Origin of the sequence: Mycolicibacterium litorale (genome assembly GCF_010731695.1) — a bacterium.
Classification (GTDB): Bacteria; Actinomycetota; Actinomycetes; order Mycobacteriales; family Mycobacteriaceae; genus Mycobacterium; species Mycobacterium litorale.
Map to the genome: position 1 here is coordinate 1,722,915 of NZ_AP022586.1, position 54,903 is coordinate 1,777,817.

General features: G+C 69.7%; 61 protein-coding genes (2 of these 61 running past the window's edge). 27 read left to right on the top strand and 34 right to left on the bottom strand.

All coding sequences use genetic code 11. The annotated features are described in order from the left end of the window. A protein-coding gene (locus G6N30_RS07950) for a cyclopropane mycolic acid synthase family methyltransferase (RefSeq protein WP_134051603.1) crosses the window boundary here: on the top strand, positions 1-438 show its final stretch. 447 nt of this gene lie to the left of the window's left edge; the window shows 438 of its 885 coding nt (coding positions 448-885); its start codon lies off the left edge, out of view; it ends in the stop codon at positions 436-438. A gap of 15 nt (positions 439-453) precedes the next feature. Here G6N30_RS07950 and speB read toward each other — a convergent pair whose 3' ends face one another. From speB to G6N30_RS07970, 4 genes are read right to left on the bottom strand one after another with little or no spacing between them, the layout of a single operon-like run. Beyond that, positions 454-1,491, bottom strand: a complete 1,038-nt coding sequence (gene speB / locus G6N30_RS07955; protein ID WP_134051604.1) for an agmatinase — start codon at positions 1,489-1,491, stop codon at positions 454-456. Positions 1,492-1,531: 40 nt separating this feature from the next. Beyond that, positions 1,532-1,960: an acyl-CoA thioesterase gene (locus G6N30_RS07960; RefSeq protein ID WP_134051605.1), complete on the bottom strand. Its 429-nt coding sequence runs from the start codon at positions 1,958-1,960 to the stop codon at positions 1,532-1,534. A 26-nt stretch (positions 1,961-1,986) separates the two neighbouring features. Then, positions 1,987-3,621: a fatty acyl-AMP ligase gene (locus tag G6N30_RS07965; protein ID WP_134051606.1), complete on the bottom strand. Its 1,635-nt coding sequence runs from the start codon at positions 3,619-3,621 to the stop codon at positions 1,987-1,989. Next, a complete protein-coding gene (locus tag G6N30_RS07970) occupies positions 3,618-4,085 on the bottom strand; it encodes a DUF5994 family protein (protein WP_134051607.1) in 468 nt (155 codons plus the stop codon). The genes G6N30_RS07965 and G6N30_RS07970 overlap by 4 nt, the downstream gene beginning before the upstream one ends. A gap of 152 nt (positions 4,086-4,237) precedes the next feature. Here G6N30_RS07970 and G6N30_RS07975 point away from each other — a divergent pair, with 152 nt between their 5' ends. The 3 genes from G6N30_RS07975 (at position 4,238) to G6N30_RS07985 (ending at position 6,685) form a co-directional block, all read left to right on the top strand. Beyond that, positions 4,238-5,173, top strand: coding sequence for a threonine ammonia-lyase (locus G6N30_RS07975; RefSeq protein WP_134051608.1), 936 nt, complete (start codon positions 4,238-4,240; stop codon positions 5,171-5,173). A gap of 41 nt (positions 5,174-5,214) precedes the next feature. After that, on the top strand, positions 5,215-5,817 hold the full coding sequence (locus tag G6N30_RS07980) for a Pr6Pr family membrane protein (RefSeq protein WP_234880067.1): 603 nt from the start codon (positions 5,215-5,217) through the stop codon (positions 5,815-5,817). A 118-nt stretch (positions 5,818-5,935) separates the two neighbouring features. After that, positions 5,936-6,685 carry a L,D-transpeptidase gene (locus tag G6N30_RS07985; RefSeq protein ID WP_134051609.1) on the top strand — a complete coding sequence of 250 codons (750 nt, stop codon included), beginning with the start codon at positions 5,936-5,938 and terminating at the stop codon, positions 6,683-6,685. Here the strand turns inward: G6N30_RS07985 and G6N30_RS07990 are convergent. The 4 genes from G6N30_RS07990 to G6N30_RS08005 are packed head-to-tail and all read right to left on the bottom strand — an operon-like array spanning position 6,669 to position 9,359. Further along, complete coding sequence (locus G6N30_RS07990; protein WP_134051610.1) at positions 6,669-7,322, bottom strand: sterol desaturase family protein; 654 nt, start codon at positions 7,320-7,322, stop codon at positions 6,669-6,671. The genes G6N30_RS07985 and G6N30_RS07990 overlap by 17 nt on opposite strands. Then, entirely contained in the window at positions 7,319-8,038 is a 720-nt protein-coding gene (locus G6N30_RS07995) for a FadR/GntR family transcriptional regulator (protein WP_134051611.1), read from the bottom strand. Before G6N30_RS07995 ends, G6N30_RS07990 begins: the two co-directional genes overlap by 4 nt. A gap of 50 nt (positions 8,039-8,088) precedes the next feature. After that, positions 8,089-8,508 (bottom strand): lipoprotein LpqH, encoded by a 420-nt coding sequence (locus G6N30_RS08000; protein ID WP_134051612.1) that lies wholly within the window; start codon positions 8,506-8,508, stop codon positions 8,089-8,091. A gap of 59 nt (positions 8,509-8,567) precedes the next feature. Then, positions 8,568-9,359 carry a helix-turn-helix domain-containing protein gene (locus G6N30_RS08005; RefSeq protein ID WP_134051613.1) on the bottom strand — a complete coding sequence of 264 codons (792 nt, stop codon included), beginning with the start codon at positions 9,357-9,359 and terminating at the stop codon, positions 8,568-8,570. A gap of 107 nt (positions 9,360-9,466) precedes the next feature. Between G6N30_RS08005 and G6N30_RS08010 the strand changes: the two genes are divergently transcribed. After that, positions 9,467-9,814: a hypothetical protein gene (locus G6N30_RS08010; protein ID WP_134051614.1), complete on the top strand. Its 348-nt coding sequence runs from the start codon at positions 9,467-9,469 to the stop codon at positions 9,812-9,814. Here the strand turns inward: G6N30_RS08010 and G6N30_RS08015 are convergent. Beyond that, the gene (locus tag G6N30_RS08015) at positions 9,756-11,027 is read right to left on the bottom strand and encodes a cytochrome P450 (protein WP_134051615.1); all 1,272 of its coding nucleotides are present in this window, start codon (positions 11,025-11,027) and stop codon (positions 9,756-9,758) included. The two genes, G6N30_RS08010 and G6N30_RS08015, sit on opposite strands and share 59 nt — an antisense overlap. Before the next feature lie 226 nt (positions 11,028-11,253). Here G6N30_RS08015 and G6N30_RS08020 point away from each other — a divergent pair, with 226 nt between their 5' ends. Together G6N30_RS08020 and fdxA are read left to right on the top strand one after the other, a co-directional pair. After that, positions 11,254-11,784: a hypothetical protein gene (locus G6N30_RS08020; protein ID WP_134051616.1), complete on the top strand. Its 531-nt coding sequence runs from the start codon at positions 11,254-11,256 to the stop codon at positions 11,782-11,784. A gap of 124 nt (positions 11,785-11,908) precedes the next feature. Next, a complete protein-coding gene (gene fdxA / locus G6N30_RS08025) occupies positions 11,909-12,253 on the top strand; it encodes a ferredoxin (RefSeq protein ID WP_134051617.1) in 345 nt (114 codons plus the stop codon). On the opposite strand, the gene G6N30_RS08030 is transcribed toward fdxA, so the two are convergent. Then, positions 12,254-12,688 (bottom strand): hypothetical protein, encoded by a 435-nt coding sequence (locus G6N30_RS08030; RefSeq protein WP_134051618.1) that lies wholly within the window; start codon positions 12,686-12,688, stop codon positions 12,254-12,256. It abuts the gene before it with no gap. A 63-nt stretch (positions 12,689-12,751) separates the two neighbouring features. Next, entirely contained in the window at positions 12,752-13,882 is a 1,131-nt protein-coding gene (locus G6N30_RS08035) for a nitronate monooxygenase (RefSeq protein ID WP_134051620.1), read from the bottom strand. Between the two features lie 121 nt (positions 13,883-14,003). Here G6N30_RS08035 and G6N30_RS08040 point away from each other — a divergent pair, with 121 nt between their 5' ends. From G6N30_RS08040 to G6N30_RS08060, 5 genes are all read left to right on the top strand, one after another. Next, positions 14,004-14,738, top strand: coding sequence for an HAD family hydrolase (locus G6N30_RS08040; RefSeq protein ID WP_134051622.1), 735 nt, complete (start codon positions 14,004-14,006; stop codon positions 14,736-14,738). Between the two features lie 101 nt (positions 14,739-14,839). Beyond that, positions 14,840-15,178: an aminopeptidase gene (locus tag G6N30_RS08045; protein WP_134051624.1), complete on the top strand. Its 339-nt coding sequence runs from the start codon at positions 14,840-14,842 to the stop codon at positions 15,176-15,178. Between the two features lie 56 nt (positions 15,179-15,234). Continuing rightward, the gene (locus G6N30_RS08050; protein ID WP_134051626.1) at positions 15,235-16,584 is read left to right on the top strand and encodes a PP2C family protein-serine/threonine phosphatase; all 1,350 of its coding nucleotides are present in this window, start codon (positions 15,235-15,237) and stop codon (positions 16,582-16,584) included. Between the two features lie 173 nt (positions 16,585-16,757). Beyond that, positions 16,758-17,150 carry an STAS domain-containing protein gene (locus G6N30_RS08055; RefSeq protein ID WP_166674576.1) on the top strand — a complete coding sequence of 131 codons (393 nt, stop codon included), beginning with the start codon at positions 16,758-16,760 and terminating at the stop codon, positions 17,148-17,150. A gap of 31 nt (positions 17,151-17,181) precedes the next feature. Beyond that, entirely contained in the window at positions 17,182-17,658 is a 477-nt protein-coding gene (locus G6N30_RS08060) for an ATP-binding protein (RefSeq protein WP_134051628.1), read from the top strand. A gap of 19 nt (positions 17,659-17,677) precedes the next feature. Here the strand turns inward: G6N30_RS08060 and G6N30_RS08065 are convergent, their stop codons facing one another. After that, positions 17,678-18,769: an NAD(P)H-dependent amine dehydrogenase family protein gene (locus G6N30_RS08065; RefSeq protein WP_134051630.1), complete on the bottom strand. Its 1,092-nt coding sequence runs from the start codon at positions 18,767-18,769 to the stop codon at positions 17,678-17,680. Between the two features lie 73 nt (positions 18,770-18,842). Here G6N30_RS08065 and G6N30_RS08070 point away from each other — a divergent pair, with 73 nt between their 5' ends. Both G6N30_RS08070 and G6N30_RS08075 read left to right on the top strand, forming a co-directional pair. Further along, a complete protein-coding gene (locus G6N30_RS08070; RefSeq protein WP_134051632.1) occupies positions 18,843-19,580 on the top strand; it encodes a glucose 1-dehydrogenase in 738 nt (245 codons plus the stop codon). 95 nt (positions 19,581-19,675) lie between these two features. Beyond that, a complete protein-coding gene (locus G6N30_RS08075) occupies positions 19,676-19,900 on the top strand; it encodes a hypothetical protein (protein ID WP_134051634.1) in 225 nt (74 codons plus the stop codon). A 9-nt stretch (positions 19,901-19,909) separates the two neighbouring features. Here the strand turns inward: G6N30_RS08075 and G6N30_RS08080 are convergent, their stop codons facing one another. From G6N30_RS08080 to xylA, 5 genes are all read right to left on the bottom strand, one after another. Next, complete coding sequence (locus tag G6N30_RS08080; protein WP_134051636.1) at positions 19,910-21,109, bottom strand: ROK family protein; 1,200 nt, start codon at positions 21,107-21,109, stop codon at positions 19,910-19,912. Positions 21,110-21,127: 18 nt separating this feature from the next. Next, positions 21,128-22,393 (bottom strand): sugar ABC transporter permease, encoded by a 1,266-nt coding sequence (locus G6N30_RS08085; protein WP_134051638.1) that lies wholly within the window; start codon positions 22,391-22,393, stop codon positions 21,128-21,130. Between the two features lie 11 nt (positions 22,394-22,404). Beyond that, entirely contained in the window at positions 22,405-23,181 is a 777-nt protein-coding gene (locus tag G6N30_RS08090; RefSeq protein WP_134051641.1) for an ATP-binding cassette domain-containing protein, read from the bottom strand. A gap of 1 nt (position 23,182) precedes the next feature. Then, positions 23,183-24,253, bottom strand: coding sequence for a sugar ABC transporter substrate-binding protein (locus tag G6N30_RS08095; protein ID WP_134051643.1), 1,071 nt, complete (start codon positions 24,251-24,253; stop codon positions 23,183-23,185). A 100-nt stretch (positions 24,254-24,353) separates the two neighbouring features. Next, positions 24,354-25,574, bottom strand: coding sequence for a xylose isomerase (gene xylA / locus G6N30_RS08100; RefSeq protein WP_134051646.1), 1,221 nt, complete (start codon positions 25,572-25,574; stop codon positions 24,354-24,356). 72 nt (positions 25,575-25,646) lie between these two features. Between xylA and G6N30_RS08105 the strand changes: the two genes are divergently transcribed. After that, on the top strand, positions 25,647-26,759 hold the full coding sequence (locus G6N30_RS08105) for an ROK family transcriptional regulator (RefSeq protein WP_234880069.1): 1,113 nt from the start codon (positions 25,647-25,649) through the stop codon (positions 26,757-26,759). On the opposite strand, the gene G6N30_RS08110 is transcribed toward G6N30_RS08105, so the two are convergent. Then, positions 26,745-27,413 carry an MBL fold metallo-hydrolase gene (locus G6N30_RS08110; RefSeq protein ID WP_134051649.1) on the bottom strand — a complete coding sequence of 223 codons (669 nt, stop codon included), beginning with the start codon at positions 27,411-27,413 and terminating at the stop codon, positions 26,745-26,747. The two genes, G6N30_RS08105 and G6N30_RS08110, sit on opposite strands and share 15 nt — an antisense overlap. Before the next feature lie 68 nt (positions 27,414-27,481). On the opposite strand from G6N30_RS08110, the gene G6N30_RS08115 reads away from it, so the two are divergent. After that, positions 27,482-28,747: a competence/damage-inducible protein A gene (locus G6N30_RS08115; RefSeq protein ID WP_134051652.1), complete on the top strand. Its 1,266-nt coding sequence runs from the start codon at positions 27,482-27,484 to the stop codon at positions 28,745-28,747. A gap of 4 nt (positions 28,748-28,751) precedes the next feature. Here G6N30_RS08115 and G6N30_RS08120 read toward each other — a convergent pair whose 3' ends face one another. The 3 genes from G6N30_RS08120 to G6N30_RS08130 form a co-directional block, all read right to left on the bottom strand. After that, on the bottom strand, positions 28,752-29,666 hold the full coding sequence (locus tag G6N30_RS08120; RefSeq protein ID WP_134051655.1) for an alpha/beta fold hydrolase: 915 nt from the start codon (positions 29,664-29,666) through the stop codon (positions 28,752-28,754). 47 nt (positions 29,667-29,713) lie between these two features. Continuing rightward, a complete protein-coding gene (locus tag G6N30_RS08125; protein ID WP_134051658.1) occupies positions 29,714-31,183 on the bottom strand; it encodes an amidase in 1,470 nt (489 codons plus the stop codon). A gap of 71 nt (positions 31,184-31,254) precedes the next feature. Beyond that, positions 31,255-32,148 (bottom strand): fructose bisphosphate aldolase, encoded by an 894-nt coding sequence (locus tag G6N30_RS08130; protein WP_134051660.1) that lies wholly within the window; start codon positions 32,146-32,148, stop codon positions 31,255-31,257. A gap of 183 nt (positions 32,149-32,331) precedes the next feature. Here G6N30_RS08130 and G6N30_RS08135 point away from each other — a divergent pair, with 183 nt between their 5' ends. Then, positions 32,332-32,844 (top strand): hypothetical protein, encoded by a 513-nt coding sequence (locus G6N30_RS08135; protein WP_134051663.1) that lies wholly within the window; start codon positions 32,332-32,334, stop codon positions 32,842-32,844. Here G6N30_RS08135 and G6N30_RS08140 read toward each other — a convergent pair. Next, complete coding sequence (locus tag G6N30_RS08140) at positions 32,834-34,225, bottom strand: pyridoxal phosphate-dependent decarboxylase family protein (protein ID WP_134051665.1); 1,392 nt, start codon at positions 34,223-34,225, stop codon at positions 32,834-32,836. The two genes, G6N30_RS08135 and G6N30_RS08140, sit on opposite strands and share 11 nt — an antisense overlap. A 77-nt stretch (positions 34,226-34,302) precedes the next feature. Here G6N30_RS08140 and G6N30_RS08145 point away from each other — a divergent pair, with 77 nt between their 5' ends. Then, positions 34,303-35,502 carry an enhanced intracellular survival protein Eis gene (locus G6N30_RS08145; protein WP_134051668.1) on the top strand — a complete coding sequence of 400 codons (1,200 nt, stop codon included), beginning with the start codon at positions 34,303-34,305 and terminating at the stop codon, positions 35,500-35,502. A gap of 9 nt (positions 35,503-35,511) precedes the next feature. Here the strand turns inward: G6N30_RS08145 and G6N30_RS08150 are convergent, their stop codons facing one another. After that, the gene (locus G6N30_RS08150) at positions 35,512-36,363 is read right to left on the bottom strand and encodes an AraC family transcriptional regulator (protein WP_134051670.1); all 852 of its coding nucleotides are present in this window, start codon (positions 36,361-36,363) and stop codon (positions 35,512-35,514) included. Positions 36,364-36,434: 71 nt separating this feature from the next. Here G6N30_RS08150 and G6N30_RS08155 point away from each other — a divergent pair, with 71 nt between their 5' ends. From G6N30_RS08155 to G6N30_RS08170, 4 genes are read left to right on the top strand one after another with little or no spacing between them, the layout of a single operon-like run. Beyond that, positions 36,435-37,697 carry an amidohydrolase family protein gene (locus G6N30_RS08155; RefSeq protein WP_134051673.1) on the top strand — a complete coding sequence of 421 codons (1,263 nt, stop codon included), beginning with the start codon at positions 36,435-36,437 and terminating at the stop codon, positions 37,695-37,697. A gap of 42 nt (positions 37,698-37,739) precedes the next feature. Next, positions 37,740-38,108, top strand: coding sequence for a VOC family protein (locus G6N30_RS08160; RefSeq protein ID WP_134051675.1), 369 nt, complete (start codon positions 37,740-37,742; stop codon positions 38,106-38,108). A 29-nt stretch (positions 38,109-38,137) separates the two neighbouring features. Then, positions 38,138-38,962, top strand: a complete 825-nt coding sequence (locus G6N30_RS08165; RefSeq protein ID WP_234880070.1) for an alpha/beta fold hydrolase — start codon at positions 38,138-38,140, stop codon at positions 38,960-38,962. A 42-nt stretch (positions 38,963-39,004) separates the two neighbouring features. Continuing rightward, complete coding sequence (locus tag G6N30_RS08170; RefSeq protein ID WP_134051678.1) at positions 39,005-39,694, top strand: phytanoyl-CoA dioxygenase family protein; 690 nt, start codon at positions 39,005-39,007, stop codon at positions 39,692-39,694. 10 nt (positions 39,695-39,704) lie between these two features. On the opposite strand, the gene yaaA is transcribed toward G6N30_RS08170, so the two are convergent. From yaaA to G6N30_RS08190, 4 genes are read right to left on the bottom strand one after another with little or no spacing between them, the layout of a single operon-like run. Then, a complete protein-coding gene (gene yaaA / locus G6N30_RS08175; RefSeq protein ID WP_134051681.1) occupies positions 39,705-40,451 on the bottom strand; it encodes a peroxide stress protein YaaA in 747 nt (248 codons plus the stop codon). Between the two features lie 26 nt (positions 40,452-40,477). Continuing rightward, a complete protein-coding gene (locus G6N30_RS08180) occupies positions 40,478-40,957 on the bottom strand; it encodes an MSMEG_6728 family protein (protein WP_134051684.1) in 480 nt (159 codons plus the stop codon). 49 nt (positions 40,958-41,006) lie between these two features. Next, complete coding sequence (locus G6N30_RS08185) at positions 41,007-42,143, bottom strand: alkaline phosphatase family protein (RefSeq protein ID WP_134051685.1); 1,137 nt, start codon at positions 42,141-42,143, stop codon at positions 41,007-41,009. A gap of 29 nt (positions 42,144-42,172) precedes the next feature. Continuing rightward, positions 42,173-42,700, bottom strand: a complete 528-nt coding sequence (locus tag G6N30_RS08190; RefSeq protein WP_134051688.1) for a peptidoglycan endopeptidase — start codon at positions 42,698-42,700, stop codon at positions 42,173-42,175. A gap of 358 nt (positions 42,701-43,058) precedes the next feature. Between G6N30_RS08190 and G6N30_RS08195 the strand changes: the two genes are divergently transcribed. Then, entirely contained in the window at positions 43,059-43,823 is a 765-nt protein-coding gene (locus tag G6N30_RS08195) for an ArsR/SmtB family transcription factor (protein ID WP_134051691.1), read from the top strand. Between the two features lie 5 nt (positions 43,824-43,828). Here G6N30_RS08195 and G6N30_RS08200 read toward each other — a convergent pair whose 3' ends face one another. From G6N30_RS08200 to G6N30_RS08215, 4 genes are read right to left on the bottom strand one after another with little or no spacing between them, the layout of a single operon-like run. Next, on the bottom strand, positions 43,829-44,500 hold the full coding sequence (locus tag G6N30_RS08200) for an alpha/beta hydrolase family protein (RefSeq protein WP_134051695.1): 672 nt from the start codon (positions 44,498-44,500) through the stop codon (positions 43,829-43,831). 9 nt (positions 44,501-44,509) lie between these two features. Next, positions 44,510-44,950: a response regulator gene (locus tag G6N30_RS08205; protein WP_134051697.1), complete on the bottom strand. Its 441-nt coding sequence runs from the start codon at positions 44,948-44,950 to the stop codon at positions 44,510-44,512. Further along, positions 44,947-46,539, bottom strand: a complete 1,593-nt coding sequence (locus G6N30_RS08210; protein ID WP_134051700.1) for a sensor histidine kinase — start codon at positions 46,537-46,539, stop codon at positions 44,947-44,949. The genes G6N30_RS08205 and G6N30_RS08210 overlap by 4 nt, the downstream gene beginning before the upstream one ends. Then, a complete protein-coding gene (locus G6N30_RS08215; RefSeq protein ID WP_134051703.1) occupies positions 46,536-47,753 on the bottom strand; it encodes a PP2C family protein-serine/threonine phosphatase in 1,218 nt (405 codons plus the stop codon). The genes G6N30_RS08210 and G6N30_RS08215 overlap by 4 nt, the downstream gene beginning before the upstream one ends. A gap of 154 nt (positions 47,754-47,907) precedes the next feature. Here G6N30_RS08215 and G6N30_RS08220 point away from each other — a divergent pair, with 154 nt between their 5' ends. The 3 genes from G6N30_RS08220 to G6N30_RS08230 all read left to right on the top strand — a co-directional run bounded on the left by G6N30_RS08220 (position 47,908) and on the right by G6N30_RS08230 (position 50,875). Continuing rightward, positions 47,908-48,684: a M15 family metallopeptidase gene (locus tag G6N30_RS08220; RefSeq protein WP_134051705.1), complete on the top strand. Its 777-nt coding sequence runs from the start codon at positions 47,908-47,910 to the stop codon at positions 48,682-48,684. A gap of 151 nt (positions 48,685-48,835) precedes the next feature. After that, positions 48,836-50,065 carry an acyltransferase family protein gene (locus tag G6N30_RS08225; RefSeq protein ID WP_179965563.1) on the top strand — a complete coding sequence of 410 codons (1,230 nt, stop codon included), beginning with the start codon at positions 48,836-48,838 and terminating at the stop codon, positions 50,063-50,065. Positions 50,066-50,182: 117 nt separating this feature from the next. Beyond that, on the top strand, positions 50,183-50,875 hold the full coding sequence (locus G6N30_RS08230) for an Rv0518 family GDSL lipase (RefSeq protein WP_134051708.1): 693 nt from the start codon (positions 50,183-50,185) through the stop codon (positions 50,873-50,875). An 18-nt stretch (positions 50,876-50,893) separates the two neighbouring features. Here the strand turns inward: G6N30_RS08230 and G6N30_RS08235 are convergent, their stop codons facing one another. The 3 genes from G6N30_RS08235 to G6N30_RS08245 all read right to left on the bottom strand — a co-directional run bounded on the left by G6N30_RS08235 (position 50,894) and on the right by G6N30_RS08245 (position 54,647). Next, positions 50,894-51,796, bottom strand: a complete 903-nt coding sequence (locus G6N30_RS08235) for an aminoglycoside phosphotransferase family protein (protein WP_163687472.1) — start codon at positions 51,794-51,796, stop codon at positions 50,894-50,896. Between the two features lie 80 nt (positions 51,797-51,876). Next, a complete protein-coding gene (katG, locus tag G6N30_RS08240; protein ID WP_134051711.1) occupies positions 51,877-54,126 on the bottom strand; it encodes a catalase/peroxidase HPI in 2,250 nt (749 codons plus the stop codon). Between the two features lie 59 nt (positions 54,127-54,185). After that, positions 54,186-54,647 (bottom strand): Fur family transcriptional regulator, encoded by a 462-nt coding sequence (locus G6N30_RS08245; RefSeq protein ID WP_134051714.1) that lies wholly within the window; start codon positions 54,645-54,647, stop codon positions 54,186-54,188. 108 nt (positions 54,648-54,755) lie between these two features. On the opposite strand from G6N30_RS08245, the gene G6N30_RS08250 reads away from it, so the two are divergent. Next, on the top strand, positions 54,756-54,903 hold the 5' portion of the coding sequence (locus G6N30_RS08250; RefSeq protein WP_166674577.1) for a type II toxin-antitoxin system Rv0910 family toxin. The gene runs 284 nt beyond the window's last position; the window shows 148 of its 432 coding nt (coding positions 1-148); its start codon is at positions 54,756-54,758; its stop codon lies off the right edge, out of view.

A 54,903-nucleotide genomic window follows, 5' to 3' on the forward strand; every position in this document is an offset into this window, starting at 1 on the left:
CGCGACCGCTACACCGACTTCTTCAAGATGGCCTACGACGCGTTGCCCGACGACGGCGTGATGATGCTGCACACGATCATCAAGCCGAGCAACGAGGAATTCGAAGAGCGCGGGCTGCCCATCACGATGCAGAAGCTGCGGTTCTTCAAGTTCATCATGGACGAGATCTTCCCCGGCGGCGATCTGCCCCAGGCCAGCGCCGTCACCGACCACGCCACCAAGGCGGGTTTCGAGGTCAAGCTGGTGCAGCCGCTACGCCTGCACTACGCCAAGACCCTCGACATCTGGTCGGCCGCGCTCGAGGCGCGCAAGGACGAAGCCATCGCGATCCAGTCGCAGGAGGTCTACGACCGGTACATGAAGTACCTGACCGGTTGCGCCGACCTGTTCCGCGAGGGCTACACCGACGTCGCGCAGTTCACGCTGACCAAGGGCTGAGGGCGCGGTCCCTCGTCACCGCGACGGGGGACCTGGCTCGGCCCCCGCGGCATCGCGCCGGCGCGCCGCCATCCCGGCCAGCGCTTCGAACACCACGCGGTGCGCGGCGTTGACGGTGAGTTCGGCGTGATCGTAGGCGGGTGCCACTTCGACGACGTCCACGCCGGCCACGTCGTGCTCGTAACAGAGCTGACGGACCATGCGCAGCAGGTCCGCGCTGGTGATGCCGCCAGGTTCGGGTGTCCCGGTGCCGGGTGCGTGCGCGGGGTCGAGAACGTCGATGTCCACGGACACGTAGAGCTTGTCGGCCTTGTCGAGGGCTTCGGCGACGGCGTCGCGCATCACCTCCTTGAACCCGCGCTCCCAGATCTCCTGCATGGTGTGCCACGTCATGCCCTGCTCGAGCATCCACTCGAAGGTGTCCTGCGGCGGCCAGTACCCACGCAACCCGACCTGGACGAAGTGGGTGCCCGGTACGGCGCCGGATTCGATCAGCCGCCGCATCGGCGTGCCGTGGCTGGCGAGGTTGCCCTCGATGTCGTCGGCCGTGTCGGCGTGGGCGTCGAAGTGCACGATGCCGACGTTGCCGTAACCGTGCACGTCGGCCACCGCGGTCGCGGCGGGCCAGGTGATCGAATGGTCGCCGCCGAGGACCACCGGCACGATGCCGCGCGAGGCCACCGCGGCCACCCGCTCGCGGATGTTGGTGTGCGACACCTCGGTCTGGCCGTGCGGGCAGTAGGCGTCACCGAAGTCGACGACCTCGAGCCAGTCGAAGATCTCCAGCCCCAGGTCCATGTGATAGGTGCCGGGTTCGTAGGCCGTCGCTCGGATGGCGCGGGGACCGAACCGTGCGCCGGGGCGGTTGGTGGTGCCGACGTCGAACGGTGCGCCGACGATCGCGACGTCGGGTCGCCAGGACTCCAGTTGCGCGGTCTCGGTCAGGAAGGGCCGGTGGCCGAAGGACACCATCCCCGAATACGGCAGATCCAGCTGCTCGGCCAGCCCGGGTGGGAGATCTCGGTGCGGCTGCTCGCCGTGCTCATGGCCCATGCGCAGACCGTACCGCCCGGCGCGCCGGCCCGCGGTCCGATCAACCGCCCGACAGCGCACTGCGCAGCGAGGGCGGGAGGTCGCGTTTGGTCCAGTCGGCCGTCGACACCACGACGTAGACGTTGCGACCGGTCACCGCGACCTGTTCCGGGGCGTCCGCGTCGCGGCGCGACACCGCGAACCCGAGCGTGAAGCTGGTGGTCCCGACACGTTCGCACCGCACCGTCACCCGGACCGCATCGCGCCAGCGAACCGAAGCGGCGTAGTCGATTTCGCTGTGCACGACCTGGAAGTCGAGTCCGTCGGCGATCAGCGTCGGATACGCGACGCCGAGATGGTCGAAGAACGCGGTGCAGGCCTCGTCGAACCAGGTCAGGTAGTGGCCGTTGAACACGACGCCCTGCTGGTCGATCTCGGCGTAGCGCGGCACGATCGGCAGCGAGAACTCCGGGGTCGGATCGGGCGCCACCGGCACACCCTAACGCCGTCGAGCGGTCAGGCGACCAGAGCGGTGGCCAACCCGCGGCGGGGTTTTCCGGACGGCGTCTTGGGGATGGTGCCCGGCGCGACGACCGAAACCTTGCGCGGACGCAGATCGACCTCCGCGACGACCGCATGGGCCACCTCGTGCTCGATCCGCCGCACCTCCGCGTGGTCCTCCCAGCCCGAGGCCTCGACCACCACGGCGAACGTCTCGCGCGGGTGGCCGGCGTTGAGCCTGACCGCGACCACGCAGCCGGGCCGGATGCCGTTCACGCGCGCCGCGGCGCGTTCGACGTCGGTGGGGTAGATGTTGCGTCCGGCCATGATGATGACGTCTTTGACCCTGCCGCACAACACGATCCGGCCGTCCTCGGTGAGGTAACCGAGGTCTCCGGTGTCGTACCAACCCCATTCGTCGGGCGCGGGCCGGAAGCCCGCCATCGTGGTGTAGCCGGGGGTCAGCGACGAACCGCGGACCTGGATGACCCCCACCGCGCGAGCACCCAGCACGACCGCATCCGCGTTCACGACGCGTGCCTCCATGTCGCCCAGTGGCGGCCCGAGGCACGCCAGCCGGCGGGTACGGCCGGTGTTCGCCGGGATCGCGCGATCGAAGGCCGACAGCAGGTCCGCGTCGACCTCGTCGGTGCTCAGACCGGCGCCGAGCGCCGAGAACGACACGGCGACTGTGGTTTCGGCCATCCCGTAGGCCGGCAGGATGGCGCCGGGGTCCAGGCCGAACGTGGCGCCGGCATCACACAGATCCTCGACCGCGGCCGGGTCGACCTGCTCGGCTCCCGACAGTGCGAAGCGCAGTGTGGACAGATCGAATTCGCCCGGAACAGCTTGTCGCCGAAGCCTTTTCGCCAACAGCGCCCACGCGAAGTTGGGCGCTGCGGTCATCGTGCCCCGGTACTTGTCGATGAGCCGAGGCCACAACAGGATGTCGCCGAGGAAGTCCAGCGGCGTCACCTTGACCAATTCGGCGCCGAAATACATGGGCACCGTGAGGAATCCCGTCATCCCCATGTCGTGGAACAGGGGCAGCCAGCTGACGATGACGTCGGACTCCAGGCGGTAGTCGGCCGCGCTGAACATCGCCTCGGCGTTCGACACGACGTTGCCATGGGTGATGTGAACGGCTTTCGGTGAGCCGGTCGACCCGGACGTCAGCTGCATGAGCGCCACGTCGTCGTCGGCGGTGGGCACGGGGTCGATCGGCTCGGCGGCGAGAAGGTCGCCGACGGTCACCACCGTGATCCCGAGCTGCTCCAGCACCGGGGCGGCGGCCATGAACGGTTCCGACAACACCACCGCCCGCGCGTCGATCAGCTTGATGACGCTCGCGGTCTCCTCGGCCCACAGCGCCAGATCGCTACGCGGAGTCGGCTGGTGCAGCATGGTCAGGCTGGCGCCGCGCATCCACAGCGCCTGCGCGGTCGGCGCGATCTCCTCGGGGGCGCCCGCGAGCACCGCGACGGCGTCGCCCGGCCCGACGCCCGCGGCGGCCAGCCCGCCTGCGATGCGACGGGCCCGTTCGTGCACCTCACGCCAGGACCGCCGCACCGGATCGTGCGGTTCACCGGTGACCATGCCGTTGGTGCTGGTGCGCGCGCTGGCGAACATCTTGTCGGTGAACGCACTCACAATGCGGCGCCTTCCTGCCAGTGGCCGGTCGGTGCCGGTTGTCCGTGGACCATCCGGCGCAACTGCGTCACGCCGATCGATTCCTTCCCTGCGCCCACGGTGTCGAGCACCGAACGGGCTGTCGGCGCAGGCACGTCAGAAGCGATCACGTAGAGCAGCGCGTCGCGGGAGTGGGTGCCGACCAGATAGAGGGTGTCGCTGGCGACCAGCCGGTACGCGTCGACGGCCACGGCGTGGTTGCGGTGCATGACGCGGCTGGGCGCCGACGTCCACGCGGCGGTGTCGTAGACCACCCGCCGGATGGGCCCGATCAGCCGGCTGAGGACGGCGAGAACGTCGGACAGCTCGTCGCCGAGGTCGGCGCTGCGGGGCCACCAGGCGCCGTCGACGCCACCGGGGATGGGCGCTCGGTCGCAGATCGTCAGTCGGCCGGAATCGGGAGGACAAGGGTCGATGGGCGTCATCGCAGACGCTCCCGTCAGTTTTCGCACATCGCAGACGGCAACCGCTGCACGGACACGCGAGGAACCTACGATCGGTCGAGCATAACCCCGGCCGCCCCGCGATCCCGCCACCCAGGGGGCTTCTCGGGCGTGGCGCCGGGCAGACTGGGCGGGTGCAACTGGTCACGATCGACGACGTCCGCGCCGCGGCGACGCGAATCCGCGGCGACGTGCTGCGCACCCCCCTGATCCCCGCCGCATGGGCAGGCGCACTGTGGCTCAAGCCGGAGAACCTGCAGGCCATCGGGGCGTTCAAGGTCCGCGGTGCGTTCAACGCGATCGCCCGACTGGATCCCGAGCTGCGGGCCCGGGGCGTGGTGGCGTACTCGAGCGGCAACCACGCCCAGGCCGTCGCCTATGCGGCGGCGCGGTACGGGATCGCGGCGCACATCGTGATGCCGGAGGAGACGCCGCGGGTCAAGATCGACGCGACGCGCGGCCACGGCGCCGAGGTGGTGCTGTGCGGCGCCGGCCGGCGCGAAGCCGTGGCCGCCGAGGTCGTCGAGCGGACGGGCGGGGTGCTCGTGCCGCCGTTCGACCACCCCGACATCATCGCCGGCCAGGGGACCGCCGGTCTGGAGATCGCCGAAGACCTGCCCGAGGTCGAACACGTCTTCATCCCGGTCAGTGGCGGTGGCCTGGCCTCGGGGGTCGGCACGGCGATCAGGGCCTTGTGTCCCGGCGCGACGGTGCACGGCGTGGAACCCGAACTCGCGGGGGACACCGCCGAGAGCCTCCGGCTCGGCCATCGGGTGGACTGGTCGATCGAGGACCGCAACCGCACGATCGCCGACGGACTTCGCTCGCAGCCGTCCGAGCTCACCTTCGCCCACCTGCAGCGGGTGCTCGACGACGTCATCACCGTCACCGAAGACGAGATCCGTCGTGCGGTGAGAGATCTGGCGCAGCGCGCTCACCTGGTCAGCGAACCCAGCGGCGCGGTGGCCATGGCCGGATACCGGCGCGTGGCGCCGGCGGGCCCCGCGGTGGCGTTGGTGTCGGGCGGCAACATCGAGACGGCGCTGCTCAGGGACATTCTCGCGGCCTGAGGCGCCCGGCGCGGTGGGCGGCCGTCGCTATCCTCGCGAGCGTGACCGAAGCCTCCCCGGCCGTCCCGCTGCTGAGGACCGTGCTGCGAGTGGCCGTCGTCGCCGCCGTGGTGGTGGCCGTGGTGCTGGTGGAGTTGACGTCGCGCTCGGGTGTGCTGTGGCGGCTGGTCACCTTCACCTACCAGGCCAACCTGCTGGCGGCCGGGTTCTACGCCGCGACGCTGCTGTCGCGGCGGGCCGACGCGCGCTCGGCGCTGCGGGGCGCCGCGGTCCTGTACGTCGTGGTCGCGGGGCTGGTGTGGAACCTCTTCCTGACCGACTACAGCATGGGCTACACCCCGGCGAACTTCCTGCTGCACGTGGTGGTGCCCGTGCTGGCGCTCGCCGAGTGGGGGTTGGCCGGGCCGAGGCAGTCGGCGGTCCGCTGGTGGTATCCGTGGGCCTGGCTGGTCTATCCGGCCTGCTACGTGGTCGTCGCGCTGGCGGTGCTCAACCATGCCGGCCGGCGCGCGCCGTACTACTTCCTCGACCCCGAGAGCGTCGGCACGCTCACCGTCGGGATCAACATCGCCCTGCTCGGGGCGATGTTCCTGGCGCTCGGCTACCTGTTGACGGGGTTGGGACGGGCCCGGGTGAAACGCTGAGACCGCCGGTTGCGATGACCATGACGTGGTGACAAGCCGAGTCAGAACATCCGCCGCCGCGGCGCCGGGCCGCCGTCGCTCTCCGGGTCGCGCCGTCGGCCGCCCCTACACTGGGGCCATGCTGCGTACGGTCACACGTTCGGTCGCCGCCATCGCCGGTGCTGTCGCCATCGCGATGACCGGCTCGGTGGCCACGGGCTCCGCCGCCATCAGCACACCGCCCGACGTGACCGCGATCGAACCCGCCGCGGGCGCGGTCGTCGGGGTCGCGCAGCCGCTGACGGTGCGGTTCGACGCCCCGGTGCAGAACCGGTCGGCGGCCGAGCGGTCATTGCAGATCACCGCGCCTACGACGCCGAGCGGTGAGTTCACCTGGCTCAGTGACTCGACCATGCAGTGGACCCCCACCAGCTTCTGGCCCGCGCATTCGCCGATCTCGGTGACCGCGGGCGACTTCATCACGAACTTCCGGACCGGCGCGGCCGTGGTCGGTGTCGCCGACATCGACGCGCACACCTTCACCGTCAGCATCGACGACCAGGTGGTCCGGGAGATGCCCGCGTCGATGGGCAAGCCGAAGTTCCCCACCCCGGTCGGTACGTTCCGGGTGTTGGGCAAGGAGTCTGTGGTCGTGATGGATTCCCGCACGATCGGCATCCCGCTGGACGATCCCGAGGGCTACAAGCTCACCGTGTACGACGCGGTGCGCATCACGTGGGGCGGCGTGTACGTGCACGGTGCGCCGTGGTCGACGGGTTCACAGGGCTACGCCAACGTCAGCCACGGGTGTATCAACCTCAGCCCGGACAACGCCGACTGGTACTTCAACACCGTCGGCATGGGCGACCCGGTCATCGTCCAGTCGTGACCCCGTGCAGGTTCTTCGCGGTCGGTGACGTGGCGACCCCCGCGGGGTCCGGGTAGGTACCCAGAACGCGGTCGGCGGTGCCGGCACTGGTCACCGTGAACCAGTAGTGCTCGTTCTTGAAGTGGTGCTGACGGTGGTTGCGCCAGACGGCCCGATACGCGGCGGTCTTCGGTTTGTAGTCGCTGTGGATCAGATAGTGGCACCACTCGTAGGCCACGCCGAGGATCGTCAGGCACACCAGGAACGTCAGACCCATGCCGAGGCGGGGGAAGGCCAGCAGCGCCACCCCGAGTGCCACCGGGAGTACCCACAGCAGCGCCTGCCACGGGATGAAGATCAGCGGGATGTCCCGCGGATCGACGTGGTGTTCGCGGTGCTTGCGCGCCAGCAGGGGGTCGATGCGGAGCCGGCCGAGCCGCCGTGGCCGCCAGTGCAGGACGCAGACGTGCACGACCCACTCCACGAACGGGAACGCCGCGAGCATCGCCACCGGCACCACCGCGTCGGTGCCCTGCCAGTCACCCACCGCGACCCGCGCGCAGACGGCCACGACCAGCGTGCCGGCGATCAACCACGGCGAGGGATGGCGCCAGAATTCGCGGCCCGCGTCGGCCAGCGTGAACGTCCGGCGCGTCATCGGGCGTCCAGTTCGCCGAGTGCGTCGAGCAGTGCGGTGGTGGCCGGTTCGAGCAGGCTCCGGGCAGCTTGCGCAGCGGCCTCCGGTTCGCCCGCCACGACGGCCGCCGCGACGGCGCGGTACGCCTCCGGACGGCCGACCTCGTCGGCCATCATCGTGGCCAACGCCGGCAGCGCCGGTTCGTAACTGGCCCGCAGCGTGTTGTACATCAGGCGGAACACGATGGAATCCGCCGCGTCGACGATCTGATCCCAGAACGCGAGTGCATGGCGTTGCGCGGCAACGGGATCCGTCTCACCCTCGAGTGCGCTGATCGCGTCCTCGAGCCGGTCGGCCACGTCGCGACCGCCGCGCTGGGCGGCCAGTTCGGCGACCTTCGGACCGTTGTGCAGACGGGTCTCGAGAATGCTGCGCACGACCGACAGGTCGAGTTCACCGCCGCGCATCAGCAACTGGGGCAGCAGATCCAGCCCGGCGGTGCGTCGGAAATCTTGCACCGTGGTCGCGTCGCCCTGGCGGACCTCGATCAGTCCGGTGCCGGCGAGCCGCTTGAGCGCTTCGCGGATCGCCGGCCGGGAGACCCCGAGGACTTCGGCGAGCCTCCGCTCACTCGGGAGCGCGTGACCCGGCGCGAGTTGCCCGCTGAGCACCTCGGTGACGATCTGGTCGAAGACGTCTTCGGGTACCGAACGGCGGTTTACCGGTTGCAGTGCCATGTCGGCGAGCATGGCACCACAACCGGCCAGAGGTCAAGTGGTCTGACCAGTTAGCATTTCGTCGTAATTTCGTAGGTCGCTTCCGCGGCGGTGGCGGGGTTGTCGGCGAATTCGCCCTTGGCCGTCCCGCTGATCGTGATCGTCTGGCCGTTGACGGTGGCCTTGCCATTGCCCACGGTGCCCTCCCAGAAGGCGCCGGTGAAACCCTCGATGTCGCGGATCTCGACAGAATGCGCGGTGACCTTCTCACCGGTGGTCACGGCGGCGGTGAAGCCGGGCGTCTTCTCGCCGAAGTCGGAGATGAGCCACGTCCACCCGGCCTGGCTGCACTCCACCGGGATCTTCGCCGCCCGCTCACCGTTGACCGTCACCTCGGCGGTCCGGGTGCCCAGCGCGGGCTCCGACCCGCCGCACGCGGTCAGGACGGCCACCGACGCCGCGCCGAGCACCATCACGATTCGGTTGTTCACGCGCCACCTCTGTTCTGTTGACCACGTCGTCCGACCGCGCGGCCGGCAACCAACCTGACTCACTGCGGACTTCCCTGGGACGCCGACCGGCAAACCAGCGCCGCGGCGGTCTCCTCGTCGGCGGGCAGGAACGCCTCGATGCTCAGCTCGACAGCGGTCAGGTCCAGCGCGGTGCCGAACGTGGTGACCGTACTGATGAACGTGAGCAAATCGCCGTCAGCCGTGCACAATTCGAGTCGGACCGCCACCGTCGCCGGGTCCGGCGATTCGCCCGACGGCCCCGGGTAGGACTCGACCTCGGCCAGCAGTTCGGCGAGGTCACCGGAGCCGCTTGCCGCCGCCTCGCGCCGCAGCCGCTCGATCAGATGGCGACACCACTGGCCGAGGTTCTTGATCCGCGGCGCCAAGCCGTCCGGGTGCAACGTCAGCCGCAGGGCGTTCGGGCGCTGCAGCAGGGCGGGGGCCACACCGTCGAGCAGAATCGCGGTTGCTGCGTTGGCGCCCAGCAGGTTCCAGCACCGGTCGACGGCGACGCACGGGTAGGGGTCGTATGCCGCGAGCACCCGTTGGACACCGTCGCGCACGGCGACCATGTCGGGATGTTCCAGGCTGCGTTCGGGATACACCGGCGCCAGTCCGGCCGCCACCAGCAGGTGATTGCGTTCACGCGGAGGCACGTCGAGGACCTCGGCGAGCTTGAGCACCATGGCCCGGCTGGGCGCCGACCGGCCCGTCTCGATGAAGCTGACGTGCCGCGCCGAGACGCCGGCTTCGATCGCGAGGTCGAGCTGGCTGAGCCTGCGGCGCCGGCGCCAGGCGCGCAGTACATCACCGAATGCCGGGGCGGTCATCGTCTCAGTGTGGCGCGCAGGTGAACCCGATGCCATTACTTCGGAGGTAATTGCCTCGCTTACGCCGCGGCGCGACGGTAGAGGTGTCCACCGAACAGGAGCACACCATGGAAACGACCGAGCAGAAGATCCCCCGCTGGTTGCGGTTCGTGATGGCCTCGGACCGCGCGGGTTCGTCGTGGTACATCGGCGCGGGCTTCTTCTTCGCGCCCGCGCTGGCGCTGGCCTCACCGTGGCCTGCGCTCACCACGGTGCTGTGGGTGGTGATCGGGCTGGCCGGACTGTGGCTGGGCCTGCTGGGTATCGCGATGGCGACCGGGTTGGCGATGGTGCTGCGCTCGAACACCGAGATCCCCGAGGACTACTGGCGCTCGATCATCGACTACCCCGCGGCACCTACTGCGCGACAGGAGGTTTCGCCGAGCGTCCGGTGTAGTCGACCGGCCAGTGTTTGATGCCGTTGAGCCAGCCGGACCGCAGCCGCTCGGGTTTGCCGAGCGGCGCGAGGTCGGGCATGTGGTCGGCGATCGCGTTGAACATCAGGTCGATGGTCATCCGGGCCAGGTTCGCCCCGATGCAGTAGTGCGCGCCCGTTCCGCCGAACCCGACGTGCGGGTTGGGGTCGCGCAGGATGTTGAACGAGTACGGGTCGTCGAAGACCTCTTCGTCGAAATTGGCCGAGCGGTAGAACATCACCACCCGCTGGCCCTTCTTGATCTTCACCCCGGACAGTTCGGTGTCACACAGCGCGGTGCGCTGGAACGAGGTGACCGGCGTGGCCCAGCGGACGATCTCGTCGGCGGCGGTCGCGGGCCGCTCCCGCTTGAACAGCTCCCACTGGTCGGGGAAGTCGGTGAACGCCATCATGCCCTGGGTGATCGAGTTGCGTGTCGTCTCGTTGCCCGCCACCGCGAGCAGGATGACGAAGAACCCGAACTCGTCGTCGGAGAGCTTGTGCCCTTCGACGTCGGCCTGCACCAGTTTCGTGACGAGGTCGTCGCCCGGGTTGGCTACGCGGTCGGCCGCCATCTGCATGCCGTACATGATCAGTTCGACCGACGCGCCGATCGCGTCGTTCGCCGCGAACTCCGGATCCTGGTCGCCCACCATCTGGTTCGACCAGTCGAACAGTTTCTTGCGGTCCTCCTGGGGGACGCCCATCAGCCCGGCGATCGCCTGCAGCGGCAGCTCGCACGACACCTGCTCGACGAAGTCGCCGGCGCCCTGCTCCAGTGCGGTGCGGGCGATGTCCTGTGCCCGGGCGCCGAGTTCGGCGCGCAACCGCTCGACGGCCCTGGGGGTGAACGCCCGCGAGACGATCTGGCGCAGGTGGGTGTGGTGGGGCGCGTCCATGTTCAGCAGGACGAACTTGCCGCGCTCGACCTGCTCGCCGTCGGAGCCGTCGCGGTAGCGGGGAAGTGCGGTCTTCTCGAAGCTGGAGAACACGTCGCTGCGGCGGGAGACCTCTTTGACGTCGCGGTGTTTGGTGACCACCCAGAACCCGCCGTCGTCGAAGCCGCCGGCGCCGACTGGCTGTTCGTTCCACCAGATCGGAGCGACCCGGCGCATCTCGGCCAACTCGTCGACGGGTAGCCGCTCGGCGTAGATGTCCGGATCGGTGAAGTCGAATCCGGGCGGGAGGTTCGGGCTGACTCGATCACTGCTCATGACCACGGGGCATCTCCTCAGACGACGTGTCCTCGTGCCGTTAACGCATTGCTACACCACTGATAGGGGCATCCGGGCCGGGTTGCGGAAAGTCCGGAGTAGAACGTGTTATCGCTGCGGGGGAGCGGCGGTTTCCCGGAAACGTTGGCCACTTCTGTAACAAAGTCCGGGTCGGCGGAGAACAATCGGTATAGCCAGGCCAGTTCGGACGTGGAGGGAGACCGCGGTGGCGATCGATGTGCGGCGTATCGCTGCCTGCGCAGCACTGGGCGCAGGTATCGGCATGGGACTGTTCGTGACGGCACCCGCGGCGGGTGCGGAGCCGGTGCCGGCACCGGTACCAGGACCGCTTCCCGCTCCGGCACCCGCACCGGCACCCGCACCGGTCGACGCGATGGCGGCTCCGCTTCCGGCGCCCGCACCGGCCGCGCCCGCACCGGCTGATGCACCGACCGCACCCGCACCCGCCGACGCGGGCGTGCCCCATCTGTTCAGCCCGGACAATCCGCCGCCCGGAACGTCGACCACGCCGGTGGCGCCGACGGGCAGCCGCGGACTGTCCTACCTCCGCGACCTGTGGCATGCGGTGCAGACCCAGGAGGTAAGCGGGGGAGACGCGATCTTCCTGCTGACCCAGCGCCCGCTGGACCCGGCCGCCACGCCGCCGCCGGGCATGCCTGCCGGCCCGCAGGCTCCGCTGCCGCCCGCGCCGGCGCCCGCTCCGGCACCCGCGCCCGCTCCGGCGCCGCTGCCCTGAGACAACCCGCCGACCTGCGTGACGCGGGTGGCGGTCGCAAGCGGCGTTTTCCGCCATGGCGTTACGCAGATCAGGGACTTTCGGCCCCAGCGCTGGACCGGGCCGAATTCGTAACGTGAACCCCATGACGTATGTGATCGGTAGTGCCTGTGTGGATGTCGTCGACAAGTCGTGCGTGCCCGAGTGCCCCGTCGACTGCATCTACGAGGGAGACCGGGGGATGTACATCAACCCGGACGAGTGCGTCGACTGCGGCGCATGCCGAGTGATCTGCAAGATGGACGCGATCTACTACGAGACCGACCTCCCCGAGAACGAGTACCGCCACCTCGCCGACAACGCGGCGTTCTTCACCGAGGTGCTGCCAGGACGCGACGCCCCACTGGGCACCCCCGGAGGCGCCACCGCCCTGGGCCGCCTCGGTGTGGACACCCCGCTGGTGGCCGGTTTTCCGCGTCCGACGGACTGACTACGGCGCGCGGTACTCGATCATCGGCTGCCGGTGCAGCGTCGTATCCCCCGACGTGACAACGAGTTCGGTGGCCGTCACCCAATAGACGACGTCCTCGTTCTCCGCCGAGAACCCGCCTGCGCCGGCCGCCGCCGCGTCCAGCATCAGCGCCGCGTCGTCCTCCAGCCGCACTCCGCGATACTGCAGCTGACCGTCGGGGCCCGAACAGATCGCCACCAGCGCATCCTTGGTGCGGCCGAAGGCCTCTGCCTCCGCGGCACCTTGGCAGTAGGCCGCAGTGCCGACGAAACCGCGCTCGTCGGAAGGGAATTCCGGCGACGGGTCCGCCGTCGCCCACGGCGCCAGAGCGAGGCCGGCCGTAACGACGAGGCCGGCCGCCCCGGCCAGGCGCCTACCGCGCGATAACGGTGCTGACGTCGGCGAATCGGCCATTCCGCACGCTAACGCGCGCAGCCGCCCGCGCCCGGGATATCGCCGTCGTGTCGCGACGGCGCGTCAGACGCCCGCCGCCTCGTTCAACGTGTTGAGGGTGTTGGTCGCCTCCAGGTACTCCTGCACCCAGCGCTCGATCACCGCGGAGGTCTTCTCCACCTTGGTGAACTGACCGACCACCTGACCGACCGGATTGAACGCCACGTCGACGGTCTCGTTGGGGTACTTGTGCGTCGCCGCGACCGCCATCCCGGACACCATGTACTGCAAGGGCATTCCCAGCGGCTTCGGGTTCTCCGGCTGCTCCCACGCCTCGGTCCAGTCGTTGCGCAGCATGCGCGCCGGCTTACCGGTGAACGACCGGCTGCGCACGGTGTCGCGGCTGGACGCCTTCGCGTACGCCTCCTGCTGTACCGGGGTGTTCTCGGCCTCCTCGACCATCAGCCACTGCGAACCGGTCCACGCACCCGCCGCACCCAGCGCCAGCGCCGCCGCGATCTGCTGACCGCTGCCGATTCCGCCCGCGGCCAGCACCGGCACCGGCGCGACCTCCTTGACCACCTGCGGCCACAGCACGATGGAGCCGACCTCACCGCTGTGGCCGCCGGCCTCGCCGCCCTGGGCGATGATGATGTCGACGCCGGCGTCGGCGTGCTTGCGCGCCTGCGACGGCGACCCGCACAGCGCCGCGACCTTGCGGCCCGCCGCGTGGATGTTCTTGATCATGTCGACGGGCGGGGTACCCAGTGCGTTGGCGATCAGCGTCATCTTGGGATGGCGCAGCGCGATCTCGACCTGCGGCGTGGCGGTCGCCTCGGTCCAGCCGAGCAGCTGCAGCGCGTTGTCGTCGCTGTCGTCGGTCGGCACGCCGTGGTCCTTGAGGATGCTCTTGGCGAAGTCCAGGTGCTCCTGCGGGACGAGCGACTGCAGCATGCTCTTGAGCTCGTCGGCCGACATGTTGGCGTCCATGCCCTCGTACTTGTTCGGGATCACGATGTCGACGCCGTAGGGATGGTCGCCGATGTGCTCGTCGATCCAGTTCAGCTCGATCTCGAGTTGTTCAGGGGTGAAGCCGACCGCGCCGAGCACGCCGAAGCCGCCGGCCTTGCTGACCGCGACCACCACGTCGCGGCAGTGCGTGAACGCGAAGATGGGGAACTCGATGCCGAGCTCGTCACAGATGGCGGTGTGCATGCGCGCTCCTTGGATGAGGCGGTCGGCGAATTGGAACGTGTTCTAGTTTAGTACGGCGGGGCGGCGGTCCGGGAGGGTATGCCGGTTCGCCATCACCCGAGTCGGCCGGAATGATGGAAAAGTGCCCCGACTACTGCCGCTCACCGAATCGGTCGACGAGATCTCCGGCGGGCCGGGCGGTCCACGTGTCGGCGTCTTCTTCGACCTGGACGGCACGCTGGTCGACGGCTTCACCGCCACCGCCCACGCCGGCGACCGGATCAGGCGCCGCCAGGCGAGCCTCGGTGAGGTTCTCGGCGTCCTCGAAGCCTCGATCCGGTACCGCCTCGGCCGTATGCAGTTCGAGCGGCTCGTCCGGCGGGCGGCCGGATACCTGCGCGGGGAGTCGCTCGCCGAACTCGACGTCCTCGGCGAGCGGTTGTTCGTCGAACGCGTCGCCGCCCGCGTCTTCCCCCACATGCGCCGCATCGTCGAGGCGCACCAGCGGCGCGGGCACACCGTCGCACTCAGTTCATCGGCGCTGACCATCCACGCCGAACCCGTGGCGCGCTTCCTCGGTATCGACCACGTCCTGTGCAACCACTTCAGCGTCGACGACGCCGGCCGGCTGACCGGAGACGTCGTCCGCCCGGTGATCTGGGGGCCGCAGAAGGCGGTCGCGGTCGAACTGTTCTGTCAGGCCAACGACATCCCGTTGGGCGACAGCTGGTTCTACGCCGACGGCGACGAGGACGTCGCGCTGATGGACCTCGTGGGGTTCCCCAGGCCGGTCAATCCGCGCCCGCGGCTGACGGCCACCGCGACCGCGCGGGATTGGCCGGTCCTGCAGGTTCCCCGCCAGCGGGGCCACGCGTGACCCGAATTGGGCTGTCCACCAACCAATTTCGTGCCGGTTTAGACCGTCGGCACCTTGGGTAGACCTCCGCCTGGTTCGTGAACCCAGACGAGGGGAGTGTTGTGACCGCACGACGGTTGGCCATGGTGGTGGGCGCGATCATCCTCCTGGTGGGGATTGTCGGACTGCTCGTCCCGGTATCGGTGTCCGGCGACGACGGCAAGAGCGTCGGGTGCGGCAACGCCCTCGTCTCGGACATGTCCGGTGCGCAGGCCGCCAACAACCAGGGCGTCGCGAACGTGCCTGTGCTGAACCAGATCGTCCCGCACACCGACTATGTCGCACTGTGTGAGTCGGCGGTGAGCAGCAGGCGGTCGTGGGCGATTCCGGTGGCCGTCGTCGGTGCCGTCGTCACGGTGGGTGCGGCGGTCGTGGGTGGCCGACGAGGCCGCGCGGTCTGACACCCGCTGTTCACGGGATAGGCCTGACGGGCGGTGCCGTCGGCGGTAGGCTGATCATGTTCGCCTCTCCAGACAGCGGAGGTTCCCCACCGAAGGCGGGAAGCACCGTGATCATCACCCAGGCGTCCGCGCGATCGGCCGACGAGATCGAAGCCCAGCGGCTACTCGCCGTCGCCCGCTACGCGATCCTCGACAGCCCGGCCGACGATGCGTTCGACCGGATCGCCCGGGTGGCCGCCCGCACCTTCTCCGCGCCGATGGCGACCATCGCGATCGTCGACCGCGACCGCATCTGGTTCAAGGCGGCCCACGGCCTCGGCAATCTGCACGAGGTCGACCGCCGGGGCGGCTTCTCGTCGGAGACGATCCTCGACGACCGGCCCTACGTCGTCAACGACGCGGCGCGCGACCCACGCACCGCGCAGAATCTTTTCGTCAGCGGCCCGCTGGGGGTCCGCTTCTATGCCGGCGCCCCGATCGTCACCTCCGACGGCCACCGCATCGGAGCGGTCAACGTGCTCGACACCCGGCCGCGCCGGTGCGACGAACACGATCTGGCGACGCTCACGGATCTGGCCGCGCTCGTCATGGACCAGCTGGACCTCCGCCTGGCGACGCTGAGCGCGGTCCGCACCGGACGCGTCGTACGCCACGATGCCGCCGACGACGCGACGACGGTGGCCGACTACGCCGAGGCGCTGCAGCGCTCCCTGCTGCCCCCGTCCCTGCCCACCGTGCCGGGCCTGTCGGTCGCGGCGCACTATCACCCGGCATCGGCGGCCCGCGTCGGCGGCGACTTCTACGACGTGTTCGCGCTCGACGGCGCCCGGTGGGCGTTCTTCCTCGGTGACGTCGAAGGCCACGGCACCGCCGCCGCGGCCGTGACGTCGCTGGTGCGCTACACCCTGCGGGCCGCGGCGTTGCACTATGAGAACCCCACCGAGGGGCTCGACGAACTGAATCGGGTGCTCGTCGGGGACCCCAACGAACGCAAGTTCTGCACCGTCCTGTTCGGCACACTCGTCGCCGAACCCCACGGCGGCGGACACCGCATCCGCCTGGCCACCGGTGGCCACCTGCCCGCGATGCTGCTGGACCCGGCCACCGGCACCGTGCAACCGGTCCGGCCGGAGCGCGGCATGTTCGTCGGTGCGGTGCCCGACGCAACCTTCGACGAGTGCTCGTTCACGCTGCGTCCCGGCCAGACCCTGTTGTTGTTCACCGACGGCATCACCGAGGCCAGGCCGACGGGTTCCGGCTGCTTCGGCGAGGACGCGCTGCGCCGATATTTGACGCCGCGGGTGAATATGCGCGCGTCAGAGCTGATCGACGACCTCGCCGGCCTGGTGCCGACACTGCGCCCCGACGACGACATCGCGCTGCTGGCACTGACCGCCGACCACTGAGCCACCCAGACCTGGTTTAATCTGATTCCGGTTGCGCTCGCCGACCGTGGGCGCTCCCGGCACCGGATTCTTCCGGTGTCGCTGGATGTCTTACCAGGTTCAGTCCGCAGCCTGGCGAGCATGAATTGCGTGCGCGCCGCCCTCGGGAAGCGACGCACGCGGGAGGTGGACCATTGGAGGAACAGCGCGAAGCCGCAGCAGGGGCGACCTCCGCCGCGGACTCGACGAACTGCGAGATCAACGAACGCTGGGTTGATCGCAACGTCGTGGTCTCGGTATCCGGTGTCGTCGACATGCTCACGGCACCGCAGCTGGAGCAGGCCATCCGAGCGGGTCTGGCGAAGGAGCCGGCCGGACTGGTCGTGGACTTCTCCGCCGTGGAATTCCTCGCATCGGCGGGCATGGGCATTCTGGTCGCCATCCACGACGAGATCACGTCCGACGTGAAGTTCTGCGTCGTCGCGGAGGGTCCCGCTACCAGCCGCCCTTTGAAGCTCCTGGGAATCGCCGACATCATTCCGCTGTACGCCTCGGTCGACGAGGCGCTCGCAGCACTGAGTGCTTAACAGATAGGCCAACGGGTATTCACGTCCTGCCATGATCGATTCCGTCTCTGCGGCAAACGTTTCCAACGCCGAGCGATTCACGCGTCTCGGTATCGCCGCTGACGGGCAGGCCGCCTCGCGGGTGCGCGAGGAGTTCGGCCACTGGCTGGACGCCCACTTCGCACTCGACCCCGTACGGTCCAGCGATCTGATCCTGGCGACGAACGAGGCGCTGGCCAATGCGGCGGAGTTCGCCTACGCGAACACCGGCCGATCCGGCACCATGGACGTCCAGGCCGATTTCGACGCGGCCGCCGGTGTCCTGACGGTCACCATCGCCGACCAGGGCACCTGGCGCGACCGCAGCAACCTCCCGCCGAGTAAGGCACGGGGCCGTGGCATCCCCCTGATGGAAGCGCTCACCGACAGCACGTCGATCGACCGCACTCCGACGGGCACCCGTGTCCTGCTGCAGTGGACCGGCGTCGCGAGCCGGACGGCCCCCTCGGAGACCGCCACCGTGGAGTGACCCGCCGTGGCCCGGACCATCAGCCGCGGGTGGCGAACAACCCCCGCCCGGTGATCAGCGGCAGGTCGAGCGGGGTCCGGATCCCCGGCGGCGCGGCCACCACCGCCGGGATCGCATTCACGATGCGCCCCGCCGCCGCGACGATCGCCGCATGGTTGTGGTCGCCCTTGCGGCTGGTGGGACAGATGTCGACCGCGTAGGAGGGCTCCCCGACGATCTCGACGCGATAGGACCCGCCCGGCTGCGCGGGCCGCGCCCAGTCGGGGCGCAGATCGTCCCGCAGCCGCGTCACATGCTCGATCACGATCGCGGGGGAGTCGTCGGCGCCGCCCTCGATGATGCCCTCGATCAGGAACCGGACCGCGGCGACCGTGCCCTTCGCGATGCGCCCGACCGCCACGTCGAAGTCCTCGGGTGCGGGTTCCTGTTCGACCGAATCCCTGATCTCACGCACCTCGACGCCGAGCCCCGCCGCGAGCTGGCGGATGGCCGTCCCCCAGGCAATGCTCAGCACACCGGGCTGGAAGAGGATCGGCAGGTCGCCGATCTGGTTGCCGAAGCCCATCACGTCGAACATGACCTCGGCGCCGTCGTAGGTGGCGTAGTCGGCGATCTCCATGCACCGCACCTGCTCGATGCTGCTGCACGTGCCGGCGAACGCGAACGGGATGAGGTCGTTGGCGAAGCCGGGGTCGACGCCGTTGATGAAGATGCTCGCACCGCCCTGTCGAGCGGCGTCCTCGACCCGGTCGATGTACTTGTCGGGGATCACGCCCCACGGGAACTGCAGTACGCCCGGCGCCGATCCGACCACGTTGACGCCGGCCTCGAGGATGCGCCGGCAGTCGGCCATCGCCTCGGGCAGCCGGGTGTCGCCCATTGCGCAGTACACGACGCAGTCCGGTCGGGTCGCCAGCACCGCGTCGAGCCCCTCGGTGGCGGTGATCCCGGTGACCGTGTCGAGGCCGGCCAGTTCACCGGCGTCCTTCCCGACCTTCGCAGCCGTCGACACACCGACGCCGGTCAGCTCGTACGCCGGGTTGCCCACCAGCGCCGCGAGTGCCAGCCGGCCGACGTTTCCGGTCCCGACGTGGGCCACGCGTATCGCCATCACAACTCCTCCGCACCGAGGTGAAACTGGAACAGGTTCTAGTTCGCGACAGCCTAAGGTAGCCTGGCCCGTCATGGGACGGGTAGACGGAAAAGTTGCACTGATCAGCGGCGGGGCCCGAGGTATGGGCGCCGAGCACGCACGCGCGCTGGTGGCCGAGGGCGCCAAGGTGGTGATCGGGGACATCCTCGACGAGGAGGGCAAGGCGCTGGCCGACGAACTCGGCGACGCCGCGCGTTACGTCCACCTCGACGTCACCTCCGCCGAGGAGTGGGATGCCGCGGTGGCGACCGCGGTCAACGATTTCGGCACCCTCAACGTCCTGGTCAACAACGCCGGCATCGTGGCGCTCGGCCAGATCGGCAAGTTCGACATGGCCAAGTGGCAGAAGGTCATCGACGTCAACCTCACCGGCACGTTCCTCGGCATGCAGGCGAGCGTCGAGGCGATGAAGGCCGCAGGCGGCGGCTCCATCATCAACGTCTCGTCGATCGAGGGCATGCGCGGCGCGGTGATGGTGCATCCGTACGTGGCGTCGAAGTGGGCGGTGCGCGGTCTGACGAAGTCGGCCGCGCTGGAACTCGGCTCGCACCAGATCCGCGTCAACTCGATCCACCCCGGGTTCATCCGCACCCCGATGACCAAGCACTTCCCGGACAACATGCTCACGATCCCACTGGGCAGGCCGGGGCAGTCCGACGAGGTGTCCACGTTCGTGGTGTTCCTGGCCAGCGACGAATCGCGGTACGCCACCGGCGCCGAGTTCGTCATGGACGGCGGCCTGGTCAACGACATCCCGCACAAGATGTGACGCGAGCGTGCGTCCTGCGCGGAGGCGGCCGGCCCCGGGGCCGTAGGCTCGTCGCGTCGCACGCGCACGTCAGCCAGTCAGATAGGGAGCGAGCCATGACCTCAGTCGATGAGCGCCGCGAGCTGCAGCAGCTCGCCGAGCAGGCCGGGTGGCGCCGCAACGATCTCGGCCGGGTCGACCTGTACCTGCGGGGCGACACCAGGGTCCGGGTGATCTGGCGGGGGAGCGAGGCGATCACCGGCGCCACCCTGATGCAGGACGACGTGATGATGACCTACACCCGGGATCTCCCGACCGTCAACAGCTGGTTGAAGCGCTGACCCGCGGCGTCACGTGACGGCCGGGCGCTGGGCAACGCCGAACAGGTCACCGGTGCGCGGCGCGGCCGCCAGGCAGCCGACCGGATCGTCGAGCAGGGCACGGAAGGCGACCTCGGAGGCCCCGATGAGCACCGACCGGTCCGCCAGCCCGGGCATCGCGATACGCGGCGTCATCTCGGGGATCCGCAGTGACCGGGCCGCCATCTCGGCGCGCACGTCGGTCTCCACCCATCGGTACAACGGCCCGAGGTAGCCGCCCAGCACGATGAGTTGCGGGTTGAGCAGGTTCACCAGACCGGCCAGGCCGCGACCCAGCTGACGGCCGACCGACGCCAGCTGCGTCGGCGGACCGTCCAGCCGCTGCAGGTGGCCGCCCACGTCGGCGAGGCGGTCCGGTGGACAGCCGACCGCGTCCGCGATCGCGGCCGCACCGATCTCGGTCTCCCAGCAGCCCACCGCGCCGCAGTGGCACGGCCGGGTGCCGTCACCGAACGGGAGATGGCCGATCTCGCCGGCGAACCCCGACATCCCGGTGACGGGCCGGCCGCCGGCGATGAGCCCGGCGCCGACCCCGACCTCACCCGACAGGTACACCAGGTCGCTGACCCTGCGGCCGGCCCCGCGAAGCAGTTCGGCGAGCGCCCCGTGGTCGGCTTCGTTACCCAGCACCGGCGGCGTCGACGTGCCGAGGGCGTCGGCGAGCATCTGGGCCAGCGCCAGATCATGCCACTCGAGGTTGGGCGCGAGTCGGATGATGCCGCCGTCGCGCGCGACGATGCCCGGGACGCTCACCCCGACACCCACCAGCGCGGAGTCTTCGGGCGCCGCTCGCACCACGGCCCGGGCCAGGTCGCCGATCGCGTCGACGGTGTCCCGGGGATCGTGGCCGGGCGGCGACGGCCGGCCTGCGGTGGCGAGCACGACCCCGCCGAGACCGACGCGGGCCACCGTCAGGCCCGACACCCGGATGTCGACGGCGAGCACGTAGGCGTGGTCAGTGGTGGTGACACCCACCGACGGCCGGCCGGCCGCGCTGTGTCCCCGCGGTTCGGGGAGTTGCTGACGGGCCAGCCCGAGCAGCTCGACCTCACCGACCAGATCGGCGATCGTGCTGCGGTTCAGACCCATCGACATGGTGAGCGAGGACCGCGACAGTGCACCGGCCAGGTGCAGGTGCCGCACGAGCGTGCACAGGTTGTGCCGCCGCATGTTGACCTGGTTGCGCACTCAGCTCAGACCCGTCGCCGACCGGCGCCGCCGCGAGATCGCGTCCACGCTCGCCGCCAGCAGCAGCACGCCGCCGGTCACCAGGAAGTTGATGTAGGACGACTGGTTGAGCAGGCCGAGCCCGTTGGCGATGGTCGCGATCACGACCCCGCCGACGACCGCGTCGATGGCGCGGCCCTTCCCGCCGAACAGGCTGGTGCCGCCGATGACCGCCGCGCCGACCGCGTACAGCAGCGTGTTGCCCGCGCCCGAGGACGCCGACACCTTGCCGGCGTAGGAGGCGGCGAGTATCCCGCTCAGCGCGGCCATTGACGAACCGACCACGAACACCGACATCCTGATGCGGTCGACGTTGATGCCCGCGCGGCGGGCGGCTTCCGGGTTGCCGCCGACCGCGTAGATGTGCCTGCCGTAGGAGGTGCGGCCCAGCACGAAGGTCAGGCCGACGAGCAGCACGCCGACGATCGGCAGGACGTAGGGGACGCCGCGGATCTCGACGTTCGGGTTCACGCTGCGGTTGAGGCTGAGCACGAACGTCACGCCCAGGGTCACGACCGCGACCGCGGCGATGCGCGCGGCGACCACGCCGATGGGCGCGTGATGCAGGCCTGCGGAGACCTTGGCACGGTGCCGGTAGAGCTCGAGCGCTCCGTAACCCGCCACCACCGCCAGCGCGCAGATCCACCCTGCGGTCACCGGGAGGTTCTGGATCGTCATACCGCGGATCACCGGGTCGTCGACTCGCACCGAGCCGCCCTCACCGATGAGCTTGAGCGTGACGCCCTGCAGCCCGAGGAAGAACGCCAGCGTGACGACGAACGACGGGATGCCGAGGCGGGCCCGCAGCACCCCGATCGCCAGCCCGATGAGGGCACCGCACAGCACCCCGGCGAGCATCGCGGCCCACCACGGAAGGCCGCGGGAGACCATCGTCAACGCCATCACGCACGCCGACACGCCACCCGCGACACCGGCGGACAGGTCGATATCACCGAGAAGCAGCACGAATACCAGCCCCATGGCGAGCACGCAGATGGAGCCGGCCTGGGTGACGAGGTTGGCGAGATTGAGCGCGGAGAGAAACCGCTCGTTGGCGGCGGCGAAGACCACGAACAGCACGATCAGGCCCAGCACCGCGGGCAGCGAGCCCATGTCGCCGCCGCGCACCCGCTGGAGGTACCCGCGCACGGCGGCGCCGAAGGTCTCCTCCGAGCGCAGGTCCGCGGCGAAATCCGCGTCGGCGAGTTGGCGGTTCAGCGTGGTCATCTGGCGTCCCTTCACATCGACTGGGCGGCTTCGGTCGGCGCCAGGCCGAGGTCGCCGGACCGGCCGGCGGTGATGAGTTCGACCACCTGGCTGTGGGTGACCTCGGGGGTCTTCACCTCGGCGGCGACCCGGCCGAGATACAGCGCGCAGATCCGGTCGGCGACTTCGAACACGTCGGCGAGGTTGTGGGAGATCAGGACGACGCCGACACCCTGGTCGGCCAGCCGGCGCACCAGGTCGAGGACCTGACGGGTCTGCGCGACGCCGAGTGCGGCGGTCGGCTCGTCGAGGAGCACCACCTTCGACTTCCACAGCACCGACTTGGCGATCGCGACCGTCTGGCGCTGCCCGCCGGACAGACTGGACACCGGCTGACGCACCGACTTCACCGTCCGCACCGACAGCGAGGCCAGGGCGTCGCGGGCCATCGTCTCCATCGCCGCCTCGTCGAGGGTCCCGCGGCGGATGACCTCCCGGCCCAGGAACATGTTCGACACGATGTCGAGGTTGTCGCACAGGGCCAGGTCCTGGTAGACCACTTCCACTCCGAGCCCGGCGGCGTCGTTGGGGCCGTGCACGGTCACCGGCTCGCCGTCGAAGAGGTAGGTCCCGGTGTCGATCGGATGGATCCCCGCGATGGCCTTGACCAGTGTGGACTTGCCGGCGCCGTTGTCACCGACCAGGGCGGTCACCTCGCCGGGGTAGACGGCGAAGTCCACATCGTGCAACACGTGCACGACGCCGAAGCTCTTGTTGACTCCGCGTAGTTCGAGGATCGGGGCCGTCATCTCAGCTGATCCCGGCGGCCGTGCACATCGCCGCGAACTGGCCGGCGCAGACCTCGTCCTTGGACTGGCCGCCGTCGTCGAACACCACGTTGACGTTCTGCTTGGTGATCGCCTGCGGCTGCAGAAGTACCGACGGCACGTCCCGCTTGCCGGTGTCGTCACGGGAGGTGGCGGTGGTGTTCACCGGTTGGCCCGTCGCCAGCGCGATGGCCGCGTCGGCGAGCGCGCCGGCCTCTTCGGTGGCGGACTTGTACACCGTCATGCACTGCGTTCCCGCCAAGATGTTCTGCAGACCCTCGACGGTGGCGTCCTGCCCGGTGACCGGGACCTGACCGGCGCGCTGGTTCTTCTCGAGGATCGAGATCACCGAACCGGCCAGGCCGTCGTTGGCGGCGTACACACCGTCGACCCGGCCGTCGGCGGCGGTGTACATCTGTTCGAAGATGGTGACGGCCTTGTCGGTGTCCCAGTCCGGTACCGCCTGTTCACCGACGATGCGGACGCTCGGTGTCCGGTCGAGTACCGAGTGCGCCCCGGCGGAGAACAGCGAGGCGTTGTTGTCGGTCGGAGAACCGTTGAGGGACAGCACATTCGCCTGACGATCGCCCAGACAGTCAACCAGGCCCCGACCCTGCAGCTCGCCGACCTTGGTGTTGTCGAACGAGATGTACGCATCGGCCGAGCCGCCGAGGGTCAGCCGGTCGTAGTCGATGGTCTTGACGCCCTGGGCGGCCGCCTTCTGCTGAATCGACGCGCCGCTGTCGGAGTCGAGGTTGACGATGGCGAGCACCGTCACGCCATCGGCGATCATGCTGTCGGCGATGGTGGCCATGGTGTCGGCGGATCCCTCGGCGTTCTGGATGGTGTAGGGCACACCGGCCTGCGTGAACGCGCTCTCGAGCGCGGGCCGGTCCTTGGTCTCCCAGCGGACCGATGATTTGGTGTCGGGCAGGATCACCCCGACCTTGCCGGCCTGGCTCTCGGTCGAGCCGTCACCGCCGCTGCTGCACGCGCTCAGGGTCAGGCCCGCGCCGACGACGACGGCGACCAGCAGGCCGCTGAATCTGGTCATGAAGACTGCCTCTCTCAGGGGTGATTGCGTGCGGTGGTTTGTTGTTTCGGACAACATATAGCGTGACGCGAATCACGTCCATAGTCAGTCCGGACTATGATCAGCGCGCCCCCATCAGATGTTCGACAGCGAGCTGATTGAGCCGGACGAATCCGAATCCTCTACCGTCGTAATAGGATTCGGCGTCGAACTCCTCGAAGGAGGATCGGTCGTCGAGCAGGTCACGGTACCCCTCAGCCGAATCGAGGGTGGGCCGGCGTAACTCGTCGACCCGGGCACCGGCCAGGGCCTCGGCAACCTCGGGATCGGCGCGGAACGCCGCGGCACGCTGCTTGAGCAACAGGTACATACGCATGTTCGCCGCCGCGGACGCCCATACCCCTGCGCTGTCCTCGGTCCGGCTGGGCTTGTAGTCGAAGTGGCGCGGCCCGTCGTAGCTGGGGCCACCGCCTGCGCCGCCGTTCTCCAGCAGGTCGACAAGCGAGAAGGCGTTGATGAGATCGCCGTGGCCGAACACCAGGTCCTGGTCGAACTTGATGCCCCGCTGCCCGTTGAGGTCGATGTGGAAGAGCTTGCCGCGGTCCATCGCCTGGCTGATCCCGTGGAGGAAGTTCAGCCCGGCCATCTGCTCGTGTCCGGCCTCGGGGTTGACGCCGAACAACTCCGGGCGCGCGAGGGTCTCGATGAAGGCCAGCGCGTGGCCGACGGTCGGGAGCAGGATGTCACCGCGCGGTTCGTTGGGCTTGGGCTCGATCGCGAACCGCAGGGGCAGGCCCTGGTCGGTCACGTAGTCACCCAGCAGGTCCAGCGCCTCCCGGTAGCGGGCCAAGGCCGCCCGGACGTCCTTGGCGCTGTCGTATTCGCTGCCCTCCCGCCCGCCCCACAGCACGAAGGTCTGCGCCCCGAGTTCGGCGGCCAGGTCGATGTTGCGCAGCACCTTGCGCAGGGCGAAGCGGCGGACGCCGCGGTCATTGCTGGTGAAACCGCCGTCCTTGAACACCGGATGGCTGAACAGATTCGTCGTCACCATCGGCACCACCATGCCGGTGGAGCCCAAAACCGCGGCGAGCCGGCCGATTTCGCGGCGGCGCTGGTCGTCGGACGATCCGAAGGCGAACAGGTCGTCGTCGTGGAAGGTCAGCCCGTATGCGCCGAGCGCGGCCAGCCGCTCGACCGCCTCGACCACGTCGAGCCGGGAACGGGTGGGCACTCCGAACGGATCGCCTGCGGTCCAGCCCACCGTCCACAGTCCGAAGGCGAACTTGTCGGATCGCTGCGGGGTGAGGTCGGAACGGGTGGTGAGGGATTCGAGAACGGACACGCGGCCTCCAGCCTGGATTTGTTCTGGCGCCGAACATAAGATGTGGTCCCAGTCACTGTCAAGGGAGTCGAATTGGGAATCGGAACCAGCAGCGACGACGTCCGCCGGCGCAACCTGTCCGCCGTGCTGACGCTCGTCCACCGCCAGCGCGCGCTCACCCGCGCGGAGTTGACGCGACGGACCGGGCTGTCGCGGTCCACGGTGAAAGACCTGGTGGCCGAACTCGCCGATGCGGGTCTGGTCGAGGAGACGCAGCCGACGGGCAGCGGCGCGGCGGTCGGCGTCGGCCGCCCCAGCCCGGTGGTGCGCCCGTCACGCCGGGTGCTGGCCGTGGCGGTGAATCCCGAGATCGACGCCGTCACCGTCGCTCTGGTGACACTGGGAGGTGCGGTGTCGGAAACTGCGCGCATCCCGACTCCGACCATCCCGAGCGCGGCGGACATGGTGCGGATCGCCGCGGCGGCGATCGCTGAGCTGCGCGCCGCCCTGCCCGCCGGCTGTCTGCTGACCTCGATCGGCCTGGCGGTGCCCGGGCTGGTGCATGCGCCGGGCTCGACCGTCCAGCTCGCTCCGCACCTGGGTTGGCACGACGAGAAGGTCGGTGAAATGCTCCATGCCGCAACGGATCTCACGGTCCTCGCGGCGAACGACGCGAACGTCGGCGCCGTCGCCGAGCACCTCTTCGGCGGGCACCCGCACGCCGATCACATGGTGTACGTCAACGGAGGCGCCAGCGGTATCGGCGCCGGCTTCGTGGTCGCCGGCGAACTCCTCGAAGGCGCCGAAGGCTATGCCGGCGAACTCGGCCACACCTACGTCGGCGGCGACCTGCCCTGCCACTGCGGTGCGGTCGGATGCCTGGAAACCCAAGTCACTCAATCGGTCACCCGCGGCGACCTGGACGAGCAGGCGCGTTATCTGGGTATCGCGCTCGGCGGTGCGATCAACGTGATGAACCCCCGGCTCATCGTGCTCGGCGGCTTCCTCCGGGCGTTCCCCGAGCAGGCCGCCGACGCACTGCACGCCGCGGTGGCACGCCACAGCATGGCCGCGCCGCGCGCCGCGGTACGCATCGTGGCGGCCAGCCTGGGGTTCGAGACGCTGATGATCGGCGCCGCGGAACTCGCATTCGGCCCGCTGCTCGCCGACCCGGCCGGATATCGCGCGGCGTCAGCGGCCGGCTGAGGCGTCGACCGGCACACTCGCCATCGCCTGAGCGACGATCCGCGACCACGACTCACCGTCGACGGCGTGGACTGCCGTCGGTCCGGCGAAGGCACTCGGGATCACGACGTCCGGTTGCAGGTCGGCGAGCACAGCGATACTCGACCGCATCGCGTCGGCATCGCCGCGACCCGGGGGCAGGAATGTCGACCAGGTGCCCCGTTCGGTCGGGAAGAGCGTGTCGCCGGTGAACAGATATCTGGCGCCGGCCGCCCCGTGCACGAAGAAGCAGCAACTGCCCGGCGAGTGGCCGGGGGTGGGGATCACCTCGACACCGTTGACATCGACTTCTCGCACGGACAGCGGGACGTCGATCGCCGCGTGCCGTGAGATCTCGGCCGATTCGGCCGCAGGGGCGTGCAGCCGGGATCCGAAGCGGCCGGCGATCCGGCCGAGCATCGGGCCGGCCTCGTCGAGGTGGGAGAGGTACTGGTCGGCGACTCCACCGAGTTCGGCGATCGCGTCGAACTCCGCATCCGAGGCGGTGCTGTAGAACAGCACGTTGCCGTTCGCCCCGCCGGTCCACAGATAGGCGTGGGTGGTGAGGCCGGGAAACGGTGAGTCAGTTCGGGTCTGGAACAGGTCGGGCTTCAGCTGCGTCAGTGTGTTGGTCATGACGACAGTGTCAGACCTCAACCATTGTTCAGGTCAAGGCCGCGGATGACACCGCGTAGGTTGTACTCGTGAGTGCACGCGCAGGCATCGTCGTCACCGGCACCGAGGTGCTGACCGGCCGGATTCAGGACCTCAACGGCCCATGGGTGGCCGACCGGCTGCTGGAACTCGGGGTCGAACTCGCCCACATCACCATCTGCGGTGACCGGCCCGCCGACATCGAGGCGCAGCTGCGGTTCCTCGCCGCCGAGGGCGTCGACCTCATCGTCACCAGCGGTGGGCTGGGGCCGACCGCCGACGATCTGACCGTCGCCACGGTCGCCCGGTTCTGCGGGCGCGACCTCGTGCTCGACACCGAACTGGAGGAGCGGATCGCCGAGATCCTGCGCCGGCTCACCGCCCGTCGCAGCGACATCGACTTCGACTCGCTGCGGGCGGCCAATCGCAAACAGGCCATGGTGCCCGCGGGCGCGACGATCCTGGAACCGGTCGGCACCGCGCCCGGCGTCGTCGTCCCCGGTTCGCCCACGGTGCTGGTCCTGCCGGGCCCGCCGCGCGAACTCCAACCGATGTGGCGCACGGCCGTCGAGACCGACGCCGTCAGGGACGCCATCGCCGGGCGCACCGAGTACCGGCAGGAGACGGTGCGCATGTTCGGACTGCCCGAGTCGGCGTTGGCCGAGACGCTGCGCGAGGGTGAGCGTGACGTGCCCGGATTCGAGCGCCTGGAGATCACCACGTGTCTGCGGCGCGGGGAACTCGAGATCGTCACACGCTACGAACCCGACGCCGCACCGGCCTACCAGGATCTGCTCACGCTGCTGCGCGACCGGCACGGGTCGATGATCTTCTCCGAGGACGGCTCCCTCGTCGACGACCAGGTGGCCGACCTGCTCTCCGGGCGGACCATTGCCACCGCCGAATCCTGCACCGGCGGAATGCTTTCCGCGCGGCTGACCGACCGGGCGGGAGCCTCGGCGTACGTGGCGGGCGGTGCGGTCTGCTATGCCGACACCGCGAAGGTGGACCTGCTCGGCGTACCCGCGGACCTGATCGCCACCCACGGTGCGGTGTCCGAACCGGTGGCGGTGGCGATGGCCGACGGTGCGCTGCGCCGCTTCGGCGCAGACGTCGCCGTCGCGGTCACCGGAATCGCCGGACCCGGCGGCGGCACCGACACCAAACCCGTTGGCACCGTGTGCTTCTGCGTCCGCCAGGCCGGCAGCGAGCCGGTGACGCGCACGGTGCGGCTGCCCGGGAACCGCTCCGATGTGCGGGAGCGTTCGACCACGGTCGCCATGCATCTGCTCCGGCGCGCGCTACGGGGCGCCTGACCGCTCAGTGGCGGTCGGCCCGTTCCCACAGTTCGATCATCGACGACAGGATGGCCTGCGCCTGACCGAGTCCGCCGAGGTGGCTCTCGCCGGGCAGGTGATACAGGTGCGCGTCCGGCAGGCACTGCACGCAGTGCTGGCCGTGAGCGAACGGGATGATGTGGTCGCAGTCGCCGTGCCACCAGCGCACGGCGACCTTCACCTCGTCGAGCCGGAATCCCCAGTCGCGGGCGAAGACGACGACGTCGGCGAACGGCGCGGAGAGCTGTTTGCGGCTGCCGTTGAGTAGATCGTCGAGGAACATCGCGCGGAACTCCGGGCGGACCAGCATCCGGCGGTCCGCGGCGGGGGAGACCGCCGCGTAGAGGTAGAGGGCCGGATCGGCGACCGGGCGGACGAACCGGATCAGGGTACTTGCGGCCAACCGGATCGGGGCGCCGGCCACCTCGAGTAACGGGGCGACGCGGGATCCGAGTTTCATCAGCCCGCCCGCGATCGCATCAGGTCCGACGGTGGGCGCCACACCGCCGATGACACCGGTGCCGACCACCCGTTCCGGCATCGCCGCCGCGGCGGCGAGCGCGTACGGGCCGCCGCCGGACAACCCCACCACTGCCATCCGGTCGATACCGAGCGTGTCGGCGATGACCCGCAGGTCGTCGGCGAAAGACAGCACGTTGGGGTACTGGTGCGGGGTGGAGGAGCCGATCCCGGGCCGGTCGATTCCGATGAGCCGGATGCCCTGCTGTTCGGCGAAGCTGCGCGCCTCCGCCGGGATCTGCCTGCGCGCGCCGGGCGTCCCGTGCAGCCAGAACACCGCGCGGCCGTGCGGGTCACCGAATTCGGCGAACCCGATCCGCCGGTCGTCGCTGACCGCGATGTTGCCTTCGAGTTTCGGGCGGGCGATGGGCGGCGTCATGCCGAGCAGTGTCGCACGTCACCGACGGCGGCCGGACGGGGTCTCGGTCACCTGGCCGCGGCGGCCACCCAGCCCGCGGGGCGGCGACCCGCCCACGGCGCCGCCTCTTCCAACTGGGCGGCCAGCTGCAGCAGCACCGTCTCCTCGGGCGCCATGAGCTGGACGCCGATCGGCGGGCCCGCCGAGGTCATGCCCAGCGGCAGCGAGATCGCCGCCCAGCCGGTCACGTTGGCCAGGGCCGTCCATCCGGTGGTGGCGAACTCGACGTCGAAGAACGCCCGGGTCGTGCCGCGCGGCTGGTCGAGCGTCGCGTACGGGGGCGGGGGAGTCAGCAGGGTCGGAGCCAGCAGGACGTCGTGGGCGGCCATCGAGGCGACGAACCGCCGGGTCTCGGCGTGCACGGTCTCGATCGCCCCGGCGTACTGCACGCCGGTCGTGGTGAAGCCCTCGCGCACCATGACCCAGGTGCTGGCCTCGAATTCGTCCTCGGCCGGCGGCCGGCCGAGATGGTCGGTGGCCAGCGCGTGCAGCTGTGCGTTGCTGACGTTGTGCAGCACCGCGATCGCGTCGGCGACAGCGTCGGGGTCGACGGTGGGGGCGCCGGGTTCGACGCGGTGGCCGAGGTCGGCGAGCAGGCGTCCGGCCGCCTCGACCGCGGCGACGATCTCGGGATCGGTGGCGGGGCCGGGGAACGGTGAGCCGGTCGAGATCACGATGCGCTGCGGAGCCGGCTGCTGCGCGATCGCCTGCAGGAAGGGCATCGGGGGCGGCGCCGCACTGTACGGGTCCCCGGGGTCCGGGCCCGTGACGGCGTCGAGCAGGGCCGCGCTGTCGCGGACCGTACGGGTCAGCGCGTGCTCGACGGCCAGCCCTTCCAGAAGATGGCCGGCCGGCGCGAACGAGGTGCGGGCCCGGCGCGGTTTGAGGCCGACCAGCCCGCAGCAGGAGGCGGGTACACGGATCGAACCTGTGCCGTCACCCCCCGACGCCGCGGGCACCACACCCGCGGCGACGGCGGCGGCCGAGCCACCGCTCGACCCGCCGGGCGTGACGTCGGGCGACCACGGATTGACGGTCGGGCCGAACAGCGACGGTTCGGTGGTGCAGTGGTTGCCCCACTCCGGGGTGTTGGTCTTGCCGAACACCACCAGGCCCGCCGACAGATAACGGTCGACGATCCACGCGTTCTGCGGCGCGATCCGGCTGCGCAGTGCGCGGGAGCCCATCGATTCGGGCGCACCGCCCACCGACGCGCCGAGATCCTTGAGCAGATACGGCACCCCGGCCAGCGGACCGCTTGCGCCACCGCGCAACCGGCCGGAGGCATCCAGCTCGGCGGCCTGTCTGCGTCCCCGGTCGAACAGGTCGTGGATGACCGCGTTCAACCCGCGGGCGGAGTCCAGCCGGGTCAGCGCGGCGTCGAGCAGTTCGGTCGCGGTGACGTCGCCGGAGGCGACGAGCCGAGCCTGACCGATTGCGTCGAGGCCGGACAGTTCGAATGCGGCTTTGGTGTCCAATTTTTCTCTGATGCTCGGCGATCCTGCAGTGCGCCGGGCCGACTGGCAACCCGGCGCACCGCGGGAGCGACTCAGCCGGCGATCGACGCTTCGTAGATGCCCTGGATCGTGGCGTCGAGCGTGGCGTTGAACTCGTCGTCGGACTGCTGCGCCGACAGGCCCTCAGTGAGCGCCCGGCTGAAGCTGGCGATCACACCGGAGTTCTCGGCGAGCTTCTTGTTGGCCTCCTCGCGCGAGTAGCCGCCCGACAGCGCCACCACCCGCAGCACCTTGTCGTGGTCGACCAGCGGCCGGTAGTGATTCGCGGTCGACGGCAGCGTGAGCTTGAGCATCACCTGCCGGCCGGCCGGGATCGCCTCGAGGTTCTTGGCGATCTCGTCGCGCAAGATGTCCTCGGCGGCGGCCTTGTCGTCGATCGAGATCGTCACCTCCGGCTCGATGATCGGGACCAGCCCGTGGGACAGCACCTGCTGGGCCACCTCGAACTGCTGGGCCACCACCGCGGCGATGCCCGTGGCGTTGGCGCCGCCGATCACCGAGCGCTCCTTGGTGCCGAAGATGCCGTTGGCGACGCCGCGCTCGAGCAGCTCGTCGAGCTGTGGCATCGGCTTCATCAGCTGCACGTCGTCGGACGCGTCGGCGAGACCCTTGTCGATCTTGAGGAACGGCACGACGCCCTTGTCCTCCCACAGGTACGCCGCCGACGGCTTGCCCTCGATCTCGCGGTCCATCGTCTGCTCGAACAGGATCGCGCCGAGTACACGGTCACCGGTGAACACCGGAGAGGTGATGATCCGCGACCGCATCTCGTGGATCAGGTCGAACATCTCGGTCTCGGACGAGTACTCGCTCTCCTCGACACCGTAGAGGCGCAACGCTTTCGGCGTCGAGCCACCGCTCTGGTCGAGCGCGGCGATGAAGCCCTTGCCCGCCGCCAACTTGTCCGTTTGCTGTTGGTTCGCCATCGGTGCAGTCCACTCCTTTGAAGACGGTTGTCGTTGACGGATTCGTGGTCGGCCCGCCGAGCCGGTTTCCTCTGTGAGGATATTCGGCGCTTACGCGCACGTTCCGGCAGGTGTCGTGCTTGGCTGGGAGCACACCGGTCAGCACCTGCCGGACATCTGGTCACCACGGCTGAAGGGAGCACCATGCCCGCCCCGTCCCCGTTCGCCGCGTTCCTCTCCGCAACGGCGCTCTTCGCCGCGCCGCTTGCACCGATCGGTGCCGGCGTCGCGTCCGCGCCGATCGCCGCCGCGGAGTCCGGCGGCACCTTCCTGCCGTTCAGCAGCACCCTGCGGCGGTGCGACTACAGCGTCCGCCAGTACTACGACTCGGCGGGCATGGCCAGAGCCACCGCAACCGTGGGCAGCGGCTCCGGCCAGGTCACCGCCGACGTGCAGATGGCGCTGGCCAAGCCCAACACGTTCTACGAGGTGCGGCTGATCCAGGCGCCCCGGGAGTCGGCAGCCGGGTGCGGTCCCGGCGCCCCAGGCACCGCGGCCGGAACGCTGCACACCGACGGGGTCGGCGCGGGTGCGATCACCCTGTCGAGTCCGCTCATGGCCGGTGCGACCGGCGCATGGGTGTCGATCGAACGCCCGCAACCGAATTCGCAGTTGCCGGCCGAGTTCTACACCACCGACTTCATCGTCAAGACGTAGCGCCGGAAGCGGTGCCGGCCGCCGCGGCGATCGCCGCGGCGGATCGGTCGATGTCCTCGTCGGTGGTCGCCCAGTTCGACACGCTCACCCGCAGCACGTAGGCGTCCTGCCAAGTCGTGCCGCCCAGCCAGCAGGTGCCGTCGCGCTGGATCGCCGCCACCGCGGCGCGGTTGGCGTCGTCGCCACCGGGTAGCGCGACGAGCACCTGGTTGAGCACGACGTCGTTGAGCACGGTGGCGCCCGGGATGGTGCCCAGATGTGCGGCCATCCGGCGGGCCTGAGCGCAGTTGCGCTCCACCATGTCGGCGACGCCGGTGCGGCCGAGCGAGCGGATCGCGGCGTACACCGGAACCGCCCGCGCCCGCCGCGAACTCTCGGGGACGTAGGTGGTGTTGTCGCGCTGGCCCTGGTCGGCGACCAGATAGGGGCCGGTCAGGCTCATCGCGGCCCGGTGCGCGTCGGGATGCGCGACGATCGCCGCCGCGCAGTCGTATGGCACGTTGAGCCACTTGTGCGCGTCGACGGCCCACGAATCGGCGCGCTCCACGCCGCGGGTGAGATGCCGGGTCGCGGGCGCGGCGGCCGCCCACAGCCCGAAGGCGCCGTCGACGTGCAGCCACGCCCCGTGCGCGGCACACGCGTCGGCGAGCGGTTCGAACGCGTCGAAAGCCCCGGTGGCGACGTTGCCGGCCTGCGCGCACACGATCGCCGGACCCGAGCCGTCGGCCAGCGTGCGGCCCAGCGCGTCGGGATCCATGCGGCCCTGCGCGTCGGCCGGTATCCGGATCGCGGTGTCGGCGCCGAGACCCAGCAACCGCAGTGCGGTGTGGATGGTGGCGTGCGCCTGTTCACCGCACAGCACGCGCAGCGGGGGCGCCCCGATGAGCCCGTCGCGTTCGACATCCCAACCGGCGGCGGCAAGTACGGCATGCCGCGCGGCGGCCAGACAAGTCGTGTTGGCGCCCTGTCCGCCGGTGACGAAGCCGACGCTGGCGGTCCTCGGCAGGCCCAGCAGGTCGACCACCCACGCCGAGGCGATCTCCTCGATCGCCGCTCCGGCGGGGGACAGCGCGTGGAAGGCCGCGCACTGGTCCCATGCCGAGACCAGCCAGTCGGCGGCCAGCGCCGCGGGCAGGGCGCCGCCGACGACGAAACCGAAGTGGCGGGGTCCGGCACTGGCGACCAGGCCGGGGTCCGCGCCGGCCGCGAGGGCGTCGACGACCTCGGCGGGATCCGTACCGTGCGCGGGCACGGGGCCGCCCAACCGCTCGACGACGTCGGCGGCGGTGGCGCGCGCGGCGACGGGTCGCTGGCCGAGGCCGGCCAGATACGTCTCGGCGTGCCGGACGGCGGCCTGCAGGCCGGCGGTGCGATCGGGCATGCGATGCAGCCTATGACTTCCGCGCGGAGGAAAAATCGGATGCGAGGGACGCCGCCGCTGTGGCAGCGTCGCGGTCTGTGGGCGCTTCCGGGCTGGATCTGCGGTCGGTGACCGACGGCGACTGGGCACAGATGGTGCGTCTGGACGCCACCAACTTCGGCCACGTGGTCGATCCGTCCGCACTTGCGGCGTGGCGCACCCTGATCCCCGACCACGGCGCACTCGTGGTCGCGGACGGGCCGGACGTGGTGGGACAGTCGCTCTACGCCGACCTGCAGTTGACCGTGCCCGGCGGCGCGGTGCTGCCGGTCGCGGGCATCACCTGGGTCTCGGTGGCGCCGACGCACCGCAGGCGGGGCCTGTTGCGGGCGATGTTCACCGAACTGCACGACCGGATCGCCGCCGCGGGACTGCCCGTCGCCGCGCTGACGGCCAGTGAGGGCGGCATCTACGGACGGTTCGGATACGGCCCGGCGACGGTACGGCACGAGTGGGCCGTCGACCGGCGTCTGACCCGGTTCCGTTCTGACGCACCCGATGCCGGCGGTGTGCGGATCGTGACGCCGAGCGAGCACCTCGACGCGTTCACCGCCGTCTACGACCGCTGGCGCCGGATCACTCCCGGCGGCCTGGCTCGCCCACGCGCACTCTGGGACGACCTGTTTGCCGACCGCGACGAGGACCGCGCAGGGGGCAGCCCGTTGTTCGCGTTCCTGCACGCCGACGGGTATGTGCTCTACCGGAACCACGGCGCGGGACCGAGGCACGTCCGCGTGGTGGATTTCAAGGCGGCCACGCCCGAGGCGCACGTCGCGCTGTGGCGGGCGCTGTGCGGTATGGATCTGATGGAGCGCATCGAGATCGGCACGCACCCGGCCGATCCGTTGCCCTACCTGCTCACCGACGGCCGCGTCGTGCGCACGACCGGCGCCGCCGACGATCTGTGGTTGCGCCTGATGGACATCCCGGCTGCGCTGCAGGCCCGCACCTACGACGACGACCTGTCGGTCGTGCTCGAGGTCGACGACGCGTTCCGCGGCGACGGCGGCCGCTTCGCGCTGCAGATCCGCGACGGACGCGCGGTGTGTGCCCCGACCGGCGCCGCCCCCGACGTCACCCTCGACCTCGACGTACTGGGCGCGCTCTATCTCGGCGGCCACCGGGCCACGGCGTTCGCTGCGGCGAACCGGTTGCGCACCAACGACTCCGATACCGTGCGTCGCATCGACAGGGCATTCGCCAGCGCCGTGCCCGCGGAGCTGGGCTTCGCGTTCTGACGCCGGCGCTCACACCGCGGAAGCGGCCGCCCTGCGCCGGTAGGCCGAAGGGGTCTCCCCGCAGAACTGGGTGAACGCGCGGGTGAACGAGCTCAGGCTGTCGAACCCCACCGCCGTCGACGTCTCCTGCACCGACTGTCCGGGAGCGGCCAGCAGTGCCATCGCCCGCAGCATGCGTGCGTGCAGCAGGTAGGTCCGCCAGGACAGCCCGAGTTCCTCGGCGAACAACCGGCGCAGTGTGCGTTCGGAGACCGACACCGCCCGGCTGACCTCGTCGGCGGTGACCGACTGCAGATGCTCTCTGGTGTAGGCCAGCGCCGCGGCCACGATCGGGTGCTCGGAGCTGGGCAGGTTGAGCGGCGCCTCGTGGTCGAGCGCCTCGATCACGAGGTTGCCCAGCGTCTGGAAGAACGCGTCGGCGGCCGACTCGTCGTGGGCGGCGCTCTCGCGCCGGTCGATCGGCCACCGCAGCGCGTAGATCATCATCTCCCGGATCAGCGGTGAGACGGCCAGGATGCGGGCCCGGTTGCCGCCGTCGGGGATCAGTGCGCTGTCGAACATCACCGCGACGGTCTTGACGTGGGCGTTCATCGTCGCCTGGTGTTCGAGACCCTGCGGCAGCCATGCGGCCTGCTGCGGCGGGACGAGGTAGTGGCCCGAAGCGGTCTCGACCTCCACCACGCCGCCGATCGCGTACTCGATCTGGTGCACGTCGTGCGAATGCCAGCCGGTGATGAGCCCGTCACCCTCGTAGAGGTAGCTGCCGGCCAGGGCGCGGCCGCCGCGGCGCAGGTCGATCACGCGCTCGGACAGGTTGGCCGATTGGGCGAAGTCCTTGGCCGATAGCGCAGAGACGGTCATACCTATGCACGGTACAACTGGAACTAGTCCAATGTGACCCCGGCCACGTGAAGTCCTGACGAGGAGCGCCTATGAATGTCGACGACCTGATCCTGGTGAGCATCGATGACCACGTCGTGGAACCCCCCGACATGTTCCTGCGGCACGTGCCTGCCAAGTACCGGGACGAGGCGCCGATCGTGGTCACCGACGACAAGGGCGTCGATCAGTGGATGTACCAGGGCCGTCCGCAGGGCGTCAGCGGCCTCAACGCCGTCGTGTCCTGGCCGGCCGAGGAGTGGGGCCGCGACCCCGCCGGCTTCGCCGAGATGCGCCCGGGCGTCTACGACGTCCACGAGCGCGTCCGCGACATGAACCGCAACGGCATCCTCGCGTCGATGTGCTTCCCGACGTTCACCGGGTTCTCGGCGCGCCACCTCAACATGCACCGCGAAGAGACGACGCTGGTGATGGTCTCGGCGTACAACGACTGGCACATCGACGAATGGGCGGGCGCCTACCCGGGCCGATTCATCCCGATCGCGATCATGCCGACGTGGAACCCCGAGGCGATGTGCGCCGAGATCCGCCGGGTCGCCGCCAAGGGCTGCCGCGCGGTCACCATGCCGGAACTGCCGCACCTCGAAGGTCTGCCCAGCTATCACGACGACGAGTACTGGGGACCGGTGTTCCGGACGCTGTCCGAGGAGAACGTGGTGATGTGCCTGCACATCGGCACCGGTTTCGGCGCGATCAGCATGGCGCCCAACGCACCGATCGACAACCTGATCATCCTGGCCACCCAGGTCTCGGCCATGTGCGCGCAGGACCTGCTGTGGGGCCCGGCCATGCGGAACTACCCCGACCTGAAGTTCGCGTTCTCCGAGGGCGGCATCGGGTGGATCCCGTTCTACCTCGACCGCAGCGACCGGCACTACACCAACCAGAAGTGGCTGCGCCGCGACTTCGGCGACAAGCTGCCCAGCGACGTGTTCCGCGAGCATTCGCTGGCCTGCTACGTCACCGACAAGACGTCGCTGAAGCTGCGGCACGAGATCGGCATCGACATCATCGCGTGGGAGTGCGACTACCCGCACTCGGACTGCTTCTGGCCCGACGCCCCCGAACAGGTGCTCGCCGAGCTGAACGCGGCAGGGGCCGACGATTCGGACATCAACAAGATCACCTGGGAGAACTCCTGCCGGTTCTTCGGCTGGGACCCGTTCGCGCACACGGCGAAGGACCAGGCGACGGTGCGCGCGCTGCGGGCGCAGGGCGCCGACGTCGACGTGTCGATCCGGCCGCGCAAGGAGTGGGCGCGCCTCTACGAGCAGAAGCAACTCGCCAAGGCATAGCGAACGGTTTCACCGCGGCCGGTGGCGGCAACCCCGATGGTCATGATCGGAACACTGCGATCCGTCGTCGTCGACTGCCGGGATCCCAAGGCGCTGGCCACCTTCTACGCCGGGGTTCTCGGCGGGGACGTCCGCGCCGAAGAGGACGACTGGGTGGTGCTGACCGAGCCGTCGGGGCGACGGCTGGCGTTCCAGCGGTCGCCGGAACATCAGCCGCCGGAGTTCCCGGACCCCAGCGGCTCACAGCAGTTCCACCTCGACATCCGTGTCGACGACGTCGATGCCGCCGAACGCCAGGTTCTGGACCTCGGCGCCACCCGGGTGACCGAGGCCGAGGAGGACGACGACTTCCGCGTGTACCGCGACCCCGCGGGGCACACCTTCTGCCTGGTCTTCGACGTCGACGACTGAGCCAGAGGCGCGGGCGTAGAGTCCGCCCGGTGGAATTCGACCTGCAGTTGCCGTCGGGCCGGGTGCGCGCCCGCTCGTGGGGTGCCGAGGATGCCCCGATCCTGCTGTGCGTGCACGGCATCTCGGCGAACCTGACGGCGTTCACCTATCTGGCCGAGCGGCTCGCCGGCCAGGACCGCCGCGTCGTCGCGTTCGATCTGCGGGGCCGCGGCCGCAGCGAGATCACCCCACCCGGCACCTACGGGCTGGAGCGCCACGCCGCCGACGTCCTCGCGGTGACCGGCGCCCTTGGCGCCGACACGGTCGACCTCGCCGGCTGGTCGCTCGGCGCGCTGATCGCGATGCGCGTCGCCCGTGACCATGGCGCCCGGGTGCGCACCCTCTCGCTGATCGACCACATCGGCCCGGCGCAGCGGGCGGCGCTGGGGCCCGTGCGGGAGGGCTTCGCCCGACTCGATGCCGCCGTCGCGACGCCCGCCGCCTATCTGGACAGCGTGCGCGCCGCCGGCGTCGTCGACCCGTGGACGCCGTTCTGGGACGAGCACCACACGTACGAACTGGCCCAGCAGCCGGATGGGATGTGGCGTCCGACGACCTCACGCGCCGCGTCCGAGGAGGATCTGTTCCAGCGCTGGCCCACCGACTGGGCCGACCACTGGACGGCCCTGACCATGCCGACGGTCGCGATCCGCGCCACACGCCCGATCAACGGTGCCGCGCTGATCTCCGACGAGGCCGTCGCCGCCATGCGGTCCGCCAACCCCGCGATCCGCGTCGTCGACGTCGACAGCAACCACTTCACGTGCATCGTGGACCCCGCCACGGTCGACGCCGTGGAGCAGAACCTGCGATAAATCACTTTCGCGGACACGACACCGTGCGGCAGCCTGTGCTGCGTGGTGGATGTGGCGGCGTTCGACCGGGACGGGTTTCTGAGAATCGACCAGCCGGAGTTGCGCAGCGCGGCGGATGCCGCCCGGGCAGTGCTGTGGGAACAGATCGGGTTGTCCCCGGACGATCCCGCGTCGTGGACGCAGCCGGTGGTGTGGGCGTCGGACATGACCGGCGCCGGCCCGTTCGCCGAGTTGACCGGCAGTGTGCGCCTGGCCCGTGTGCTCGACGCCCTGTGCGGAGCCGGCGGCTGGGAGCCTCGCCGAGCGCTCGGCAACATCCCGGTCCGCTTCCCGGTCCGGCCACCCGTCGACGACCGCGGTTGGCACATCGACATGAACACGCCGCTTCCCGACGGCGGGTGGGCGGTCAGCGGCCGACCGCACACCCTGCTGTTGCTGACGCTGCTCTCCGACGTCGGGCCCGACGATGCCCCGACCCGCATCCGCCGCGGTTCCCACCACGATGTGGCGGCGGTGCTGGGAACTTCACCCATGGATTTCGTCGAGGCCGGCGCGGTGGTCGACCGTGTCAGCGCCGGGCGGCCCGTGGTGCACGCGACCGGGTCGGCCGGCGACATGTACGTGGTGGATCCACTCACCGTGCACGCCGCCGACGAACACCGGGGCCGCACACCGAGATTCATGGCCCAAGCGCCGGTGATGCTCACCGCACCGCTGCGCCCGGGCCGATGACGCGTCTCGGTCAGGCGGGGACCACGACGACCAGATCGTCGCCGTCGCGCTCGACCCGCATGCCCGCCCGTCGTGCCACCGCCGCGACGGCCGTGGCGTCGGACGGCTCGGACCGCGTGGTGGCCAGCGCACGGGCGAGCCTGCCCTTGTGGGCCTTGTTGAAGTGGCTGACCACGGTGCGCCTGCCGTCGGCATGCTCGGCCAGCACGTCGACGTGGACCGCGGCGGGCAACCGGCCTAGCGCGGCGTAGGAACCCGACCGCAGGTCCACGACGAGCTCCCCGTCCGCGATCCGGGCCAACACCGGTTCGAGCGCCGGGCGCCACCGCGCGCTCAGCGACGGACTGCCTGGCAGCTTCGCAGACGCCGAAAGCCGGTAGGCGGGCACCGGATCGTCGGCGCGCAGCAGCCCGAACAACGCCGAACCGACGGCCAGCCGCGCGCGGGCCCGCGCGGCCGCCGCACCGCGAAGCGACCCGATGTCCAGGGCGTCGTAGAGCACGCCGGTGTAACGGTCGATGGCCGGCAGCGTCGGCGCGGTGTGCAGCGCCGCGTTGCGCTCGATCTCGGCGTCCTGTTTCGGCGAGAGTCCGAGGGCCGTGCGGCTCGCGTCGTGGTCCGCCGACAGTTCGACGACTTCGTCGACGAGCGCCTTGCGCACCGGCTCCAGTTCGGGAAACGAGAGCACGTCATGTCGCAGTGGTGGTCCGTCCCCGCCCACGCGTTTGGTCTCCGACGGCGGAAGCAGCACGAGCACGGCGACGAGGTTAGCGCTGCCGGGGATCAGATCGGTATTCGGCGGCCGCGGTCCGACGCCGGCCACACATAGGGCAGGTCGTCGGGGACGTCGGGGAACAGCGGCCGGTAGTGCTCGGGATCCTTCTTCACGAGCGCCGCCTGGTGGCTGCGGTGAAAGTCCGGGTCGCCGAGCCACGGCGGGAGCTCCCCGGCGGCGCGCAGGCCGGACTGCGAACGGACCGTCTCGATCCCGACCGTCGCGCCCAGATCCGTGACCAGCGTGGTGGCGCACGTATCGGCCCGGCCACTGCGACACCACTCTTCACACACCTGCAGTCCGTAGCGCACGAGCGCTTCCTCGTATCCCGCCCACATGGCGGCCGCAGGGTGGTGCCGCCATCCGTAGCCGGGGACGGTCAACGCGCGCAGCACCTGGATGACCTCGACCCGCTGTTTCCCGAGGCGACGTGCGTCGAGAACCGCGGCGCTGGCGTCGAAGTCCTCGCAGGGCAGAAAGGTCTGCATCGGTGCCGACGTACCCGCGAGGCGGGAAGATCACACCCGCGCTCGGTGGTCAGGCGTAGGCGAGCAACAGCGGAACCCGCTGTTCGAGATCGGTCAGCGAGCCGTGCTGCCCGCGCAGCGCCGACTCCACCGGTTCCGTGGTCCGGCGCACCAGCGCCGCGGAATCCCTTGCGGCGACGACGATGTCGCCGATCCGACGCCGCGTCTCGTCGGCTACGTGTGCACCGAACCAGCCCGCGTCGATGGCCTCGTCGCGGGTGGCGACCCACGCCATGTCGCCGAGGGTCTCCCGCCAGGCCGCCAGCACCGCGGGAGCGGCCCCGTCGGCGGTGTAGACGTACCGGGCGCGCGCCTCACCGGCGACGTCGTCAACTCCGTCGCGCAGCGCGGGACACTCGTCGAGGTCGAGGATGCGGTCCGGGTCGACCGCCACCATGCCGTGGTCGGCGACCACGGCGAGCAGCGCGCCGGGAGGCAACCCGGCGACCACCGACTCCACCAGCCGATCCACCTGGCGCAACTGCATCCGCCACGCCGTCGAGCCCGGCCCGTACAGGTGTCCGAGCAGGTCGAGGTCGCCGTGGTAGCCGTAGCAGAAGCCGCCCTCGGCGAGCACTGAGCGCACCGAGGCGGCGAGGTCGCCGAGACCGTGGACCCCCACGTAGCGGCCGCCGCGCAGCACCGCGCGGGTCAGACCGGACCCGGTGAACTCCGCATTGGACACCACGCGCACGGCGACACCGGCGGATTCCGCGCGTTCGAATGTCGTCGGCATCGGTTGCACCACTTCCGGTGGCACGGCGGCCCGGAGGTCTTCGCCCCATGGGTGAGGACGCCAGCGCAGCGGGTTGATCACCCCGGCACCGGGCAACCGGAAGGTGTACCCGACCATGCCGTGGGCGCCGGACCGGCAACCGGTCCCGACGGCGGCCAGGCTGGCGACCGTGGTGGACGGAAACCCGACCTGCAGCGTCTGCCCGCGCAGCCCGGCCAGGACCGGCGCATCGTCGGCGTGCCGATCGAGCAGTTCGGCACCGAGGCCGTCGATGAGCAGCACGCACGCCGACCCGATTCCGGTCGGCAGATCGATGCGCGCCTCGAAGCCCGGCGCCTCCATGGCGGCGAGCACCGAGGGCACGACGTCAGCGAGGTGCGGCAGATCCGGATCCGGCCGTGGAAGCTGCATCCGAGCAGCGTGTCACACCCGGCGGACGGTCACGCGGCGATCGGCGGCGCACCCGGCGGCAGCGGCGCACCCGGTGGCGGGGGAGGCGGCAGCGGAGCACCCGGCGGCGGGGGAGGCGGCAGCGGAGCACCGGGCGGCGGGGGCAGCGGAGCACCGGGCGGCTGCGCCGGCACCGGGATCTCGGGGGGCGCGGGCAGGAACATCCGGTTGGTGAACTGCGGCTGGTGTGCACCGCCGCCACCGACCTTCACGCCGCGGCCGCCCTCACCGGACGACACCGGGGTGCCGTCGGGCAGCGTGACGGCGGCATGGCCGCTGTTCCAGCCGATCACCAGCGCGCCCGGTTGCGAACCGTGCTGGAACCCGCGGGCCAGCAGCTCGCCTTCCATGTTCGCGGTGGTGAATCGGTCGCCGTAGATGGGTCGGCCGGTCGCGGCGTTGCTGACCCAGGACGCCAGGCCGGAGCAGTCCGTACCGGCGGGGCTGTCACCGCCGGAGACGTACGGCGTCCCCGAAACCGAGTTGACCAGTGACATCAACGTGACGAGAGCAAACATGTCGGCGGACAGTAGCAGAGCCCGAAAACGCTCTCAAAACCTATGAGCGCGTTCACGTTTACCCAATCCTGTGACGCGGATCGCTGCGCAAGAAGGCGCTCGACGTGCGTAAACATGATCAGTCCCGAGTCATCGACGTCCGCGGTCGACACGTCGAGTAAACCGTCATCGCCGCAGGGCGCAGTGCAAACGCGCAGTGCGGAACCATTCCGGCAAACCGCGCCCCCATACGCTGTCCGGAGGGCGGGTCCGCCGGATCATCGTCGCGGGGGCTGCGCCCTCGACCGCTTTGACTCGCAACCGACCGGGTGCATATCGTGACTCATGCAGCCAGATGGTTGCACGATGGGACGGTCGAATGGATGAGGTGTTCAGGGCGCTCGCCGATCCGAACCGGCGCCGCCTGCTCGACAGCCTGAACCTGCGGGACGGGCAGACGCTGGGCGAACTGGGCGCGGTTCTGGCGACGACGCGCCAGGCGGTGAGCAAGCATCTCGCCGTGCTGGAGGCCGCGGGTCTGGTGACCACGGTGCGCCGTGGCCGGGAGAAACTGCATTACCTCGACGCCGAACCGATACGTGCCCTCTCCGACCGTTGGATCCGCCAGTACGAGCGCCCGCGGGAGGAGGCAGCACCGCCGCCCACACCAGCGCCGCCTGCCGAACCGGCGTCTGCGCCTGACTCCTTCGTCTACACCCTGTACCTCCGGACGACCCCGGAGCGCCTGTGGCAGGCGATCACCGGCCCGGCGTACTCCCGTCGGCACATGGGCCATGCACTGGTCTCGACGTGGCAGAAGGGCGCCGGGTACACCTGGGTCGACGGCGATCTGGAGATCGACGACACCGATCAGGTGGTGCTCGACGCGGACCCGTACCGGCGGCTGGCGCTCACCTTCCCCGCGTTCGTGCCGTCGATGGCCGAGGCGGACCAGGAGACGCTCGACCGCGCGGCGCGAGAGCCGCGCTCACGCGTGTCGTTCGACATCCGGCCGGCGGGGGAGCAGGTCGAACTGACCCTGGTGCACGAGGGTTTTGTCCCGGAAAGCGCTGTGCGCCAGATGATTTTGCAAGGGTGGCCGCGAAAGCTGTCCGACCTGAAGAGCGGACTGGAGCAGGTGTAGGGCCGTCAGCGAACGGGCGGTTTGGCGACGATGCCCGCCACCTCCGCGGCGACGGCCAGGCTCGCGGCGTCGTCGGCGGGTTCGTACCGGTCGGCGGCGGCGTCGTAGCGCGCGCCGACGATGTTCGCGTGGTCGGCTGCCAGTTCGATGTACTGCACCCGCCAGCCCGCCGCGCCCGCCTCGGCGGCGAAGTCGCGACCGGCGGTGACCGGGATGACGTCGTCGGCGCTGCCGTGCACCAGTGTCATCGGCACCCGGGCACCGGCCGCAGACGGCGGCGTCAGCGGGTCACCGGAGATCGGATCGGGGGCCATGAACGCACCCGCCAGGCACACCGTATGGGCGATGCGCACCCCATAGCCGACGGCGCCGAACGTCAGACCCGCCGCGGCGGCCCCGCCCATCGACCATCCGACGACGATCAGACCGTCGCCGGCGCCCGGCTGCTCCGCGGCGTAGCGGGCCGAGGTCAGCAGATCCGACCGGCCGTTGTCCGCGGCGTGGGAGTTCCAGTCCGCTGCCAGCACCGCGTAGCCGTGCTCGGCGACACGTTCGGCCAACGGCCGTACCGCGGCCCTCGAATCGGTCTGCATCCCGTGCCAGAGCAGCACCACCGGGGCGCCGGTTTCGCCGTACAGGTCGACCGAACGCCCCGGGGCGTACTCGAAGGTCTTCATCGGGGCGGGTCAGCTCTGCGGCAGGCGGACGACCTGGACGAAGAACTCGTCGATCTGGCGCACCGCGTTCATGAACTGGTCGAGGTCGACCGGCTTGGTGACGTAGGCGTTGGCGTGCAGCTTGTAGCTGCGCAGAATGTCTTCCTCGGCCGACGAGGTGGTCAACACGACGACCGGGATGTGGTTGAGATCAGGGTCGGATTTGACGGTCTCGAGCAGCTGCCGGCCGTCGTACTTCGGCAGGTTCAGGTCGAGCAGGATCAGGTCGGGCCGCGGCGCGTTCTCGTATCCGCTGCGGCGGTAGAGGAAGTCGAGCCCCTCCTGGCCGTCGTGAGCGACGTGCAGGGTGTTGCTGATCTTGTTGTGCTCGAACGCTTCGCGGGTGATCAGCTCGTCGCCCGGATCGTCTTCGATCAGCAGGACGTCGATGGGGCGGGTGGACGATGTCATGGGTGGGCTCCTTCCAGAACCACTTCGGGTTGTTCGTGGACGGCGACCGGGAGGGTCATTCGGAACCGGGTGCCTTCGGTGTAGCTGTTGTCGATCCAGATCGTTCCGCCGTGGTACTCGACGATCTTCTTGCACAGTGCCAGCCCGATGCCGGTGCCGCTGTAGGCGTCGCGGCCGTGGAGCCGCTGGAAGATGACGAACACCTTCTGGGAGAACTCTTCGGCGATGCCGATCCCATTGTCGGACACGGTGAGGAGCCACTGCCCGTCGCGGTCGTCGGTGCCGCGCTCACATTCGATCACGATCCGCGGTGCGGTGTCGGGCTTGCGGAACTTCACCGCGTTGCCGACCAGGTTCTGCCACAGCATCGCCAACAGGGTCGCGTCGCCGGAGACCTGCGGCAACGGCTCGGACGGACGCACGATCTCGGCGCCGGACTCTTCGATCGAGGTTTCCAGGTTCGACAGCGCGGCGTCGAGAGCCTCGCCGAGATCGACGTCGGTGTGCGCCGCGCTGAGGCGCCCGACCCGGGAGAAGGTCAGCAGGTCGTTGATGAGCACCTGCATCCGCTTGGCGCCGTCGACCGCGTACTTGATGTACTCGGCGCCGCGTTCGTCGAGTTTGTCGCCGTACCGCTTCTCGAGCAGCTGGCAGAACGAGGCCACCTTGCGCAGCGGTTCCTGCAGGTCGTGGGACGCGACGTAGGCGAACTGCTCCAGCTCGGCGTTCGATCGCCGCAGCTCGATGGTCTGCTCGTCGAGCTGTTCCTGGGCGGCCCGCGACGACTCGAGCTCGTCGATGATCCGCTGCCGCATGTCCTCGACGTCGGTGGCCATGCTGCGCACATCGCGAGGGCCGCGGGCGACGATGCGTTCGTCGAAATGGCCCTCGGTGATGCGGCGGCACGACGCGGCCAGCGCCGAGAGCGGGCGAACCAGTGCACTGCGGGCCAGAATCGCCAGTACCAGCGCGGTCACGAAGAAAGTGACGATGATCCCGGCGAGGACACGGTCGCGCCAGCCCTGCACCCGGTCCAGTTCCTTGATTCCCGCGGTGCGTGCCGCCGCCAGGTCGACGTTCTGCACGTGGAACAGCGCGCGGATGTTGTCGAACTCCTCCTTGCCGCGCTGGATCAGGGTGTTGTCGGCGACGCGGGGCACGCCCGGGCGCACGCTTTGGATGAAGGGCTCGGCGTAGGTGGCCCGCCATTCGTCGGTGGCGCGCTGGACCGCGTCGAGATCGGCGATCAGGTTGGAGTGGTCGCCGACGAGTGCCCGGATCTCGTCGGCCGCCTCCCGCTCGGTCTGCTGACCCTCGTAGTAGGGCTCGAGGAACTGCTCGTCGGCGGCGATCGCGAAGCCCCGCACGGCGGTCTCCTGATCGCGCAGCGCGGCCTGCATCCGGTAGGCCGCCACCCGCGACGGCTGGATCTTCTCGATGAGCTCGCGAGACACTACGTCGGTGCGGTTCATCAGGATCGCGCCGGCGAACGCGCCGGCCAGCACGAGAACCCCCATGACGGCCAGGACGACGTTCAGCCAGCCCTGCACGGTCAACTGGCGTCCCCGCCTGCGGGCGGGGGCCGTCACGTCGTGCGCTCCACGCGGACTACCGCGATGTCGTCGGTCAGTCCGCCGTGCGGCCGGGCACACTCCTCGGCGCGGTCGATCAGCGTCTCGACGAACTGCGGACCGGGCAGCGTTGCCATCGAGCGGGCCAGGGCCAGCAACCCCTCCTCGCCGAGACGTTCGTTGCCTTCGCCGGAGTGACCTTCGAACAGGCCGTCGGTCAGCAGCAGCAGACCATGGCCGGCGGGCAGCTCCAGTTCGGTCAACGGCCACGCGGCACCGCCGAGGCCCAGCGCGGGTCCCGCGGGCGGTTCCAGCCACTCGACACCGTCGGGGCTGTGCAGCAGCATGCCCGGATGACCGGCGCGCACGGCGTTGAAGCTGCGGTCCCTCGGCGAGAAGGCCAGGCTCATCACGGTCGCGAAGATGCCGGGGCCGGGCCGCTCGGCGCGCAGGATCCGCTCCAACTGCTGCATGCGCTCGTTTCCGCGCAACCCGGCGAAGGTCAGCGCGCGCCAGCCGATCCGCAGGGCCACGCCGAGCGCGGCCTCGTCCGGACCGTGACCGGAGACGTCACCGACCATGACGTGCACGGTGCGGTCGGGGGTCTGCACGAAGTCGTAGAAGTCACCGCCGAGCAGCGCCTTGGGCCGGCTGGGCCGATATTTGGCGATGATGTCGACGCCGGGGTCCTCGAGCAGCAGCGGCGACGGCAGCAGACCGCGTTCGAGCCGGGCGTTCTCCTGTGCCCGCAGATGGCTGGCGTGCAGGTCGACGGCCGTCAGCTCGGAGCGCTTGCGCTCGATCGCGTACAGCAGGGACCGCCGCAGCATCTCTGGTTCGACGCGGCCCTTGACGAGGTAGTCCTGGGCGCCGGAGGCGACCGCCGACACGCCGTAGCGTTCGTCGACGTGGCCGGTCAGCACCACGATCGGCAGCGTGGGGTCCAGTCCGCAGATCTTGTCGACGGCGTCGGTGCCGTTGGCGTCGGGCAGGTTGAGGTCCAGCAGCACACAGTCGGGCCGGGACGATTTGATCTCCCGTGCCGCATGCGCCATCGATTCCGCCCACCGCAGCCGGATATCGGCGACCGCGTCGACGATCAACTCCTCCACGAGCAACGCATCGCCACGGTCGTCCTCGACCAGGAGCACCGTCAACGTGTCGAATTGCGTCATGGGAGCAACAACGGGATCGGGCACAGGCCTCAGTTCTGAGTCATGCGGCGCGAGCATCGACAAATCCGTCCTTCAGTTCATCACCGCGGCCGCGCTGACCTCTTCTTCAGTGATAGCCCCCTGACAATACCGAAGGGTGCTTACGCGGGCGTTGATCCGGCCTGCCGGATGCCCGTCACCGTCGCTCTGCCGGGTAGCGTCGGCACCGGATATGAGCCTGTCTTCCATCCGATTCCGACGGCGCACGAGCCGCCGCCCGGCGACGGCGCTCGCGGTGGCGGTCGCCGCCGCGACGCTCGTCCAGTGCGGTGCCGACCCGCCGCCGCGCGGCCAGCCCTCGCCGCCGTCGCCGCCGTCCCCTTCGTCATCGACCTCCGCGGCGCCCCATCCCGCGCTGACCTCGCCGAATGCGGCCCCGCCGCCGCGTCCGTCCGCCCCGAACGTCACCTCCGTCACCGCGGCCGACCTGGGTGCCACGTGGCGGCCGGGCTGCCCGGTCGGGCCGGAACGGCTGCGTCGTGTCGAGCTGGACCACCTCGGCTTCGACGGGCAGACCCACCGCGGCGCGCTCGTCGTCGACGAGGCGTTGGTGGAGCCGGTCATCGACGTCTTCGCCCAGCTCTACCGGCTGGGCTATCCCATCGCGAAGATGCGCACGGTCGACCACTACCCGGGGGCCGAGGACGAATTGTCGATGCGCGACAACAACACGTCGGCCTTCAACTGCCGGGGGATACCGGGTTCGCAGAGCTGGTCCTACCATGCCTACGGCCGGGCGATCGACCTGAATCCCTTGCTCAACCCCTACATCGGCCGAAGCGGCGCGGTGGAGCCCGCGAACGCGGGCCCGTATGCCGACCGCACGCGCACCGATCCGGGGATCCTGCACGCCGGCGACCCGGCCGTTCTCGCCTTCACCGGCCGTGGGTGGGCCTGGGGCGGCGATTGGCGCACACCGAAGGACTACCAGCACTTCGAACAACCGTGAGGCCGCCGGACTGACGAGTTCGCAGCAGTGCCACAGGTTTCGGAGACGCATTGCGCCGCGGCTCGCTGCTACTCTGCCTAACGCTGCCCGATGAGCGCGGGGGGCGGCCTACGAAACCGAGCCCGGACGAAACAGCAGACTCCCTCACGAAATGAGTGTTGTGCGCAGCGGAGAGATCAAGGCCCTGTCGGGTCTGCGCATCGTCGCCGCGGTGTGGGTGGTGCTGTTCCATTTCCGGCCGCTGTTGGCGCAGGCCGCACCGGATTTCAGCGCCGCGATGGCGCCGCTGCTGGACTGCGGCGCCCAGGGCGTCGACCTGTTCTTCATCCTCAGCGGTTTCGTGCTGACCTGGAACTACCTCGACCGCATGGGCCACTCCTGGTCGACCAGAACGACTTTGCGTTTCCTGTGGCTGCGACTGGCCCGGGTGTGGCCGGTCTACCTGGTGACGATGCACCTGGCGGCCGCCTGGATCATCTTCACGCTGAACGTCGGTCACGTCCCGTCACCGGCGGTCGAACAACTCACCGCCACGAGTTATCTGCGGCAGTTGCTGCTCGTCCAGTTGTGGTTCGCACCGTACTTCGACGGAACGAGTTGGGACGGACCGGCCTGGTCCATCAGCGCAGAGTGGTTGGCGTATCTGCTGTTCGGGGTGCTGGTGCTGGTGATCTTCCGCGTGGCTCGGGTGACCAGGGCGCGCGCGTTGTTGTGGCTGGCACTCGTGGTGTCTCTACCGCCCACGGTGCTGCTGCTGGCCACCGGCGAGTTCTACACCCCGTGGAGCTGGTTGCCGCGCATCGTCATGCAGTTCACCGCAGGCGCATTGGCCTGCGCCGCGGTGCGCAAGCTGCGACCGACCGAGCGCGCCCGCCGCGGATTCGGCTGGCTGTCCCTGGCGATCGCGGCCACCATCGTCGGCAGCCTGTACTACCTCGATGCGAACCCGCCCGCCTCGGTACGCGACGCCAGCGGTCTGGTGGATGTGCTGTTCGTGCCGCTGGTGGTGGCGCTCGCGGTGGGTGCGGGCACCCTGCCACGGCTCCTGTCGGCACGGCCGATGGTGTACTGCGGCCACATCTCGTTCGGCCTGTACATGGTCCACGAACTGGTGCACACCGCGTGGAACTGGGCGGCGGTGCAGTTCGAGATCACCCTGACGCCCGGTCTTTCCGGCAGTTCCGTGGTGCTCGGTCTGGTCGCCGTTGCGGTGGTCGGCGCGGTCGTGCTCTACCACGGGGTCGAAGAGCCGGCGCGGTTGTGGATGCGCCGGATGGTCGACGTCCGCGATTCGACGACGAGCCCGGTCGGCGGGCGGCCGCCGACCGCACAGACGTCGTCTGAAGAGGGCATCGACCACGTGCCCGCGCGCGTCGGATGACGCGATTTCGAGACCATCACGAAATCGCGTCGGGGATCGCCGACCGCGGCGCGGACACCTAGGCTTTCGGAATCGTGAGGTGCGGCGTCTCGGTGCCGTTGACTGTGGAGGTAAGCGGTGAGTCGCCTGGTCACCTTGGTGCTGTCGGTTGCGCTGCTGGTCGGCCTCGTCGTCGCTCGTCCGCTGCCCGAGCGCAGCGACGAGATGGTGACGCTGCAGTTCGCCGGCAGTCGCGTCGCGGTCGTCGGCGACTCGTACACCACCGGTAGCAACGAGGGCGGCGAGGGCACCAAGGGCTGGACCACGCGGGCCTGGCAGCTGCTGGCACGCCAGGGCCTGCCGGTGCGCGCCGACGTGGCGGCCGAAGGCGGCGCCGGGTACGGCACCCGAGGCAACCGCGGCAGTGTGTTCGAGGATCTCACCGCGCGGGCGGTCAAGGCCGACGACCACCTCGTGGTGTTCTACGGCTCCCGCAACGACCAGAACGTCGAGCCGACGCTGTACTCGATCATGGTCTACGGCGTCTTCCAGCTCGCTCGCCGCACCGCACCGCAGGCCCGGTTCCTGGTGATCGGCCCACCGTGGCCGACCGCTGACGTGCCGCCTGCGATCACCCGCATCCGCGACAGCCTCCGCTACCAGGCCGGTCTGGCCGACGCCACCTTCGTCGACCCGATCGCCGAGCGGTGGTTCGTCGACAATCCCGAACTCATCGGCGCCGACGGCGTCCACCCGACCGATGCCGGACACGTCTACATGGCCGACAAGATCGCCCCGCTCATCGCCACTCAGCTGACCCGACACGTGTGACCCCGGGCGCCGAGAAGCTCATTCCTGAACGGCTTTGGCCACCGCGACACACACCGTGAGCCACGCCGGATCCGGACGCGCCGCCCGGCTCAGCTCCCACACCGCGTTGTGCACCATGCGCAGGATGACCCACGCGCGTGCCCGGTCCTCGTCGAACGGCGCGGTGTCGACCAGCGTGTAGAACCGCCGCCGTACGCCGTCGCGGACGTCGCCGGCCAGTTCACCCCAGCGGTTCCACAGCATGGGCGCGATCTCGAAGTGGCGATCCCCGCTCAGGGGTTTGGGATCGATCACCAGCCACGGCTCCGCTGCACCGGGCGGTGCGGCCAACACGTTCTCGTAGTGCAGATCGGTGTGGAGCAGGACCGCACCGCCAATGGATTCGGACATCAGGTCGCGGCTGAGGGTGAGTGCCTGCTCGACGAGTCGGCGCGGCACCGGGCTGTTGCGCGGCAGGGCCACGAGCTCCGCATTGCGAAGCTCCAACCACGTTGTGAGCGTGCGCAGTTGAGGCAGTGCGGGGACGTGAATGCGGCGGTAGAGCTCGCAGACTGCGGCGCAGGCCTCGACGTCGGAGACGGTCGTCAGATCGCGCGAGTGCAACCGTTCGAGCAGGAGGGCGCGGCGGTGCGGCTGGGCGCTCAGCATGCGCACGGCGCCGTTGCCCGCCCACCGGCGCAGCGCGAGGTGTTCGTGTTCGGATTCGTCGTCGGGGAAGCCGAGCTTGAGCATCGCCGGCTGATGCCGTGGCGTGAGCACCGGCAGCACAAGGGAAGTCGCGCCGTGCGTCGGTGCGCCGTCGACCCGCAACTCCCACTCGCGCAGTTGGCTCTGCGTCCATTCGGGCAGCGTCTCGACCCACCGCGCCCAGTCCGGGCCGCGGTCGGCCATCGCCAGCACCGCGGCGGGCAGTTCGATCACGTCGTCAGATGCGGAACACCCCGCGAACCGGTGTGCGGTTCGCGGGGTGCCCCTGTCGATGCGATGGCGTCAGCGCCGGATCAGAACTTCTCGAGGTCGAACCGGTCGTTGTTCATGACCTTGACCCAGGCCGCGACGAAGTCCTCGACGAACTTGCTCTTGCTGTCGTCCTGCGCGTAGACCTCGGCGATGCCACGGAGCACCGAGTTCGAGCCGAAGACAAGGTCATTCGCGGTCGCCGTCCACTTGATCTCACCGGTCGCGCGGTCACGACCCTCGTAGACGTTCTCGGTGTTCTGCGACGGCTTCCACTGAGTGCTCATGTCGAGCAGGTTGACGAAGAAGTCGTTGCTCAGCGCGCCCGGCGAGTTGGTGAACACGCCGTGCTTGGTGCCGCCGTGGTTGACGTTGAGCACCCGCAGACCGCCGAGGAGCGCGGTCATCTCCGGTGCGGTCAGGTCAAGGAAGTAGGCCTTGTCCACCAACAGCTTCTCGACCGCGGTCTTCTCGCCCGGCCGGATGAAGTTGCGGAATCCGTCGGCCTTCGGCTCGAGCACCGCGAACGATTCGACGTCGGTCTGCTCCTGGGACGCATCGGTGCGGCCCGGCGCGAAGTGCACGTCGATCTCGTAACCGGCGTCCCTGGCGGCCTTTTCGACCGCGGCGGAACCGCCGAGCACGATCAGATCGGCCAGCGAGATCTTCTTGCCGCCGGAGGCCGACGCGTTGAAGTCCTGCTGGATCCGCTCGAGCACCGGAAGCACCTGGGCCAGCTCGGACGGCTCGTTGGCCTCCCAGCTGCGCTGCGGTTCGAGGCGCAGCCGCGCGCCGTTGGCCCCGCCGCGCTTGTCGGTGCCGCGGAAGCTCGACGCCGACGACCAGGCGGTCTTGATCAGCTGCTGCACCGTCAGACCCGAGTCCAGAAGCGTGCTCTTCAGCGAGGCGATGTCCGACTCGTCGACGAGTTCGTGGTCGACCGGCGGCACCGGGTCCTGCCACAGCTGCGGCTCGGCCACCCACGGACCGAGGTAACGGCTGATCGGCCCCATATCGCGGTGCATCAGCTTGTACCAGGCCTTCGCGAAGGCCTCGTCCATCTCCTCGGGATGATCGAGCCAGCGGCGGGTGATCTCGCCGTAGATCGGATCCTCACGCAGTGCCACGTCGGTGACCAGCATGGTGGGCTTGCGCGGGGGACCGCCGAACGGATCCGGGATGGTGGCCTCGGCGTTCTTGGCCTCGAACTGCCAGGCGCCCGCGGGGCTCTTGGTCAGCTCCCACTCGTTGCCGTAGAGGATCTCGAGGTAGCGGTTGCTCCACTCGGAGTTCGTGCCGGTCCAGATGACCTCCAGACCGCTGGTGACGGTGTCGTTGCCCTTGCCGGACCCGAACGGGCACTTCCAGCCCAGGCCCTGATCCTCGATCGGAGCACCTTCGGGCTCGGGCCCGACGTTCACGTCGGCGGCGCCGTGGGTCTTGCCCAGGGTGTGTCCGCCGACGATCAGCGCGGCGGTCTCCTCGTCGTTCATCGCCATCCGGCCGAAGGTCTCGCGGATGTCGTGCGCGGCGGCCAACGGATCCGGTTTGCCTTCGGGGCCTTCGGGATTGACGTAGATCAGACCCATGGTGGTCGCACCGAACGGCTCGGCCAGCTTGCGTTCGCTGTCGTTGGTGCCGCCGTACCGCTTGTCGGTGCCCAGCCAGGTGTCCTCCTGGCCCCACAGCATCTCCTCGGGCTCCCAGATGTCCTCGCGGCCGAACGCGAAGCCGGCCGTCTGGAAGCCGGACTGCTCGAGCGCGGCGTTGCCGGCGTAGGCAATCAGGTCGGCCCAGGAGATCTTGTTGCCGTACTTCTGCTTGATCGGCCACAGCAGCCGGCGGGCCTTGTCCAGGTTGGCGTTGTCGGGCCAGCTGTTCAGCGGAGCGAAGCGCTGCGCGCCCTGCCCGGCGCCGCCGCGGCCGTCGAAGATGCGGTAGGTGCCCGCGGCGTGCCAGCTCATCCGGATGAACAGGCCGGCGTAGTTGCCGTAGTCGGCCGGCCACCAGTCCTGCGAGGTCTGGATGACCTCGATGACGTCGCGTTTGAAGGCCTCGACGTCGAGCTGCGCGAACGCCTCGGCGTAGTTGAAGTCCTCGCCGAGCGGGTTGCCCTTCTCGTTCTGCTTGTGCAGTACCGAGACGTCGACCTGCTCCGGCCACCAGTCCTTGTTGGTCAGCGGAGCGTGCACCTTGGGCTCGGGCGACGAAATGACCGGGTTCTCAGACTCGCTGTGGCTGCTGGTTTTGGCGTCCGAATGCGGGGGGCGGGCATCGGAGGTATCTGACGACACGGTGTTTCCCTTCATATTCCATACATCAGGTTGTGATGGGGCTGCGATCACGGATGTGATCAGGAACTATCTGCGGTCGAACTCTCGGGCGCGCAGTCGGGGCACAGGCCCCAGTAGATGACCTCGGCCTCGTCGAGCACGAACCCGTCGAGGGCGTCGTGCTCGGACGGCGTGAGACAGGGCGCCTCACCGATCGCGCAGTCGACGTCGGCGATCGTCCCGCACGAGCGGCAGACCACGTGGTGGTGGTTGTCGCCCACTCGTGTCTCGTACCGCGCGACCGAACCGGAGGGCTGGATCCGGCGGATCAGGCGGGCGCCGGTCAGCGCGTGCAGGACGTCGTAGACGGCCTGGCGGGACACGTCCGGCAGGCTCGATCGCACGGAGGCGAAGATCGTCTCGGTGTCTGCGTGGGGGAGAGCGTGCACCGCTTCCAGCACGGCGACCCGTGGGCGGGTCACGCGCAGATCGGCGCCCCGCAACTGGTCTACGTATTCGGACGGCGACGGCACGACAGCCATATCACCCGCTTTTTTGGATTTAGTCAAGAGTTGAGGCGGGGCGTTTCGGTGATGTCGGCGGCGGCACATTCCCCGGTCCGCAGGGCGCTCCGCCACTACTATCGCGAGGTGGCCAAACTCGAGCTGACACGCGAGCTGTCGCTGGATCCCGACGACGCTTGGGCGCATGCGTCCAACCTCGCCGAGCTGGGTGATTGGCTCGTGATGCACGAGGGGTGGCGCAGCGAGCTGCCCGACGAACTCACCGTGGGGACAA

What these genes read in the sequence shown, in the direction of transcription:
- speB (WP_134051604.1), bottom strand. Translation starts at nt 1,491, where the DNA reads ATGGGCCATGAGCACGGCGAGCAGCCGCACCGAGATCTCCCACCCGGG.
- G6N30_RS07970 (WP_134051607.1), bottom strand. Translation starts at nt 4,085, where the DNA reads ATGACGCCCATCGACCCTTGTCCTCCCGATTCCGGCCGACTGACGATC.
- G6N30_RS07985 (WP_134051609.1), top strand. Translation starts at nt 5,936, where the DNA reads ATGCTGCGTACGGTCACACGTTCGGTCGCCGCCATCGCCGGTGCTGTC.
- G6N30_RS07990 (WP_134051610.1), bottom strand. Translation starts at nt 7,322, where the DNA reads ATGACGCGCCGGACGTTCACGCTGGCCGACGCGGGCCGCGAATTCTGG.
- G6N30_RS07995 (WP_134051611.1), bottom strand. Translation starts at nt 8,038, where the DNA reads ATGGCACTGCAACCGGTAAACCGCCGTTCGGTACCCGAAGACGTCTTC.
- G6N30_RS08005 (WP_134051613.1), bottom strand. Translation starts at nt 9,359, where the DNA reads ATGACCGCCCCGGCATTCGGTGATGTACTGCGCGCCTGGCGCCGGCGC.
- G6N30_RS08010 (WP_134051614.1), top strand. Translation starts at nt 9,467, where the DNA reads ATGGAAACGACCGAGCAGAAGATCCCCCGCTGGTTGCGGTTCGTGATG.
- G6N30_RS08015 (WP_134051615.1), bottom strand. Translation starts at nt 11,027, where the DNA reads ATGAGCAGTGATCGAGTCAGCCCGAACCTCCCGCCCGGATTCGACTTC.
- fdxA (WP_134051617.1), top strand. Translation starts at nt 11,909, where the DNA reads ATGACGTATGTGATCGGTAGTGCCTGTGTGGATGTCGTCGACAAGTCG.
- G6N30_RS08030 (WP_134051618.1), bottom strand. Translation starts at nt 12,688, where the DNA reads ATGGCCGATTCGCCGACGTCAGCACCGTTATCGCGCGGTAGGCGCCTG.
- G6N30_RS08035 (WP_134051620.1), bottom strand. Translation starts at nt 13,882, where the DNA reads ATGCACACCGCCATCTGTGACGAGCTCGGCATCGAGTTCCCCATCTTC.
- G6N30_RS08050 (WP_134051626.1), top strand. Translation starts at nt 15,235, where the DNA reads ATGTTCGCCTCTCCAGACAGCGGAGGTTCCCCACCGAAGGCGGGAAGC.
- G6N30_RS08060 (WP_134051628.1), top strand. Translation starts at nt 17,182, where the DNA reads ATGATCGATTCCGTCTCTGCGGCAAACGTTTCCAACGCCGAGCGATTC.
- G6N30_RS08065 (WP_134051630.1), bottom strand. Translation starts at nt 18,769, where the DNA reads ATGGCGATACGCGTGGCCCACGTCGGGACCGGAAACGTCGGCCGGCTG.
- G6N30_RS08070 (WP_134051632.1), top strand. Translation starts at nt 18,843, where the DNA reads ATGGGACGGGTAGACGGAAAAGTTGCACTGATCAGCGGCGGGGCCCGA.
- G6N30_RS08075 (WP_134051634.1), top strand. Translation starts at nt 19,676, where the DNA reads ATGACCTCAGTCGATGAGCGCCGCGAGCTGCAGCAGCTCGCCGAGCAG.
- G6N30_RS08080 (WP_134051636.1), bottom strand. Translation starts at nt 21,109, where the DNA reads ATGCGGCGGCACAACCTGTGCACGCTCGTGCGGCACCTGCACCTGGCC.
- G6N30_RS08085 (WP_134051638.1), bottom strand. Translation starts at nt 22,393, where the DNA reads ATGACCACGCTGAACCGCCAACTCGCCGACGCGGATTTCGCCGCGGAC.
- G6N30_RS08090 (WP_134051641.1), bottom strand. Translation starts at nt 23,181, where the DNA reads ATGACGGCCCCGATCCTCGAACTACGCGGAGTCAACAAGAGCTTCGGC.
- G6N30_RS08095 (WP_134051643.1), bottom strand. Translation starts at nt 24,253, where the DNA reads ATGACCAGATTCAGCGGCCTGCTGGTCGCCGTCGTCGTCGGCGCGGGC.
- G6N30_RS08110 (WP_134051649.1), bottom strand. Translation starts at nt 27,413, where the DNA reads ATGACCAACACACTGACGCAGCTGAAGCCCGACCTGTTCCAGACCCGA.
- G6N30_RS08120 (WP_134051655.1), bottom strand. Translation starts at nt 29,666, where the DNA reads ATGACGCCGCCCATCGCCCGCCCGAAACTCGAAGGCAACATCGCGGTC.
- G6N30_RS08130 (WP_134051660.1), bottom strand. Translation starts at nt 32,148, where the DNA reads ATGGCGAACCAACAGCAAACGGACAAGTTGGCGGCGGGCAAGGGCTTC.
- G6N30_RS08135 (WP_134051663.1), top strand. Translation starts at nt 32,332, where the DNA reads ATGCCCGCCCCGTCCCCGTTCGCCGCGTTCCTCTCCGCAACGGCGCTC.
- G6N30_RS08140 (WP_134051665.1), bottom strand. Translation starts at nt 34,225, where the DNA reads ATGCCCGATCGCACCGCCGGCCTGCAGGCCGCCGTCCGGCACGCCGAG.
- G6N30_RS08150 (WP_134051670.1), bottom strand. Translation starts at nt 36,363, where the DNA reads ATGACCGTCTCTGCGCTATCGGCCAAGGACTTCGCCCAATCGGCCAAC.
- G6N30_RS08155 (WP_134051673.1), top strand. Translation starts at nt 36,435, where the DNA reads ATGAATGTCGACGACCTGATCCTGGTGAGCATCGATGACCACGTCGTG.
- G6N30_RS08160 (WP_134051675.1), top strand. Translation starts at nt 37,740, where the DNA reads ATGATCGGAACACTGCGATCCGTCGTCGTCGACTGCCGGGATCCCAAG.
- G6N30_RS08180 (WP_134051684.1), bottom strand. Translation starts at nt 40,957, where the DNA reads ATGCAGACCTTTCTGCCCTGCGAGGACTTCGACGCCAGCGCCGCGGTT.
- G6N30_RS08185 (WP_134051685.1), bottom strand. Translation starts at nt 42,143, where the DNA reads ATGCAGCTTCCACGGCCGGATCCGGATCTGCCGCACCTCGCTGACGTC.
- G6N30_RS08190 (WP_134051688.1), bottom strand. Translation starts at nt 42,700, where the DNA reads ATGTTTGCTCTCGTCACGTTGATGTCACTGGTCAACTCGGTTTCGGGG.
- G6N30_RS08195 (WP_134051691.1), top strand. Translation starts at nt 43,059, where the DNA reads ATGGATGAGGTGTTCAGGGCGCTCGCCGATCCGAACCGGCGCCGCCTG.
- G6N30_RS08200 (WP_134051695.1), bottom strand. Translation starts at nt 44,500, where the DNA reads ATGAAGACCTTCGAGTACGCCCCGGGGCGTTCGGTCGACCTGTACGGC.
- G6N30_RS08205 (WP_134051697.1), bottom strand. Translation starts at nt 44,950, where the DNA reads ATGACATCGTCCACCCGCCCCATCGACGTCCTGCTGATCGAAGACGAT.
- G6N30_RS08215 (WP_134051703.1), bottom strand. Translation starts at nt 47,753, where the DNA reads ATGCTCGCGCCGCATGACTCAGAACTGAGGCCTGTGCCCGATCCCGTT.
- G6N30_RS08220 (WP_134051705.1), top strand. Translation starts at nt 47,908, where the DNA reads ATGAGCCTGTCTTCCATCCGATTCCGACGGCGCACGAGCCGCCGCCCG.
- G6N30_RS08225 (WP_179965563.1), top strand. Translation starts at nt 48,836, where the DNA reads ATGAGTGTTGTGCGCAGCGGAGAGATCAAGGCCCTGTCGGGTCTGCGC.
- G6N30_RS08245 (WP_134051714.1), bottom strand. Translation starts at nt 54,647, where the DNA reads ATGGCTGTCGTGCCGTCGCCGTCCGAATACGTAGACCAGTTGCGGGGC.